The 56,577-nt window shown below is 65.3% G+C and carries 53 protein-coding genes and 1 pseudogene (1 of these 54 only partly in view); 19 read left to right on the top strand and 35 right to left on the bottom strand.

The genetic code is table 11. The features are described from left to right. Positions 1–682, bottom strand: the 5' portion of a protein-coding gene (gene bla, locus EPO41_RS26680) for a class A beta-lactamase (protein ID WP_296332220.1). Its footprint begins 152 nt before the window's first position; only the first 682 of its 834 coding nucleotides appear in the window; it begins with the start codon at positions 680–682; the stop codon falls past the left edge of the window. Positions 683–866: 184 nt separating this feature from the next. Here bla and EPO41_RS26675 point away from each other — a divergent pair, with 184 nt between their 5' ends. Both EPO41_RS26675 and EPO41_RS26670 read left to right on the top strand, forming a co-directional pair. Next, the gene (locus EPO41_RS26675) at positions 867–1,340 is read left to right on the top strand and encodes a hypothetical protein (protein WP_296332027.1); all 474 of its coding nucleotides are present in this window, start codon (positions 867–869) and stop codon (positions 1,338–1,340) included. A 26-nt stretch (positions 1,341–1,366) separates the two neighbouring features. Beyond that, positions 1,367–2,341, top strand: a complete 975-nt coding sequence (locus EPO41_RS26670; RefSeq protein WP_296332026.1) for an SDR family NAD(P)-dependent oxidoreductase — start codon at positions 1,367–1,369, stop codon at positions 2,339–2,341. A gap of 14 nt (positions 2,342–2,355) precedes the next feature. On the opposite strand, the gene EPO41_RS26665 is transcribed toward EPO41_RS26670, so the two are convergent. The 17 genes and pseudogenes from EPO41_RS26665 to EPO41_RS26585 all read right to left on the bottom strand — a co-directional run bounded on the left by EPO41_RS26665 (position 2,356) and on the right by EPO41_RS26585 (position 18,711). Beyond that, a complete protein-coding gene (locus tag EPO41_RS26665) occupies positions 2,356–3,594 on the bottom strand; it encodes a hypothetical protein (RefSeq protein ID WP_296332024.1) in 1,239 nt (412 codons plus the stop codon). Between the two features lie 375 nt (positions 3,595–3,969). Continuing rightward, on the bottom strand, positions 3,970–4,170 hold the full coding sequence (locus tag EPO41_RS26660) for a cold-shock protein (protein ID WP_296332022.1): 201 nt from the start codon (positions 4,168–4,170) through the stop codon (positions 3,970–3,972). Positions 4,171–4,370: 200 nt separating this feature from the next. Further along, complete coding sequence (locus tag EPO41_RS26655; protein ID WP_296332020.1) at positions 4,371–4,580, bottom strand: hypothetical protein; 210 nt, start codon at positions 4,578–4,580, stop codon at positions 4,371–4,373. 192 nt (positions 4,581–4,772) lie between these two features. Continuing rightward, positions 4,773–4,991, bottom strand: coding sequence for a formate dehydrogenase subunit delta (locus EPO41_RS26650; protein WP_296332018.1), 219 nt, complete (start codon positions 4,989–4,991; stop codon positions 4,773–4,775). A gap of 5 nt (positions 4,992–4,996) precedes the next feature. Then, entirely contained in the window at positions 4,997–7,831 is a 2,835-nt protein-coding gene (gene fdhF / locus EPO41_RS26645; protein ID WP_296332017.1) for a formate dehydrogenase subunit alpha, read from the bottom strand. 10 nt (positions 7,832–7,841) lie between these two features. Next, positions 7,842–9,380: an NADH-quinone oxidoreductase subunit NuoF gene (locus tag EPO41_RS26640; RefSeq protein ID WP_296332015.1), complete on the bottom strand. Its 1,539-nt coding sequence runs from the start codon at positions 9,378–9,380 to the stop codon at positions 7,842–7,844. After that, positions 9,377–9,847 carry a formate dehydrogenase subunit gamma gene (locus EPO41_RS26635; RefSeq protein ID WP_296332013.1) on the bottom strand — a complete coding sequence of 157 codons (471 nt, stop codon included), beginning with the start codon at positions 9,845–9,847 and terminating at the stop codon, positions 9,377–9,379. The genes EPO41_RS26640 and EPO41_RS26635 overlap by 4 nt, the downstream gene beginning before the upstream one ends. Before the next feature lie 153 nt (positions 9,848–10,000). Continuing rightward, positions 10,001–10,891 (bottom strand): LysR family transcriptional regulator, encoded by an 891-nt coding sequence (locus tag EPO41_RS26630; protein ID WP_296332011.1) that lies wholly within the window; start codon positions 10,889–10,891, stop codon positions 10,001–10,003. 267 nt (positions 10,892–11,158) lie between these two features. Continuing rightward, positions 11,159–11,389: a hypothetical protein gene (locus EPO41_RS26625; protein ID WP_296332010.1), complete on the bottom strand. Its 231-nt coding sequence runs from the start codon at positions 11,387–11,389 to the stop codon at positions 11,159–11,161. Positions 11,390–11,483: 94 nt separating this feature from the next. Next, positions 11,484–12,538 (bottom strand): annotated as a pseudogene (ssuD, locus tag EPO41_RS26620) (FMNH2-dependent alkanesulfonate monooxygenase); the annotation flags it as partial. After that, positions 12,535–13,404, bottom strand: a complete 870-nt coding sequence (locus tag EPO41_RS26615; protein ID WP_296332009.1) for an ATP-binding cassette domain-containing protein — start codon at positions 13,402–13,404, stop codon at positions 12,535–12,537. The pseudogene ssuD and the gene EPO41_RS26615, both read right to left, overlap by 4 nt. Before the next feature lies 1 nt (position 13,405). After that, positions 13,406–14,266, bottom strand: a complete 861-nt coding sequence (ssuC, locus tag EPO41_RS26610; protein ID WP_296332008.1) for an aliphatic sulfonate ABC transporter permease SsuC — start codon at positions 14,264–14,266, stop codon at positions 13,406–13,408. Continuing rightward, positions 14,263–15,231, bottom strand: coding sequence for a sulfonate ABC transporter substrate-binding protein (locus tag EPO41_RS26605; RefSeq protein ID WP_296332007.1), 969 nt, complete (start codon positions 15,229–15,231; stop codon positions 14,263–14,265). The genes ssuC and EPO41_RS26605 overlap by 4 nt, the downstream gene beginning before the upstream one ends. Positions 15,232–15,282: 51 nt before the next feature. Beyond that, the gene (locus tag EPO41_RS26600; RefSeq protein ID WP_296332006.1) at positions 15,283–15,996 is read right to left on the bottom strand and encodes a phosphoadenylyl-sulfate reductase; all 714 of its coding nucleotides are present in this window, start codon (positions 15,994–15,996) and stop codon (positions 15,283–15,285) included. Between the two features lie 380 nt (positions 15,997–16,376). Then, positions 16,377–17,249, bottom strand: coding sequence for a succinylglutamate desuccinylase/aspartoacylase family protein (locus EPO41_RS26595; protein ID WP_296332005.1), 873 nt, complete (start codon positions 17,247–17,249; stop codon positions 16,377–16,379). A gap of 136 nt (positions 17,250–17,385) precedes the next feature. Beyond that, entirely contained in the window at positions 17,386–17,691 is a 306-nt protein-coding gene (locus tag EPO41_RS26590) for a hypothetical protein (protein ID WP_296332004.1), read from the bottom strand. Between the two features lie 6 nt (positions 17,692–17,697). Continuing rightward, on the bottom strand, positions 17,698–18,711 hold the full coding sequence (locus EPO41_RS26585) for a 1-aminocyclopropane-1-carboxylate deaminase (protein ID WP_296332003.1): 1,014 nt from the start codon (positions 18,709–18,711) through the stop codon (positions 17,698–17,700). A gap of 161 nt (positions 18,712–18,872) precedes the next feature. On the opposite strand from EPO41_RS26585, the gene EPO41_RS26580 reads away from it, so the two are divergent. Next, a complete protein-coding gene (locus EPO41_RS26580; protein WP_296332001.1) occupies positions 18,873–19,337 on the top strand; it encodes an Lrp/AsnC ligand binding domain-containing protein in 465 nt (154 codons plus the stop codon). Between the two features lie 18 nt (positions 19,338–19,355). Here EPO41_RS26580 and EPO41_RS26575 read toward each other — a convergent pair whose 3' ends face one another. The 3 genes from EPO41_RS26575 to EPO41_RS26565 all read right to left on the bottom strand — a co-directional run bounded on the left by EPO41_RS26575 (position 19,356) and on the right by EPO41_RS26565 (position 22,243). After that, entirely contained in the window at positions 19,356–20,960 is a 1,605-nt protein-coding gene (locus tag EPO41_RS26575; RefSeq protein WP_296332000.1) for a GMC family oxidoreductase, read from the bottom strand. Between the two features lies 1 nt (position 20,961). Further along, entirely contained in the window at positions 20,962–21,369 is a 408-nt protein-coding gene (locus EPO41_RS26570) for a hypothetical protein (protein WP_296331998.1), read from the bottom strand. Between the two features lie 97 nt (positions 21,370–21,466). Beyond that, positions 21,467–22,243, bottom strand: coding sequence for an SDR family oxidoreductase (locus tag EPO41_RS26565; RefSeq protein ID WP_296331997.1), 777 nt, complete (start codon positions 22,241–22,243; stop codon positions 21,467–21,469). Positions 22,244–22,371: 128 nt separating this feature from the next. On the opposite strand from EPO41_RS26565, the gene EPO41_RS26560 reads away from it, so the two are divergent. After that, entirely contained in the window at positions 22,372–24,003 is a 1,632-nt protein-coding gene (locus EPO41_RS26560) for a GMC family oxidoreductase N-terminal domain-containing protein (RefSeq protein ID WP_296331996.1), read from the top strand. Positions 24,004–24,018: 15 nt separating this feature from the next. Here EPO41_RS26560 and EPO41_RS26555 read toward each other — a convergent pair whose 3' ends face one another. Further along, positions 24,019–25,182, bottom strand: a complete 1,164-nt coding sequence (locus EPO41_RS26555; protein ID WP_296331995.1) for an MFS transporter — start codon at positions 25,180–25,182, stop codon at positions 24,019–24,021. Positions 25,183–25,217: 35 nt separating this feature from the next. Beyond that, positions 25,218–25,664 carry a GNAT family N-acetyltransferase gene (locus EPO41_RS26550; protein ID WP_296331994.1) on the bottom strand — a complete coding sequence of 149 codons (447 nt, stop codon included), beginning with the start codon at positions 25,662–25,664 and terminating at the stop codon, positions 25,218–25,220. Between the two features lie 375 nt (positions 25,665–26,039). Here EPO41_RS26550 and EPO41_RS26545 point away from each other — a divergent pair, with 375 nt between their 5' ends. From EPO41_RS26545 to EPO41_RS26530, 4 genes are read left to right on the top strand one after another with little or no spacing between them, the layout of a single operon-like run. After that, positions 26,040–27,545, top strand: a complete 1,506-nt coding sequence (locus EPO41_RS26545; RefSeq protein WP_296331992.1) for an ABC transporter substrate-binding protein — start codon at positions 26,040–26,042, stop codon at positions 27,543–27,545. 9 nt (positions 27,546–27,554) lie between these two features. Then, positions 27,555–28,538: an ABC transporter permease gene (locus EPO41_RS26540; protein WP_296331990.1), complete on the top strand. Its 984-nt coding sequence runs from the start codon at positions 27,555–27,557 to the stop codon at positions 28,536–28,538. Continuing rightward, positions 28,535–29,380: an ABC transporter permease gene (locus EPO41_RS26535; protein WP_363247590.1), complete on the top strand. Its 846-nt coding sequence runs from the start codon at positions 28,535–28,537 to the stop codon at positions 29,378–29,380. Before EPO41_RS26540 ends, EPO41_RS26535 begins: the two co-directional genes overlap by 4 nt. Before the next feature lie 10 nt (positions 29,381–29,390). Further along, a complete protein-coding gene (locus EPO41_RS26530) occupies positions 29,391–30,989 on the top strand; it encodes an ABC transporter ATP-binding protein (protein WP_296331988.1) in 1,599 nt (532 codons plus the stop codon). Positions 30,990–31,001: 12 nt separating this feature from the next. Here the strand turns inward: EPO41_RS26530 and EPO41_RS26525 are convergent, their stop codons facing one another. Next, complete coding sequence (locus tag EPO41_RS26525; protein ID WP_296331986.1) at positions 31,002–31,652, bottom strand: LysE family translocator; 651 nt, start codon at positions 31,650–31,652, stop codon at positions 31,002–31,004. A gap of 132 nt (positions 31,653–31,784) precedes the next feature. Between EPO41_RS26525 and EPO41_RS26520 the strand changes: the two genes are divergently transcribed. After that, entirely contained in the window at positions 31,785–33,080 is a 1,296-nt protein-coding gene (locus tag EPO41_RS26520) for a tetratricopeptide repeat protein (protein WP_296331985.1), read from the top strand. A 30-nt stretch (positions 33,081–33,110) separates the two neighbouring features. On the opposite strand, the gene EPO41_RS26515 is transcribed toward EPO41_RS26520, so the two are convergent. Genes EPO41_RS26515 through EPO41_RS26490 form a run of 6 tightly spaced genes read right to left on the bottom strand, consistent with a single transcriptional unit; the run spans position 33,111 to position 38,278 of the window. Then, entirely contained in the window at positions 33,111–34,421 is a 1,311-nt protein-coding gene (locus EPO41_RS26515) for an NtaA/DmoA family FMN-dependent monooxygenase (protein ID WP_296331983.1), read from the bottom strand. A gap of 2 nt (positions 34,422–34,423) precedes the next feature. Beyond that, positions 34,424–35,134: a DUF1028 domain-containing protein gene (locus EPO41_RS26510; protein ID WP_296331981.1), complete on the bottom strand. Its 711-nt coding sequence runs from the start codon at positions 35,132–35,134 to the stop codon at positions 34,424–34,426. Between the two features lie 3 nt (positions 35,135–35,137). After that, a complete protein-coding gene (locus EPO41_RS26505) occupies positions 35,138–35,845 on the bottom strand; it encodes a DUF1028 domain-containing protein (protein ID WP_296331979.1) in 708 nt (235 codons plus the stop codon). Further along, the gene (locus EPO41_RS26500; protein WP_296331977.1) at positions 35,842–36,561 is read right to left on the bottom strand and encodes a DUF1028 domain-containing protein; all 720 of its coding nucleotides are present in this window, start codon (positions 36,559–36,561) and stop codon (positions 35,842–35,844) included. The genes EPO41_RS26505 and EPO41_RS26500 overlap by 4 nt, the downstream gene beginning before the upstream one ends. After that, positions 36,558–37,286, bottom strand: a complete 729-nt coding sequence (locus EPO41_RS26495) for a DUF1028 domain-containing protein (RefSeq protein ID WP_296331975.1) — start codon at positions 37,284–37,286, stop codon at positions 36,558–36,560. Before EPO41_RS26495 ends, EPO41_RS26500 begins: the two co-directional genes overlap by 4 nt. Next, the gene (locus tag EPO41_RS26490; protein ID WP_296331973.1) at positions 37,283–38,278 is read right to left on the bottom strand and encodes a LysR substrate-binding domain-containing protein; all 996 of its coding nucleotides are present in this window, start codon (positions 38,276–38,278) and stop codon (positions 37,283–37,285) included. Before EPO41_RS26490 ends, EPO41_RS26495 begins: the two co-directional genes overlap by 4 nt. Positions 38,279–38,414: 136 nt before the next feature. On the opposite strand from EPO41_RS26490, the gene EPO41_RS26485 reads away from it, so the two are divergent. From EPO41_RS26485 to EPO41_RS26450, 8 genes are read left to right on the top strand one after another with little or no spacing between them, the layout of a single operon-like run. Then, the gene (locus tag EPO41_RS26485; protein ID WP_296331971.1) at positions 38,415–39,434 is read left to right on the top strand and encodes a glutamate cyclase domain-containing protein; all 1,020 of its coding nucleotides are present in this window, start codon (positions 38,415–38,417) and stop codon (positions 39,432–39,434) included. Between the two features lie 35 nt (positions 39,435–39,469). Continuing rightward, positions 39,470–40,498, top strand: a complete 1,029-nt coding sequence (locus EPO41_RS26480; RefSeq protein ID WP_296331969.1) for a glutamate cyclase domain-containing protein — start codon at positions 39,470–39,472, stop codon at positions 40,496–40,498. Between the two features lie 16 nt (positions 40,499–40,514). Beyond that, positions 40,515–42,074, top strand: coding sequence for an ABC transporter substrate-binding protein (locus EPO41_RS26475; RefSeq protein ID WP_296331967.1), 1,560 nt, complete (start codon positions 40,515–40,517; stop codon positions 42,072–42,074). 34 nt (positions 42,075–42,108) lie between these two features. Further along, positions 42,109–43,059 (top strand): ABC transporter permease, encoded by a 951-nt coding sequence (locus EPO41_RS26470; RefSeq protein ID WP_296331965.1) that lies wholly within the window; start codon positions 42,109–42,111, stop codon positions 43,057–43,059. A gap of 2 nt (positions 43,060–43,061) precedes the next feature. Then, positions 43,062–43,973 carry an ABC transporter permease gene (locus EPO41_RS26465; protein ID WP_296331963.1) on the top strand — a complete coding sequence of 304 codons (912 nt, stop codon included), beginning with the start codon at positions 43,062–43,064 and terminating at the stop codon, positions 43,971–43,973. After that, positions 43,970–44,956: an ABC transporter ATP-binding protein gene (locus tag EPO41_RS26460; protein WP_296331961.1), complete on the top strand. Its 987-nt coding sequence runs from the start codon at positions 43,970–43,972 to the stop codon at positions 44,954–44,956. The genes EPO41_RS26465 and EPO41_RS26460 overlap by 4 nt, the downstream gene beginning before the upstream one ends. Then, the gene (locus EPO41_RS26455) at positions 44,953–45,927 is read left to right on the top strand and encodes an oligopeptide/dipeptide ABC transporter ATP-binding protein (protein ID WP_296331959.1); all 975 of its coding nucleotides are present in this window, start codon (positions 44,953–44,955) and stop codon (positions 45,925–45,927) included. The genes EPO41_RS26460 and EPO41_RS26455 overlap by 4 nt, the downstream gene beginning before the upstream one ends. Further along, positions 45,920–47,227 (top strand): NtaA/DmoA family FMN-dependent monooxygenase, encoded by a 1,308-nt coding sequence (locus EPO41_RS26450; protein WP_296331957.1) that lies wholly within the window; start codon positions 45,920–45,922, stop codon positions 47,225–47,227. The genes EPO41_RS26455 and EPO41_RS26450 overlap by 8 nt, the downstream gene beginning before the upstream one ends. A gap of 120 nt (positions 47,228–47,347) precedes the next feature. On the opposite strand, the gene EPO41_RS26445 is transcribed toward EPO41_RS26450, so the two are convergent. The 3 genes from EPO41_RS26445 to EPO41_RS26435 all read right to left on the bottom strand — a co-directional run bounded on the left by EPO41_RS26445 (position 47,348) and on the right by EPO41_RS26435 (position 48,605). After that, positions 47,348–47,746: a hypothetical protein gene (locus EPO41_RS26445; protein ID WP_296331955.1), complete on the bottom strand. Its 399-nt coding sequence runs from the start codon at positions 47,744–47,746 to the stop codon at positions 47,348–47,350. A gap of 107 nt (positions 47,747–47,853) precedes the next feature. After that, a complete protein-coding gene (locus EPO41_RS26440) occupies positions 47,854–48,111 on the bottom strand; it encodes a hypothetical protein (protein WP_296331953.1) in 258 nt (85 codons plus the stop codon). A gap of 308 nt (positions 48,112–48,419) precedes the next feature. Beyond that, positions 48,420–48,605 (bottom strand): hypothetical protein, encoded by a 186-nt coding sequence (locus EPO41_RS26435; protein WP_296331951.1) that lies wholly within the window; start codon positions 48,603–48,605, stop codon positions 48,420–48,422. Positions 48,606–48,914: 309 nt separating this feature from the next. On the opposite strand from EPO41_RS26435, the gene EPO41_RS26430 reads away from it, so the two are divergent. Further along, positions 48,915–49,559 carry a GDSL-type esterase/lipase family protein gene (locus EPO41_RS26430; RefSeq protein ID WP_296331949.1) on the top strand — a complete coding sequence of 215 codons (645 nt, stop codon included), beginning with the start codon at positions 48,915–48,917 and terminating at the stop codon, positions 49,557–49,559. A 356-nt stretch (positions 49,560–49,915) separates the two neighbouring features. On the opposite strand, the gene EPO41_RS26425 is transcribed toward EPO41_RS26430, so the two are convergent. Both EPO41_RS26425 and EPO41_RS26420 read right to left on the bottom strand, forming a co-directional pair. Beyond that, positions 49,916–51,055 (bottom strand): GSCFA domain-containing protein, encoded by a 1,140-nt coding sequence (locus tag EPO41_RS26425; protein WP_296331947.1) that lies wholly within the window; start codon positions 51,053–51,055, stop codon positions 49,916–49,918. Further along, positions 51,042–51,959, bottom strand: a complete 918-nt coding sequence (locus tag EPO41_RS26420) for a hypothetical protein (RefSeq protein WP_296331945.1) — start codon at positions 51,957–51,959, stop codon at positions 51,042–51,044. Before EPO41_RS26420 ends, EPO41_RS26425 begins: the two co-directional genes overlap by 14 nt. A gap of 567 nt (positions 51,960–52,526) precedes the next feature. Between EPO41_RS26420 and EPO41_RS26415 the strand changes: the two genes are divergently transcribed. Then, on the top strand, positions 52,527–56,462 hold the full coding sequence (locus EPO41_RS26415) for a calcium-binding protein (RefSeq protein ID WP_296331943.1): 3,936 nt from the start codon (positions 52,527–52,529) through the stop codon (positions 56,460–56,462). The last annotated feature ends 115 nt before the right edge of the window (positions 56,463–56,577 follow it).

Here is a 56,577-nt window from a genome sequence, read left to right as displayed (position 1 = left end):
TGCCGCCCGTACCGGTCTTGTCGCCGACGCGCCATGACGCCGGCAACCCGGCCCTCAGCCGCTTGTCGCCGGTCTTGTTGGCAACCAACCAGCCGATCAGCCGTTCGCGCGAGCCGGCCGACAGCACATTCCCCGCGACGAGCTTCTGCATCGTGCCCAGCATGGCCAGCGGCGAGGTCGTATCGCGTGGGTCACCCGGCGCGCCCTCGTTCAGTTCGGTCTCGATTCGGTCGAGTCGCGTCATCGGATCGCCCAACCCGCGGACAAAAGCGGTCAGCCCCGCGGAACCACCGAAGCTCGCCAGCATCAGGTTGCCCGCCGTATTGTCACTGAGGGTCATGGCCGCCGCACAGATCGCATCGACCGTCATGCCGCCCGGCCCGGCATGCTCCTTGGTGGCTGGCGAATAAGGGACGAGATCGCTCTCGGCAAAGACGACGCGTCGATCGAGCCTCTCCTCGCCCCGATCGACGCGGGCCAGCATCAGGGCCGCCGCCAGGAACTTGAAGGTGCTGCACATCGGGAAGCGCTCGTCGCCCCGATGGGCCACCCGACGCCCGCTTGCCGTATCGAGCAACGCCACACCGAGGCGGCCGCCGTTGCGCCGTTCCAACTCGCGCAACGCAGATATCGTATCATCGGCAACGGCCGGCACGGAAAGCAGCGGCGCGACCAGAAGCATACGGCGGGCGATCGAAGCGGGCACCGGGTTCTCCCTGTCATGAGCCGGCGCATGGGTAGCGGTCGAATATGGCAGCAGCCCGGCCTGTCGCCCGCGGACCGTTGCGCTAAAGTGGTGACCGGATTCGAATTGCCTATCTGCACAACGCCGCCGCGAAGCCCAGGAGAAGTGTATGGTCCTTGGAATGTCCATCGCGACCTTCACGGTCGTCCACGTCGTCATCAGCCTGATCGCCATCGCGGCCGGCGCGGTCGCGTGTGCCCGCATGCTGGAGGGGCGCCGGCTGGATGGTTGGAACTCCGTGTTCCTGCTGGGCACGATCCTGACGACGCTGACCGGATTCCTCTTCCCGATCACCGTGTTCACGCCGGCACTCGGCGTCGGAATCGTTTCGTCGGTTGCCCTGGCGATCGCGCTGCTGGCGCTCTATGTCGGCCGCCTCGCCGGCGCATGGCGGTGGATCTATGTCGCGAGCGCCCTGTTCGCCTTCTATCTCAATGTCTTCGTCCTGGTCGTGCAGTCCTTCCAGAAGATCGGCTTCCTGAACAGGTTCGCACCGACCGGCTCCGAGCCGCCTTTCGCGGTCATGCAGGGTATTGTGCTGCTGGGCTTCATCCTGCTGGGCTTCCTCGTCCTGAAGCGCTTCCGCCCGGCCTGAAGAAGAAAGAAGACGGAGGACACGACATGAAGGACTTCGCGGGAAGGATTGCCGTCATCACGGGCGGCGGCACCGGCATGGGGCGCGAGCTGGCGCGGCAGCTCGCCGCCGAGGGCTGCAGCATTGCGTTGGGTGACGTGTCGGCGGGCGCCATGGCCGAGACCAGGCGGCTCTGCGAGGCTGCCGGCCTCAGCCAGGGCCAGCGCATCACGACGCATGTCGCCGACGTGGCCGACGAGCCGCAGGTGCTGCGCTTCCGGGACGGGGTCGCCGAGCAGCACGAGACCGATCGCATCCATCTCCTGTTCAACAACGCCGGCATCGGCGGCGGCGGCAGCTTCCTCGTCAACGAGCGCGCGGAGTGGGAGCGCACGTTCAACATCTGCTGGGGCGGCGTCTATCTCTGCACGCGGGCCTTCATGCCGCTGCTGCAGCGCGCCGATGCGGGCCACATCGTCAACACGTCGAGCGTGAACGGCTTCTGGGCCTTCATAGCGCCCAACATTCCGCAGACCGCCTATGCGGCCGCCAAGTTTGCCGTGAAGGGCTTCACCGAGGCGCTGATCACCGACCTGCGCCTCAACGCCCCGCATATCAAATGCTCGGTCGTGATGCCCGGCCACATCGGCACGTCGATCGTCGCCAACTCACGCAAGCTGCAGAGCGGCAACCAGACCGACGAGATCACGGCGCACGAGATCGGCTTGGCACGGGCGCGCATCGCCTCGATGGGCGTCGACGCCACCAGGCTCTCGGACGACGATGTCCGAGGGATGATCGTCGAACGCGCACGGCGATTCCTCGAGGAGGCGCCGACGACGGCGGCCGAAGCGGCGACGATCATCCTCGACGGCGTGCGCAACGAGCGCTGGCGCATCCTGGTCGGGTACGATGCCGAGCGCATCGACAGCCTCGTGCGCGAGAGCCCGGAACGGGCGTACGAGACGGAGTTCTTCGAGGCCTTCGCGAAGGAGACCGGCTGGGTGGTCGGCGGCCGCTGACCCGCCCGGCAGCGTTAGTCGCCTGCGTCGGCGCGCCCAGGGACCACGCCGGAGCTGAGCGGCGCCCCCTGTCGGTCCCCGGCTTTATCCTGAAGGATGACATCGCGCAGGTCCGACGACGGACGCTGGTTGGCTACGGCGAGGCGATCGAACAGGAACATGCGCCGTGCGTTGGCGGGTGGCTTACGGACAGCTTCCGCGAGGCCCCGCTCGCCCTGAAGGACGACCTCATACCTGTCCGGATCGGTCGCCGACAGGCTCACATAGCAGGCGGCGCGGACGCGGCCTGCCTGGTTGAGGGAGACCTCGAAGGTCGGGCCCACCAGTTCGGGCAAGGCAACACCCGCCGCGCGAAGATCTTCGTAGAGCTTGTCGACCTCCTCTTTGGTCCGCATCACCGACCAGCTGGCGAGCTGGTCGGCGAGCCTGCCCTTCGTCTTGGCGGCATTCATGCCGTCCTGCACGCGTTCGAGCATGTACCGGCGGACCTCTGGCGCGGTGATCGGGCCGACGATGAAGGCCGAAAGGGGTGCCGGCATCGCAAGCGAATTGTTGCAGACATTGACGGCCTGATGGGACATCGGCAGCGCCGGACGTTCGAGACCGACCGGGCAGAGGTTGAGCGCCAGGAATTCACCGATCGTCTCGACGTACTGGAATTCCTCGACTGGCCTGGCCATCAGGTTGGCCACGAAGGCCGGCGGAAGCCCTATGTCGGCGGCATATCGGATCAGCATCGCGGCGCCGCCGCGCGCATCCGCGAACCCCTGGAGACGGCTCGCCACGGGATCGTCAGCGGTCACGCCGCGCAGCGCACTGTGATCGAGGAAGAAATTGTGGAAGGCGATCTTGCTGCCAATCTCGACGTTGCAATCCGCCGGATATGCCGCCGCGGCGCGGACCGTGTTGCCACCCAGAAGCGCCAGGGCACAGGCCGAGAGGCAGACGTCCTGCTTGCGGACGACGGCAACGACCCTGAAGCTCCGCAGCAGCTCACCGATGCGGACTCCCTCGGACAGGGTACCGCCCAGGCTGCTCAGCTCGATGGTGGCGAGCGGCATTCCCGGTTTCGCCGGGGACGAGGCCTGGAGCTTGACCAACAGATCGCGCAGCTTTTCGGCGTCTCCGGCCTCGATCATCCCCGTCAGCCGCAGCCTTGGCCTCTCCTGGGCGTCGGTTCGCAGGAAATAGCCTTGAAGCCCCGAGGGCGTCAGGGAAACGATGGTCGCAGCGCTAAGGTCCCCCGCAGTCAAGGCAGTCACAATGTACGTGAACGCAACAACCAGAAGGGCCGATAAGCACCGCATACTATGATCCCGCCTGCAGCAAGAGCGCTCCCTGTGAGCGACGCTTCCGGCGTCTACACAAGGAAGATAATACTTTTTGTGGCGGCAAATGGAGTCAAACGATTAATGCTGCCGGCGCCACTCCGGCATGTACTTCACAACAAAAAAATGCGGAGCGTACCCCGCCGATAGCAAAAAGGGCTCCGGGCACCGCTGTGCGCGGCGACCCGAAGCCCTTCAAGCTAGCATTGCACCCGTTCGATGGACGAGCACGCGATCGTTTCGTTCGTTTCTCGGACCGCACACACTCCCTCAGGAAGCGATGAAATCCGAAGGTCCGCCTCAGGCCTTGAGGTTGACCGCGGCTTCCTTGCCACGCTCGACCTGGACCTCGTAGCTGATCTTCTGGCCTTCATTCAGGCCGTTGAGCCCGGCCCGCTCGACCGCGCTGATGTGGACGAACACATCCTTGCCGCCCGTATCGGGCTGGATGAATCCGAATCCTTTGGTGGCGTTGAACCACTTGACGGTACCTGAAGCCATTCGTGAGTGTCCCTAATTTCCGGCGCGCATCTGCACCGCCGATACGATAGCAATATTTCACCCCGTCTGACCATCGCCTGTCCACGGCGAGTTTCACAATCAAGAGTTGCCTTGAAAGTGCCTTTTTGGCGTCGACCGCCTCTCACGATTTGGTGAGCCGACCTTTCCGCGCCGGATTTCAGCACCCGCCATGCCCTGTTCTAACGGGCGGGCGGCGTAAAGCCCTTGCTGCGGATCTTCTTCTCCAGGATGGCGATACCGGCGGCGGTATTGCCCTTGTTGCACTTGTCGATGCCTTCGACGATGTCGAAATCCGGACGCGTGCCACCGTTGCCGCCGCCGTCGCCCAGGTATCTGGTCGCGTACTCGCCCAGCTTCTTGCAATAAGCCGCGTCGTCGCTTTGGGCCATCGCTTCACTGGCCAGAAGGGCGGATAGAAGTAGCAATATTGCCAGTCGTGTCATGGATCGGGACGCTCACTGAATACTTGGCAGCCAGAAGGCATTGGTCGACGCCGCAATACGCCTTGTAGCCTCAGCCGCACAATAGGCGGGCTTGTTCGATCCCGCCAATCCGTTCGTGATCCGGTGGACCGCCAGGAACTACGCCCGGCCGGCCTTCAGGCGAAGAACGGCCTGGCGGACGGCGTCGTCGAGCCCCTCTCCGCCCTTGTCCAGATGCGCGACGATAGCGGCGCGCATGCGCGGATCCCAGAACTTCCGAAGGTGGGTGGCGATGGCGGCCGCCGGATCGGCGCCACGCTGCGGCACGAAGAACCTGCCGATCTGGTTCGCCATCATCACGAGTTTCTCCGACGACATGCCGCCTACTCCGCCGCGATGCGCCGGCTGCGGCGGGCCTGCTCGGCATATTCCTTCTGCCAGTCGCCGGGGCCGTTGGACGGCGACACCTGCACGGCGGTGACCTTGTATTCGGGGCAATTGGTCGCCCAGTCCGAGAACTCGGTCGTGACCACGTTGGCCTGCGTCTCGGGATGATGGAACGTCGTGTAGACGACGCCGGGCGCCACCCGGTCGGTGATCCTGGCGCGGAGGCTGGTACTGCCGACGCGGCTGTCGAGCTTGACCCAGTCGCCGTCGCGCACACCGCGCTGCTCGGCATCGTGCGGATGGATCTCCAGCAGGTCCTGGTCGTGCCACACGACGTTGTCGGTGCGCCGCGTCTGGGCGCCGACATTGTACTGGCTGAGGATGCGGCCCGTGGTGAGCAGCAGTGGAAACCGCGGTCCCGTGCGCTCGTCGGTCGGTACATACTCCGTGATCAGGAAATTGCCCTTGCCGCGGGCGAAGCCGCCGATATGCATGACCGGCGTGCCGAGCGGCGCCTTCTCGTTGCACGGCCACTGGACCGAGCCGACCTTGTCCAGGAGATCATAGGATACACCGGCGAAGCCCGGCGTCAGAGCCGCGATCTCGTCCATGATCTCCGACGGATGCCTGTAGGGCATCTCGAAGCCCATCGCCCTGGCGATGGCCAGGGTGATCTCCCAATCGGCCATACCGCTTCTGGGCGTCATCACCCGCCGCACGCGATTGATGCGGCGTTCCGCATTCGTAAAGGTGCCGTCCTTCTCCAGGAAGGTCGAGCCCGGCAGGAAGACGTGGGCGTAGTTCGCCGTCTCGTTCAGGAACAGGTCCTGCACCACGACGCATTCCATCGAAGACAGTGCCTGCACGACGTGGCTGGTGTTCGGATCGGACTGGAGGATGTCCTCACCCTGGACATAGAGGCCCTTGAAGGTGCCCTCGACCGCCGCATCGAACATGTTGGGGATGCGCAGGCCGGGCTCTGCGTCGAGCGGACGGCCCCACATCTTCTCGAACGTCTCGCGCGTCGCGTCGTCGGAGATGTGGCGATAGCCCGTCAGTTCGTGCGGGAAAGAGCCCATGTCGCACGCCCCCTGGACGTTGTTCTGACCGCGCAGCGGGTTCACGCCGACGCCCGGCCGGCCGAGATTACCCGTCACCATGGCGAGGTTGGCGATCGCCATGACCGTCGTCGTGCCCTGGCTGTGCTCGGTGACGCCCAGGCCGTAGTAGATCGCGGCGTTGCCGCCGGTGGCGTAGAGACGCGCGGCGCCGCGGATCGCCTCGGGATCGACGCCGGCCATCAGGCCCACGGTCTCCGGGCTGTTCTGCGGTTCCGATATGAAGGCTGCCCAATGCTCGAAGGCATCGCGGTCGCAGAATTCCCGCACGAACCGCTCGTCGGCCAGGCCCTCGGTGACGATCGTGTGGGCCAGCGCATTCATCACCGCGGCGTTGGTGCCGGGCCGAAGCGGCAGGTGATAGTCGGCCTCGACGTGCGGCATGCGCACGAGGTCGATGCGGCGCGGATCGATCACGATCAGCCTCGCCCCCTGCCGCAATCGCTTCTTCAGGCGCGACGCGAAGACCGGATGCGCGTCGGTCGGGTTGGCGCCGATCACCAGGATCACGTCGCTCTGCTCGACCGAGTCGAAATCCTGCGTGCCCGCCGAGGTGCCGAAGGCCTGGCTGAGGCCGAAACCGGTCGGCGAGTGGCAGACGCGCGCGCAGGTGTCGACATTGTTGTTGCCGAAGCCGCCACGGATCAGCTTCTGCATCACGTACGTCTCTTCGTTGGTGCAGCGCGACGAGGTGATGCCGCCGATGGCCAGACGGCCATGCTTGTCCTGCAGGCGGCGGAATTCCGCGGCGACCCGGCCGATTGCCTCGTCCCAACCGACCTCGCGCCACGGCTGGTCGATGCTCTCGCGCACCATCGGCTTCAGGATGCGTTCCTTGTGATGCGTGTAGCCCCAGGCGAAGCGGCCCTTGACGCAGGAATGTCCGCGATTGGCCTTGCCGTCCTTCCACGGCACCATGCGCACGAGCTCCTCGCCGCGCATCTCGGCCTTGAAGCTGCAGCCGACGCCGCAATAGGCGCAGGTCGTCACCACCGAATGCTCGGGCTGCCCGATCTCGATCAGGCTCTTCTCCGAGAGCGTCGCGGTCGGGCAGGCCTGCACGCAGGCGCCGCACGACACGCATTCGGAGCTCAGGAAGTCGTCGGACGACGTGCCGGGCGAGACCTTGGAGTCGAAGCCGCGGCCCTGGACGGTGAGCGCGAAGGTGCCCTGCACCTCCTCGCAGGCGCGCACGCAGCGCGAGCACACGATGCACTTCGCGGGATCGAAGGTGAAATACGGATTGCTCTCGTCCTTCTCCTGCTTCGTGTGGCTCTCGCCCTCGTAGCCGTAGCGCACCTCGCGCAAGCCGACCGCGCCCGCCATGTCCTGCAGTTCGCAGTCACCATTGGCCGCGCAGGTCAGGCAGTCGAGCGGATGGTCGGAGATGTAGAGCTCCATCACGCCCTTGCGGATCTGCTTCAGCCGCTCGGTCTGGGTCGACACGACCATGCCAGGCGCCACCGGCGTCGTGCACGAAGCGGGCGTACCGGTCCGGCCGGAAATCTCGACCAGGCAGAGGCGGCACGAACCAAAGGCTTCGATCGAATCGGTGGCACAGAGCTTGGGTACCTGGATGCCGGCATCCATCGCCGCCCGCATGATCGAAGTGCCGGCGGGCACCGAGACGGTCTGGCCGTCGATGGTGAGGGCGACCTGCTCCGTCGCGCGGCTGGCCGGTGTGCCATAGTCGGTTTCGGGAACGAGCGACATGACGGGTCCTCTATTCCGCGGCCGCGCTGACGGGCGGGCGGACGAAATCCTCGGGGAAGTGCCTGATGGCACTCATCACCGGATAGGGCGTGAAGCCGCCCAGGGCGCAGAGCGAGCCGAACTTCATCGTCTGGCAGAGGTCCTCGACCAGCTCGAGGTTCGCGGTGGTCTGCTCGCCACGGATGATCCTGTCGATGGTCTCGACGCCGCGTGTCGAGCCGATGCGGCAGGGCGTGCACTTGCCGCAGGATTCGAGGGCGCAGAATTCCATGGCGAAGCGGGCCTGGCGCGCCATGTCGACCGCGTCGTCGAACACGACGACACCGCCATGACCGATCAGCCCGTCGCGCGCTGCGAAGGCCTCGTAGTCGAACGCCGTATCGAACAGCGCACGCGGAAAGTAGGCGCCCAGAGGGCCCCCGACCTGGACCGCCCGCACCGGCCGCCCGCTCCGCGTGCCGCCGCCGATCTCGTCGACCAGCTCGCCCAGGGTGACGCCGAACGCCGCCTCGAACAGGCCTCCGTGCCTGACGTTGCCCGCCAGCTGGATCGGCATGGTGCCGCGCGAACGTCCCATGCCAAAGGCGGCATAGGCTTCGGCGCCCTCTGCCAGGATCCACGGCACGGTGGCGAGCGAGATCAGGTTGTTGATCACCGTCGGTCGGCCGAACAGGCCCTTGTGCGCCGGCAGCGGCGGCTTGGCGCGCACCTGCCCGCGCCTCCCTTCGATGCTCTCCAGCATCGCAGTCTCCTCGCCACAGACATAGGCCCCGGCTCCTACCCGGATCTCCATGTCGAATCCGGCCCCGGCGCCGAGAAGCCCATCGGCTTCGGCAAGGCGCACGGCCCGCTCTAAGGTTCGCACTGCATCCGGATATTCGGAGCGGATATAGACGTAACCCTTGGTCGCTCCGACGGCGAGTCCGGCGATCGCCATGCCTTCGATCAGCGCGAAGGGATCGCCTTCGAGCAACATGCGGTCGGCGAAGGTGCCGGAATCGCCTTCGTCGGCGTTGCAGACGATGTACTTCCGGTCGGCCGGCGCATCGGCGACCGTCTTCCACTTGATTCCGGTCGGGAAGCCGGCGCCGCCGCGGCCACGCAGGCCGGATTTGGTCACTTCTTCCAGTGTCTTCGCCGCCCCAAGGCTGCGCGCCCGTTCGAGGCCCCGACCGCCGCCATGGGCCCGCCAGTCGGCGAGAGACAGCGGATCGACGATACCGCAGCGCGCAAAGGTGAGGCGCGTCTGTCTCTTCAGGAAGGGAATCTCCTCGGGACGGCCGAGGCAAAGCGGATGGTTGGCGCCGACGGCTATGCCGGTCAGCAGACCCGGTACATCGTGCGGCGTCACGGGTCCGAAGGCGATGCGTCCGTGTGGCGTCTCGACCTCGACCATCGGCTCCAGCCAGAACAGGCCGCGCGAACCCGTGCGGACGATCTCGATCTCGATGCCCTGCCGCCTGGCCTCGTCGCCCAACAGGGCCGCGACCTTGTCGGCGCCGACGGCGCGGGCGGCGGCATCGCGCGGCACGAAGAGGCGCATCGTCATCGCGAGACCTCGCGGGCGATCTCGTCGATCGACGCTGCATTCAGCCGTGCCATCGGCTCGCCATCGAGCATCGCCGAGGGCGCGGAGGCGCAGAGACCCAGGCAATAGACCGGCTCGATCGTGACCCTGCCGTCGGGCGTGGTGCCGCCCCAGTCGAGGTTGAAGCGATCGAGGACGCGGCGGGCGAAAATCTCACTGTCCATCGACTGGCACGCCTCGGCGCGGCAGAGCTTGAGCACGTGGCGGCCCGCCGGCTGACGACGGAAATCGTGATAGAAGGAGACGACGCCGTGCACCTCTGCGCGGGTGATGTTCAGCGCCTGCGCCAGGAAGGCAATGGCCGGCTCCGGGACGTGCCCGAAGGCCGCCTGCAGATCGTGCAGGATCGGCAGCAACGGCCCCTCGCGCCCGTCGTGGCGGCGGACAATTTCCGTGGCCTCGGTTTCGTCCCAGCGCAGCGACACCATGAACTCCATCCCAAACCGGCCGGCTGACCCTGTTTGCCGACTCTAGTTTCGCTGGATGTTCGGCGCGCGAACGCCTGACCTCAATAAAGCTGTTCCGTGCTGCAATAGAACAAATCTATCGAACCACCCCTCTTGGGCGGGGTCCGGCGATCGTCAGGCCAGGGTGGCGGCCAGATGGGTCGCCTCGGCGACCAGGGCCTTCGCGAGGGGAGTCATCGGCTCGCGCCGAGGCACGACGAGGCCGATCGAGTGCGTCGCATCCGGCTCGACGATGGGAATGGAGCGCAGGTGTTCGGTCAGGCCGAGCGTGTCGGCCAGCTTCTGTGGCATGACGCTGGCCCAGCGCCCGGTGCGGACGTGGGAGAACAGCACGATCATCGAGTTCGATTCGAGCGTCGGATCGGCCTGGCCGCCGGCCTCGCTCAGGAGCTGGTCGATGATGCGCCGGTTCTGCATGTCCGGCGTCAGCAGGCAGAGCGGGATCCCGCCGACCTCGGCCCAGGTGACGCTGTCACGCTCGCCGAGTGGACTGTTCTCCGAGGTGAGCAGACGGTACTGCTCGGTATAGAGCGGCACGGCGCGCAGCCGGCCGAGCGGCTCGTTGTCGATGTAGGTCAGGCCGGCATCGGCCTCGAGATTCTCCAGCATCTCCAGGATCTCGATCGAGGTCCGCGAGAGGATGGTGAACTTCACGTTGGGGTGCTTGGCGCGGAACGGCGTGGTGAGCGTCGAAACCATGGCGAGTGCCGTCGGGATGGCGGCGATCCGCAGCCGGCCGCTGAGACCCTTGCGCAGCGAGTTCACCTCCTGCCGCATGGCCCGCGTGTCGGCCACGATGCCTCGCGCCCAGTCTAGCACGCGCTCGCCCTCCGCGGTGAAGCCGATGAAGCGCGAGGTCCGCTGCACCAGCATCACGCCGAGCATGTCTTCCAGGCTTTTGATGCCGGCGGAGAAAGTGGGCTGCGTGACCCCGCACAGCTCGGCCGCCTTGCTGAAATTCCGCTCCTGGGAGAGCGCAAGCAGGAATTCCAGTTTGTCGATCATGGAAAAAGATTAGCCGAAAATCGTCCCCCCGGCTCCTTTCTCCCGTCACCAAAGCGCATTCCAGGACGATGCCGACATAGGCATCGATCCCCTTCGAGGGCTCACCCCGTCGAGCCACCTGTAATGGGCCGGGAACAGCGCCCTTCGAAGTCGGCCAAGGTGCGACGATGTCCTCACGCGGCGGCGGCGGGCGCACGGGTCCGCGATGCCGGACGCTGTGCGGGTTTCCGCGGCGTGAGGCCTACCTGCCGACGGTGGGCCTGACGCCTACGGCGCTCCGTTGGTCAGCAGGACGCTGTGCGCCGGCGCCCCACCGATGGCGAGCCAGCCTTTGGCCGCCGCAAAGGCAACCGCCGCGTCGATCGCCATCGGGCTTTCGTGGCCGAGCTCTCTCTGCAGGAAGTCGAGCCCGATCCAGGCCTGGTGTTCTCTCCGTGCCGTTCGCACGGCACGGCAAACGCGGACGGCCAGAACGTCAACGGTCGACCTTCCTTCCATCGCACTTCCTCCAGGTTGAACACGCGTCCACGTCGACGGTGCGTCATGCCGCGGCCCGCACGAAAGGTGCAGGCGCCGGACTCTTGACACGGTCGAGCAGCGGGAAGACAAGTTCGGCGAAGCGATACGCCTCTTCGAGGTGCGGATAGCCCGAGAGGATGAAGGTATCGATGCCGAGCGATCGATACTCGGCAATTCGGGCGGCGACCGTGGGCGGGTCGCCCACCAGCGCCGTGCCGGCGCCGCCGCGGACGAGCCCAACCCCGGCCCACAGGTTGGGACTGATCTCCAGCCTGTCACGGCGACCGCCATGGAGAGCGGCCATGCGTTGCTGCCCCACTGAATCCATACGGGCAAAAACCTGCTGGGCGGCGGCGATGGTCTTGTCGTCGAGATGCCGGATCAGCGAATCGGCGGCCGCCCATGCCTCCTCGTTGGTCTCGCGCACGATGACGTGCAGGCGGATGCCGAAGGTGAGCCGGCGTCCCTTGCGCGCCGCCGCGACCGATGCGGTGGCGATCTTCTCGGCGACAGCGGCCGGCGGCTCGCCCCAGGTCAGGTACTTGTCGACCGATTCGGCCGCGATCTCGATGCCCACGCTCGACGAGCCGCCGAAGTAGATCGGCGGACCGTCTTCCTGCACGGGCGGCAGCACCAGCCTGGCTGCTTCGACACTGACCCTCTGGCCGAGCCGCGTCACCTCGCCTCCCGCCAGCAGGCGACGATAGATGTCCAGGAACTCGCGAGTGACGGCATAGCGCTCGTCATGGTCGAGGAAGACGCCCTCGGCCCGGCTTTCCGCGGAATCGCCACCGTCACGACGTTGATCAACAGCCGCCCGCCCGAGAGACGGTCGAGCGTGGCGGTCATGCGCGCGGCGAGCGTCGGTGAAAGCAGCCCCGGCCTCACGGCTACGAGGAAGTTGAGCCGCTCCGTGAGCGGTGCGAGGGCAGAAGCGACGAGCCAGGAATCCTCACACGACGTTCCCGTGGGCAGCAGCACGCCGAAATAGCCCAGCGCGTCGGCCGCCTAGGCAACCTGCCGGAGATAGCCGAGATCGACCGACCGCGCGCCGATCGTCGTGCCGAGATACCGGCCATCGCCGTGGGTTGGCAGGAACCATAGAAAGTTGGCGCCACTCTCGCTCATGCCACAGCCCTCCGCTCGACATAACCGCCCTCGCTGAACAGATGGCGCAGCACTTTTTCCTCGAGCGCCGCCACTTCAGGCGCACCACGGCGCCGCGGTCGCGGCAGGTCGATGTCAAGTTCGAGTTTGATGATGCCGTCTTCGATGAGGACCACCCGGTCGCCCAGGACGATCGCCTCGGTGACGTCGTGCGTAACCAGTACGGCGGTGAAGCCCTGCTCGCGCCACACCTGCTCGACCAGACCCTGCATCTCGATGCGCGTCAGCGCGTCAAGTGCGCCCAGCGGCTCGTCGAGGGCGAGGAAGTTGGGACTGCTGGCGAGCGCGCGAGCCAAAGCCACCCGCTGCTTCTGGCCTCCAGACAGGACCGACGGCCAGTCGGTGGCGCGCGATTCCAGCCCGACCGCGGCCAGTTTGGCCAACGCCCGGTCCTCGGCACCGGGCAGCGTGCGCCGGGCGCCGAGACCGACCTCCACATTGCCGATGACACGGGCCCACGGCAGCAATCGCGGTTCCTGGAACATCAGGCGCGCGACATGGCCGGACCGGCCGGATGGCACGCCGTCGAACAGGACCTCGCCCGACGTCGCCTGGTCGAGACCGGCCAGGATGCGCAGGAGCGTGCTCTTGCCGCAGCCGCTCTTGCCGATGACGGTGAGGAACTGCCCCGCCGGCACCTCGAGATCGATGCCATGCAACACCGTATTGCTGCCGAAGGACTTGGTGAGACCTGCGATCGTGATCGCCACGCCACCGGGCGGCAGATCGGGCTCGCTGGCTGCGGGCTCGCGGGTCGCGGGCTCACGATCGTCGAGAGGATGAAGTCCTTCCTCCAGGAGTGCACGCACCAGAATATCGTCGACCATGTCAGGTTTCCTTGCGGCGGGCCTGGAAGGCGGGATGCCACTGCAGCGTCGTGCGCTCCAGCAGGCGGGCGACGCTGTCTGCCAGCTTGCCGAGCAGTGCGTAGAGCAGGATCGACAGGACGACGACGTCGAGCTGCATGAATTCGCGGGCGCTCATGGCCATGTAGCCGATGCCCGAATTGGCCGCGATCGTCTCGGCCACGATCAGGGTCAGCCACATGATGCCGAGCGAGTAGCGCAGGCCGACGAAGATCGACGGCAGCGCTCCGGGCAGGATCACCCGCCGGAACAGCTCCCAGTTCGACATGCCGTAGGAGCGCCCCATCTCGACGAGATGGGCGTCGGCGGTGCGGATGCCATGGAAGGTGTTGATGTAGATCGGGAAGAAGACGCCCAAGGCGACGAGGAAGACCCGCGCACTGTCCTCGATGCCGAACCACAGGATGACCAGCGGCACCATGGCCAGGTTGGGGATGTTGCGTACCATCTGGAAGGTCGTGTCGGTGAGTTTCTCGCCGATCCTCGACACGCCGTTCAGAAGGCCGAAAGCGAAGGCGAGGCTGCCGCCGATGACGAAGCCGGCAGCCGCCCGCCCGGCACTGACGGCGATGTTGTTCAGGAGCTCTCCATTGAGCGTCAGCCGCCAGGCGGCGTCGATCACATCGCTCGGCGCCGAGAGTACGTTGGATGGAATCAGGCCGAGCTGCGAAGCGACCTGCCAGACGAGCAGGAGCGCGACGGGCACGATCCAGGCCGCGGCATCGGTCGTGAGAAAGCGCTTCACGGTGCGTCCGAAGCGACGCCCCACCGCCTTGCTGCGCAGCGGGAGGACCCGCCCCAGCACGATCTGGGAGTCGCTCATGTGCGGGCTTCCCACTTCCAGACGATGTCGCGCACGGCGATCTTGTTCGGGATCAGCCCAAGCGCATGGAAGCGATCCGCGACCCGCTGCTGCTCGTCCAGTACGCCATCGCCGAGCGGCGCCACCCGGTAGTCGGTGCGTTGCACCGCGCGCTGCCACGCGGCGAGCTCGATGCCGGTGGCCTCGAACAGCGTCTGCGCCACGGCCTCGCGATGGGCCTCGGCCCACAGCGCCACCTTGGCCAGCTCCTCGTTGGCCGCCGCGATGATCTCGGGATTGGCGCGCGTGTAGTCGCTGTTGCCCAGAAAGAACGCATTCTGTTTGGCGATGCCCCGGGCGGACGCGAGAACGCGGACCCCGGGGCGGGTTTCGGCGAGCGCAAAGTACGGATCCCAGATGGTCCAGGCATCCAGCGCGCCGCGCTCGAAGGCCGCGCGTGCGTCGGCCGGCGGCAACTGCACCGGCGTGATGTCGCCCCAGGCGAGACCGGCCTTCTCGACGGCGGCGATGGTGAGGTTGTGGGCGCTGGACGCACGGGCGAAGCCGACCTTCTTGCCCTTGAGATCTGCCAGCGTCTGCAGGGTCGAACCCGGCGGCACGAGGATGGCGGCGCCGGAGCCCGCCGCCTCCACTGCAGCGACGTAGAGCAGCTTGGCCTTCGCAGCCTGGGCAAAGATCGGCGGCGCATCGCCGGTCGTGCCATAGTCGATGCTGCCGACGTTGAGAGCCTCCAGCAGCGGCGGGCCGAACGAGAACTCGACCCACTTCACGTCGATGCCGAGCGGATTCAGCCGCTTCTCGAGGACACCCTGCTGCTTGGCGATCAGCAGGGTCCCGCTGCGCTGATAGCCGAAGCGCAGCTCGCGCGCCTTCCCGGCGCCCGACCTGGTGGATGTCTGGGCGATCGCCGGCGCGGCCAGAACGGTGCCCGGCACGGCCATCAGAATGTGTCGTCTCTTGATCATGGAAGTCCCCGTGAAATTGTCTCTACGAACGTCGCGGCTCGCCGAGTGTCTTCACTCCGCGGCCAGAAGGGCGGCAGCCGGACGGTGGATGCCGCATTCGGTTTTCACGAACCCGCGCCATCTGCCAGCACGCGGATCCTCGCCCGGCAGGATGGCCGACGTGCACGGCGCGCAGCCGATCGACGGATAGCCGCGCGACGCCAGCGGATGCTCGGGCAGGCCATGGCGAGCGGCGTAATCGTCGATCTCAGCCTGATTCCAGCGTGCCAGCGGGTTGATCTTGGCTTGCGTACCATCGACCTCGAAGATGGGCAGTTCGCGGCGCGTCGTCGCCTGGAAGCGCTTGCGGCCGGTGATCCAGGCGTCGAAGCCCGCCAGCGCGCGCTGCAGCGGCGCGATCTTGCGGAAGGCGCAGCAACCATCGGGATCCCAGGTGGCGCGACTGAGATCGGCGTCGCGGCGCGCCACTTCCTCGGGCGACGGACCGATGCTGCGCACGTCGCCCAGCCCGAGATGGCGCACGAGCCGGTCGCGATGCTCCAGGGTTTCGGGGAAGTGACGGCCGGTATCGACGAACAGCACCGGCGCCTCGCGATCGACCTCCGCCACCAGGTGAAGCAGCACCCCGGAGTCGGCGCCGAAGGAAGAGACGACGGCGATACGACCCTTGAAGATCTCGCCCAGCGCCGCTTGCAGGATACGCGCCGGCGCGGCCCCGTCGAAGCGACGCCTCAGATCGATGACATGTTCAGCTGGCGTAGGCATGACTTCACTCCGCCGGCCCACCGGGGAACCGACCTGATTTCACATGGATTGCGGGATGACCGGCTCGAATGAGGTGTCGCTACCTCATTCACTCGTATTGGTCCGCGAGGAGAGCCGATCGAAGACCGGCTATGCTCTCCGTACGGCGTCGAGGGTCTGGCCCCGACGACAACAGGTCGAGCTGTCGTCGGATGACTGTCGACCGATCGAATGCGCGAGCAGGTTTGCGAGCATCATCATGACGCAAAGGTGGCCGCGACGACGCCAATGGTCAATGAAACGAGTCCGTCGATTTGCGCGGCTGTTCGAGCAAATGTTTCCGGATGCGACGTCCGCGAAACGAGCACTTCCTCAATCGAACGGTGGCGCCAATCGGTGCCTCATCTGGTCGTCGCCAACTGGAACAGGCAGTCGCCGCGCTCGCAGCGCGCCGGCACGCGCTTGCAGATCACGAGCCCCGGCCGCTCGAAAGCGACAATTTCCGGTTCGCGCCAGGGTGTGTGGTGGAAATGGATTCGAGCGGCCGGTTGACGCGCGCTCACCTCGTCGCCCAACTCGACCAGAGGTTCGAACAGGCCGCCTTCGGAGGCATAGACATAGTAATCGTCGCCAAGGGTTTCCGTCAGGCGCGTGGCGGCGGGCGGAGGTACCGGCCCCTGCAACAGTCCGACGTGAGCCAGCACGCGGCGCATGCCTTGCTCGGCAATCGAGAGAGACTCCGGCGTGACGAAACCTCCACCGCCGAGTTCGGTGGTCAGCGCAACGACGCCCTGGCGGGACGCGGCAGATGTAAACGCACGATCGCCTCCAGGGGCCTTCGAGATGAAGGTCACGGGCGCACCGAAGGCCTTTGCCAGGCCGATGGTCCTTTCCAGAATCGCGGGCTCTGGATGGTGTGCGACCAGCGCACTTGGAATGTAGATCAGAGAGCTGCCACCCGAATGGAAGTCGCAGGCATAGTCGAAGCCGGGCAGCAGTGCATGTTCGATCCAATAGGCGATCTGCTGCGTGATGGTACCTTCGGCATCACCGGGAAAAGCGCGATTGAGATTGCCCTGGTCGATCGGAGACGTGCGCCGGCCCTCCAGTGCGGCCGGAAAATTGGCGGAGGGAAGGATTACCAGGCGCCCTCGGACATCACGGGCTTCGATGTTCCGGATCAGGTTTCCCAGTCCGATCTGCCCTTCCCACTCGTCGCCGTGATTGCCCGCCACCAGCAGGACATTCGGGCCTTCGCCGTTGCGGATGCGCACGATCGGGACCGGGATCCAACCATATGCGGAGCGGTGGACCGAGTGTGGCACCCGGAGGAAGCCCGTTGCCTTGCCCTGGGCGTCCAGATCGATGTCCGCCGAAAGCCTGCTCCTGGCGGCTCGCTCGCTGGACCTTTCAGGGGAACAGGGCACCGGCATGTTCGCTACCACCAACCGCCTCCATCAGCAGCAGTCTGACTTCGGCCGACCGGATGTAACTCTTCTCCGATCGCCATTCGGCGAAGATCGCCCCGGCGCGCGTCACACTCGCAACCTGAACGCCGACGGTACTCAGGGCCGATCCAGGTCCCTCGCCCTGCTCCGTCCCCACGAACTTGATGCCGGCTTCGTTCCGGGCGGCCAACAGGACGACACGGTCGAGTATCCAGGTCCGGAAGTCGGCTCTGTCCGCGGGGAACGTACAGAGGATCAGGGCGCCCACGGGATGCTATCCATTTCTGAACGCATAGCCGTAGCCATTGAGAGCCGGGGCGCCACCCAGGTGGGCATAGAGAACCTTGGAGCCCTCGGGGAAGTAGCCTTTCCGGACGAGGTCGATCATGCCTTGCATCGATTTGCCCTCGTAGACGGGATCCGTGATCATCCCTTCGAGCCGTGCACTGAGGCGGATGGCCTCCTTCGTTTCCTCGGACGGCACGCCATAGACCGGATAGGCGTAATCTTCGACGAGCACGACGTCGTCCTCGACGATGTCCCTGCCCAGCTCGACCAGCCGTGCGGTGTTGCGCGCGATCTCGAGGACCTGCGCCCTGGTCTGCGCCGGCGTAAAGGACGCATCGATGCCGATGACCTTGCGCTCGCGTCCGTCCTTGGCGAAGCCCACCAGCATGCCGGCATGCGTCGAGCCGGTGACGGTGCAGACCACGATGTAGTCGAAGGCGAAGCCGAGGTCCTTCTCCTGCTCCCGGACTTCTTCGGCAAAGCCGACATAGCCCAGGCCGCCGTACTTGTGGACCGAAGCTCCGGCCGGGATCGCATAGGGCTTGCCGCCCTTGGCCTTCACGTCCTCAATGGCCTCTTCCCAGCTCCGTCGGATGCCGATATCGAAACCCTCGTCGACCATCTGCACGTCGGCGCCCATGATGCGGCTGAGCATGATGTTGCCCACGCGATCGTAGACCGCGTCCTCGTGCGGTACCCAGCTCTCCTGGACCAGCCGGCACTTGAATCCGATCTTTGCGGCGACCGCGGCAATCATGCGTGTGTGGTTGGATTGCACGCCGCCGATGGAAACCAGCGTATCGGCGTTCGACGCAATCGCGTCGGGGATGATGTATTCGAGCTTGCGCAACTTGTTGCCGCCGAAGGCGAGGCCGGAGTTGCAGTCCTCCCGCTTGGCATAGAGCTCAACCTTGCCGCCGAGATGATCCGACAGGCGTTCGAGTTTCTCGATGTGGGTCGGCCCGAATGTGAGGGGATACCGCTCGAACTTGGACAGCATGGAAGTTCCTTCCGCTGAGGCGATTCAACTGTCCGGATCGTACCGAACCCGGGATCGAAGGTGCTCTCGAATGCCGGGTTGGATTTGGTCAGGTGGAATATGAGTGTTAGGAGTCGTGATCAATACTTCGGACAAATCTCTAATTTTCGGAAGATTATTTCATGTCAGAACAGCTCGACCGGATCGACCTACGGATGTTGCGTCTCCTGCAGGGTAACGGGCGACTGTCCAATGCCGAGTTGGCGAAACTGGTCTCCATCAGCCCTGCAACATGTCACCGCCGAACGCAGCGCCTCTTCGACAAAGGCTATATCGGCGGCGTCCGGGCGGCGGTGGCGCCCAGGAAGGTCGACAGGGGAGCGCTGGTAATCGTCGGAGTCGTGCTCGACCGCTCGACGCCTCAAAGCTTTGGCGATTTCGAGAAAGCCATCGCGAAACTGAAGTTCGTCCTCGACTGCCATCTGGTGGCGGGCGATTTCGATTTCTTCCTGAAGATCCGGGTGAAGGATATCGAGGACTTCAACCGCATTCACGGGGAGAAGTTGATCGCCCTGCCCGGCGTTCGGCAGACGAGAACCTTCTTCGTCATGAAAGAGGTCATCGACAACGCACCTCTTGATTTCTGAAGGTGCCGCAGGCGCACCTCAGTCGAACAGCGTCGCCAGTCGCTGCTTCATCTGGTCCGCGATGTAGAGCGCCAGGGCCTGGATGGTGGAGGTCGGGTTCACGCCGCCGGAGGTGACCCAGATGCTGCCGTCGACGATGAACAGGTTCTTCACGTCGTGGCTGCGGCCCCATTCGTTGACCACCGAGCGCTCGGGATCGGTGCCCATGCGCGCGGTGCCGAGCAGATGGCCGGGATAGTTCAGTGCCGTTCGCGAGGCGTAGAGCCGCGTGGCGCCGGCTTCCGTCAGGATCTCCTCGGCGCGGGCAATGCCGTGCTCCATCATGCGGCGCGTGTTCTCACTGATCGTGTAATCGATCTTCGGCGCGGGGATGCCGTTGCCGTCCTTCAGCACCGGATCGAGCGTGACGCGATTATGCTCCTCGGGCAGATCCTCGCAGGCGACGCCGATGTTCAGCCGGTGATCGAGCAATTGCCGGTACTGGCGATGATGATCGCGACCCCAGGGCACGAGGCCGGTCACCGCGCCGAGCATCGCCTGGTTGGCCGGGCCGGTGCCGCGGCTGAACTGCAGGGTATAGCCGCGCACGAAGTCGCGCGACGGGTCGGTCTCGTAGAACTCTTTGCTCCAGATGGTGTTGATGGGCCCGCGCCCGCCGTCCAGCGGCTCGTCGACATAGCCCGAGATCATCGGCCAGGGATGCAGCATCAGGTTCCGGCCGACCAGGCCGGAGGAATTGGCGAGGCCGTCCGGGAACTTCGCCGAGGCCGAGTTCAGCAGCAGGCGTGGCGTGCCGACTCCGTTGCAGGCCAGGATCACGACCTCGGCCGGCTGGAACTGCTCGACACCATCGGCATCGTAGTAGATCGCGCCGGCCGCCATGCCGTGCTCGTCAGTGGTGATCTCGCGCACCCGGCAGCGCGTGCGCAGTTCGACGCCGGCCCGGATGGCGAGCGGCCAGTAGGTGATGTCGGTGCTGGCCTTGGCGCCCTGCGCACAGCCTGGCGTGCAGTGGCCGAGATTGATGCAGCGGGCGCGCCCCTCATAGTCGGTGGTGGCGATGCTGCTGTCAGACGGCCACCAGTGCCAGCCCAGCCGGTTCATCGCCTGGGCGTAGCGAGTCCCGGTCTTGCCGAGCCCGATCGGCGGCATCGGCGGATGGTGCGGCGGCACGCCGGGATCGCCGGCGAGGCCGGAGACGCCCATCATCCGGTCGTTCTCGTCATAGAACTTCTCGAGCGCCCAGTAATCGACGGGCCAGTCGTCGGCCACGCCGTCCAGCGACTTCACCTTGAAGTCCGAGGGATGCATGCGCGGCCAGTGGGCCGTGTAGATGATCGTGCCGCCGCCGACACCGTTGAAGTTGGCGATCTTCATCAGCGAGTTGTCGTCGTTGATCGGATAGTCGGTGTCCCGCCCCCGGCGGTTGGGGCTGATCTCGAAATCGGTGTAGCGCCTTGCTTCCCAGTCGCGGCCGTTACTGGGGAAGTCGGTCGGCTTCATCCAGTCGCCCTGCTCCAGGCACAGGATGCGCATCTTCGTCTCGGCGAGGCTCCACGCCACGGCGGCGCCCGAAGCGCCGGATCCGATGATCAGGACATCGACTTTTTCGTTGCCGGCCATGTCAGCGCTCCCCCGCCGGCGTGACACGATCGTCACGCCAGAAGGGCTTACGGCTGCGCACGACGTCGAGCAGCGACCAGTCGCCCTGCTCCAGCACATAGCCCTTCGGAAACGGCGCGCGGGCTTCATGCCCCAGCGCCTGCAGGACGCGATCGTCGCGATAGTAGGCGCCCACGATCACCCGCCCGAGGGCAATGGCAGGCGCGCCACCGCCCGCATACCAGTCGTTGACCAGGGCTTCCCTTGCGTCCCGGTCCATCCCGGCGAAGGCACCGCCCGACTTCGCCGCGATCGCGGCCAGTGCCTCGCGGACCAGCGGAAGGTCCCGCCCCACCGACCTTGCGATGTCGTCGAGGATAACCGGGTCGTCGGCGCCCGGCATGCCCAGGGCAGCGTCTGCGGGAACCATCGTCCCGGCGATTATCCTGAGGTGGTCTGTTTCAGCATCGGAAAGTCGAGTGTCGGGAGCGGCGGCCATGTGAACCCTGCTGACGTGCGGGTCGATCCTAGGCGATCGCGCGGCCACCATCGACGTAAAGATTGACGCCGTTGATGTAGGCGCCGGCATCCGAGCACAGCAGCAGGGCGGCACCCACGAGATCGCCGGGCTGGCCGAGCCGGCCGTTTGGTATGCGCTGGACGAGCGCCTCGCCTTCCGTGGCCATCTGGTCGCGATTGCGCGCCGTCAGGATGGCGCCCGGCGCCAGATTGTTCACCGTGACGCCCTGTCCGCCGAACTGGCGCGCGAGGTTCCACGCCCAGTTCAATTGCGCAGCCTTGGCGCCGGCATAGACCATCATCCGGGGATGCGGCCGGACCTGCTGCACGCTGCCGATGGTGACGACCCTTCCCCAGCCGCGCCGGCCCATGGGCGGGACGAGATCCTGCAGCAGCTCCAGCGGGCTGCGCAGATTGACCGTGATCTGCCGGTCGAACCGCTCCCGACTGATCGCGTCGTAGGATTCGGGCAACTCGATCGACGCGTTCAGTACCAGGATGTCGACCGGCGACCAGGCCGAGACGGCTTCAGCCAGCCGATGCCCTGCATCGTCGGCGGCGAAGTCCTGCCCGAAAGCCCGCGCCGTTGCACCAGCCTGCTCGATCTCGCGCACCACGGCGGCGGCATCGGCCCGCTCCTCCTCGGTGCCGGCATGGTGAACCGCGAGTCTCGCGCCCACGCCGGCGAGCGCCAGGGCAATCGCCCGGCCGATTTCGCGGCGGGCGCCGGTGACCAGCGCCGTGCGGCCGGTGAGGCGAAAAAGATCGAGCGGACTTGACGACATGAGAACTCCGGAACGCGCGCAGCATGGCAGGCTATTCCCGTTGGCGAAACCGGAAGGCGGTTCGCGCGCGCCCGAGGCTTGTCAGCGCTCGCAAGGGCTGCTCCCCTTCAGGTCAAGGGAGAACGGAAATGAAGAACGACTCGACCTATGACTACATCGTCGTCGGTGCCGGGTCCGCGGGCGCGGTCGTCGCGAGCCGGCTGAGCGAGGGCGGCCGGCATCGTGTCCTGCTGCTCGAGGCGGGCACGCAGGGTTCGAACTTCTTCTGGTCGAAGGTGCCGGTCGGCGTCGCCAAGATGATCGACGATCCGGCGGTCAACTGGTGCTACTCGTCGGAGCCCGACGAAGGCTCGGGCGGGCGCCGCATCGCCGTGCCGCGCGGCCGCATGCTGGGCGGCTCCAGCTCGATCAACGGCATGGTCTATATCCGCGGCCAGGCGCAGGACTACGATCACTGGGCGCAGCTCGGCAATCGCGGCTGGAGCTTCCAGGACGTGCTGCCGATCTTCAAGCGCATGGAGCGCTTCGAAGGCGGCTCCGACGAGTTCCGCGGCCGCGACGGCATCCTTCCCGTCACCCACACGCCGCGCAACAAGGTCCCCTTGCTCGAGAAGATGATCGCGGCCGCCGAGAAGATGGGCCTGCCCTACAATCCCGATCAGAACGGCGCTTCGCAGGAAGGCATCGGCATGTCCCAGGTGACGATCACCAAGGGCCGCCGCCAGAGCACCGCCTTCTGCTACCTCGATCCGGCGCGTTCACGCGCCAACCTGCAGATCGACCAGGGCGCCATCGCCGAGTCCCTCATCCTCGAGGGCAGGCGCTGCGTCGGCGTGCGCTATTCCGTGAACGGCCAGAAGCGCGAGGCGCGGGCCACGCGCGAGGTCATCGTCTCCGGCGGCTCGATCAATTCGCCCAAGCTCCTCGAACTCTCCGGCATCGGCCAGGGCGACCGGCCGCGCGCGCTGGGCATCACGCCGGTGCACGAGCTGCCAGGCGTCGGCGAAAACCTGCGCGACCATTACTCCCCGCGCATGAAGTTCGAGATCACGGGGAAGAACCTCACCTTCAACGACAATGCGCGCGGCTGGCGCCTGGTCCGGGAGGCGGCGAAGTACGCGCTGTTCCGCGAGGGCTTCCTCGCCTCGACCTCGGTGCCGATCCGGCTCTACTTCCGCACGCGCGTGGGCCTCGACTCGCCCGACGCCACCATCTCGATCGCGCCCTTCCTCTACGAGATGGTCGGCAAGGAGCGCCGCGTCTCGGCCCAGAAGGGCATCACCATGAACGTGAACGTCCTGCGTTCCGAAAGCACGGGCTCGGTCCACATCAAGTCGGCCGATCCGGCCGAACCGCCGGCGATCCGTTTCAACTTCCTGTCCACCGAGCACGATCGCACCGGCATCGTGAACGTCCTGCGCAAGGGTCGCGAGCTGATGGCGACGTCGCCGCTCAAGGAAGTCACCGGCAAGGAGATCGCGCCCGGCGCCCATCTCCAGAGCGACGCCGAGCTGCTCGAATGGGTGCGCAACAATGCCGAGACGACCTATCACCCGGTCGGCACGTGCAAGATGGGCAACGACCCGCGCGCCGTGGTCGACCCCGAGCTGCGCGTCCACGGCGTCCCCGGCCTCAGGGTCGCCGACGCCTCGATCATGCCGACGCTCACCAGCGGCAACACCAACGCCCCCACCATCATGATCGGCGAGAAGTGCGCGGCCATGGTGCTGGCGGCGGCGGATGTAGCGCGCGCTGCCTGATCAGGAGGCGCGCGATCAGACGCTGCGAGCGTCGACCCTCATCCGGTTCAACAGCAGCAGGATTGCGAAAGCGGTCACGCTCAGCCCGCCAAGCACCGCAAACGTCGCCTGCGCACCGATGCCGGACATGAGTCCGGCGAGAACGGGCGGAGCCAGGGCGTTGATCAGGTTGATGGGCAGGGCGATGGTCGACATGGCTGCGGCGTAGTCGGCTTTTGGGAAGAAGACGAGCGGCATGGTCGCCCGCGCAACGGCGAAGGCGCCGCTGCCCAGTCCGAACAGCGCGAGATATCCCGCCACGGACAAGGCGCCCGCACCGCCGAGCCAGAGAAGGACGAGGCCGAGCGGGATCATCGCGCCCGCGACCAGCCCGGTGGAAAGCCCGTCCCAGCGCCGGCCGCCTAGAAGATCGACGACGCGGCCGCCGACCTTGCAGACGCCCATCAGCGAGGCGATCGCCACGGCGCCGGCCAGGTCCATTCCCATCGCCTGAAGGAGCTGGATACCCAGCGCGTCGATGCCGAAGGTCACGAAGCTGTTGAGCGCAATGGCGGCGACCATCAGGAGGAAGACCGGCCCCCTTCGCGAAGATCCTGCCGGGGTGGCCGCCGCCGTCCCGGCCTGCGCCGCAGGCAATCCGAAATACACCGATGGGCAGACGAGCAGGAGCATGATCGCGGCATAGGCCGCACAGGCACCGCGCCATCCGACCAGATGTTCGAGAAAGGCGGTGATGGGCCAGAAGACGCTGCCGGCGAGCCCCGTCACCAGCATCAATGTGCCGATCAGGCTCCGCGCGCGCTCCTCCGCCCGATCGGCAATGTAGGCATAGGCCGCCGTGGTCAGGAACAGCGCGCCCGCCACGCCGAGCAGAGCCCAGGCCGCCCAGAAGATCGCCAGGGTCGGCGACAGCGCGAGCAGTCCCTGCCCCAGCCCGATTCCCGCGGCGCCTGCGACCATCGCCCGCTTTGGGCCGAAGCGGCGGAAGGCACGACCTGCCCACGGTGCGGCAAGCCCCGTGGCGACGAACATCACCGAAGTGCCGAGGAAAACCGACGGCAAATCGCAGCCAAACGACGACGCCACCGCCGGCGCGATCACGGGCAGCACGCCAATCGTGCCCCAGCCGGTGATCTGGGTCAGCGCGAGGATGAGCAGAACCCGGAGATGGCGGCGCATCTTTCTATCGTCGGCGATCGGACGGAGGGTTGCCTTCAGGCCAGTGATTTCTCGAAGTAGACGCGGTTGAAGCCGGCTTCGGTACGCCGCCCGACCTCGACATAGCCGAGCCTTGGATAGATCGAGAGATTTTCGATCATCTTCTCATTGGTATAGAGGTGCACGGCACCGAAACCGCGCTGCCGCGCCGTATCTTCACAGAAGGCGATCAGCCTCTTGCCGACGCCGCGTCCAGCGGCGCTGGGCAACACGGCGACATTCTCCAGCATCACATGCCCGTCCTCGGCATAGAAGACGATGAAGCCCTCGAAGCCACCTTTGTCGTCCGTCGCGACGTAGACATGGCCGTCGGCGATCTGTGCGGCGAAGTCGGCGACCATCGGCGCGGGTTTACGGCCCATCGCCGGCACATAGCGCGCATAGGCCTGCTCGGCACAGGTCCTCACCTCGGGTTCATCGCTGGGCACGGCTTGCCGGATCATGTCGCTCTCGTCCGTCGCGGATGCGGCGATACTGACCGAGCGAAACGCTTCTTGAAAGCCCCTGCCCGTGACGCCGGCTCTGCAACGCACAGAAGCAGCGCGCCGAATCCGCACGCAAGGCGACTACGCCGCGGGATTCGTCAACGGAGGCGCGATATGGCTGGCACATGAATTGCTGCGCTGTCTGCAATCGTCAGGGCTTGATCAATTCCATTGCGCCCGCATGTCGGGCGCAACTGCACCCAACAGGAGACCGAAATGCGTAAATTGACGCGAAGGGCGCTTGCCCGGCAGGGTCTGGTGGCCGGCACTCTGGCAGCGGGGTTGAGCAGCCAGGCACTGACTTCGCGATCGGCCAGCGCCCAAACTCCCGCCGTGACGCCCAAAAAAGGCGGCACCCTGAACACGATCCTGACACCCGAGCCGCCTGTGCTCGTTCTCGGCGTCAACAACCAGGGCCCGACCCAACTCGCTGCGAGCAAGCTGTACCAGGGCCTCCTGCAATATTCCTTCAAGCTCGAACCGTTGCCCCAACTGGCCAAGAGCTGGACGCTCTCGGACGACAAGAAGACCTATACGTTCAAGCTCCAGGAGAATGTAAAATTCCACGACGGCCATCCGATGACGGCCGACGACGTGATCTTCTCGATCATGAAGTACCACACCGAACTCTCGCCGCGCGCCAAGCCGATCTTTGCCAACATCGAGAGCGCAACGGCGCCGGATCCTCTGACGGTGGTGCTCACGCTCAAGAGGCCGTTCGAGCCGTTCCTGCTGATGTTCGACGCCACCGCCTCCGCCATCGTGCCCAAGCACATCTACGACGGCACCGAATACCGAACCAATCCGGCGAATCAGAAGCCGATCGGCACCGGTCCGTTCCAGTTCGTCGAATGGCAGCGCGGCAACTTCATTCGCATGAAGCGTTTCGCCGACTACTGGGGGAAGGACCAGCCGTACCTCGACGAAATCATCTACCGCATCATTCCCGACAGCCAGAGCCGCGCCCTCGCCCTGCAGACCGGCCAGGTCCAGCTCACCCAGGCCAACGACATCGAGCCGTTCGACGTGCCGCGCTTCAAGGCGATGCCCAATCTGGAGGTCCAGCTCATCGGCTGGGAATATTCCTCGCAGCTCGCCTGGATCGAGATCAACCATCGGGTCAAGCCGCTGGGCGACGTGCGTGTGCGCCAGGCGATCAACATGGCGATCGATCGCAACTTCATCCGCGACCGGCTGTGGTTCGGCATCGGCAAGCAGGCGACGGGACCGATCTGCTCGACCACGAAGTTCTACGATCCAGCGGTGGCCAAGCTGTCGGGTTATAATCCGAAGGCTGCGATGGCACTGCTCGACGCGGCCGGGCTGAAGCCCGACGCCAAGGGCATCCGCTTCACGATCAAGCACATGCCGTTGCCCTACGGCGAAGTCTGGACGCGTTTCTCGGAGTACTTCCGCACGTCCCTGCGCCAGATCGGCATCGAGGTCGTCCTCGAAACCGTCGATGCCGGCGCCTGGGCGCGTCGCATCGGCGACTGGGACTACGAGACCAGCGTCAACTTCCTGTCGCAGTTCGGCGATCCGACGCTGGGCGTCGAGCGCAGCTACGTTTCGACCAACATCAAGAAGGTCACCTTCACCAATACCGGCGGCTATGCCAATCCGAAGGTCGACGAGCTGTTCACGACGGCGCGTGACGCCGACGATCCGAAAGTGCGCCAGGAGGCCTTCAGCGCAGTGCAGAAGATCCTGTGCGAGGAAGTTCCGCAGATCTGGTTCCTCGAATTGGCGTGGCCCACCATCCATGACAAGAAACTGCACAATGTGATCAAGACCGCGACAGGACCGAACTCTTCGTTCGACAACGTCTTCCTGTCGTAGGTGGCCGACATGGGCGGCGTGCACTTCGCCCGCTTCCTTGCTCAGCGCGTGATCAAGATGGCGGTGATGGTGTTCGCCATCGTCACCGCCAACTTCCTGTTGGTCCACGCGGCGCCGGGCGATCCCGCCAGCGTGATGGCCGGCGAGGCCGGTGCGGCAGATCCGCAGTTCCTGGCTCAGCTGCGCACCCAGTTCGGGCTCGACCAACCGCTGTCGACGCAGCTCTGGCTCTATGTGAGCAACGTGGCGCACGGCGATCTCGGAATGTCCTATCGCCAGCAGCGCCCCGTGGCCGGGCTGATCGCGGAGCGTTTGTCGGCGACACTGTTGCTGACCGGAACGGCCTTCATCCTGGCGATCCTCCTCGGCGTGACCCTGGGCGCGCTCGCCGCCCGGCGCGTCGGGCGAACCTCGGACAGTCTGATCACGGTCCTGGCCCTCGGCCTCTACGCCACGCCGCTCTTCTGGGTCGGGCTGATGCTGGTGCTCGTCTTCAGTGTCTGGCTGGACTGGCTGCCGAGCTTCGGGATGAACACCGTGGGGGCCAACCTGACCGGCTTCGCCGCCGTTCTGGACACGGCGCGCTATCTGCTCCTGCCAGCCCTGACACTCGGCCTCTTCTACATGGCGGTCTATGCCCGGCTGACAAGGGCGGCGATGCTCGAGGTGGCATCGCAGGATTTCGTGCGGACGGCGCGCGCCAAGGGCGTCCCGGAAGGGGCCGTGCAGCGCCGCCACATCCTCCGCAACGCCCTGCTGCCGGTGATAACCGTCGCCGGCATGCAGCTCGGCCAGCTCATCGGCGGCTCGATTCTGGTCGAGACCGTATTCGCCTGGCCGGGGATCGGCCGTCTCGCTTTCGATGCCCTGCTCGCGCGCGACTACCAGATCCTGCTCGGCGTGTTCCTGGTCACTTCGGTGATGGTGCTGTTCTTCAACCTGCTGACCGACCTCCTCTATGCGTTGATCGATCCGCGCGTGGAGGTCATGTGAAGCAATTGCTCGGCGAGTTTGTCGGTACTTTCCTGCGCAATCGCGGGGCGGCGGCTGGTCTTGTCGTCCTCGCCCTAGTGGGCCTGGCCGCGGCGACGGCCGATCTGCTGTTTCCCTTCTCTCCCTGGGACATGCGGGGCGGGCCCTTCATGCGGCCCGGCGAAATGGATCTTCTGCTGGGCTCCGACAGCCTGGGACGCGACGTCGCCGCAGGCATCGCCTACGGCGCCCGCGTGTCGCTGCTGATCGGTGCGGTGTCGACCGCGGTCGCGGTGCTGGTCGGCATCACCCTGGGCGCCGTCGCTGGCTACGCCGGCGGCACGGTCGACGATGCCATCATGCGTTTCACGGAATTCTTCCAGACGGTGCCGAGCTTCCTGCTGGCAGTCGTGCTGGTGGCGATCTTTTCGCCGAGCCTTGGCTCGATCGTCGCGGCGATCGCCATCGTCTCCTGGCCGCCGGTCGCCCGGGTCATTCGCGCCGAGTTCCTCTCGCTCCGCAACCGCGAGTTCGTGCAGGCCGCCGAGGTGCTGGGCCGCTCGCGCACCGCGATCGTGTTCCGCGAAATTCTGCCCAATGCGCTGTCGCCGATCATCGTGCTTGCGAGCCTCATGGTCGCGAGTGCCATCCTGCTGGAGAGCGGCCTTTCCTTCCTGGGCCTGGGCGATCCCAACATGATCTCCTGGGGATTCATGATCGGCGCGGGACGAAGCGTGATCCGCATCGCGTGGTGGATGAGCGTGTTTCCCGGTGTCGCGATCTTTCTGACCGTACTGGCGCTCAACCTCGTGGGCGAAGGGCTGAGCGACGCGCTCAATCCCCGCCTGGCGCGTCGTCGATGAGAGCCGGGCGATGAGCCTGCTCGACGTCCGCAACCTCACGGTCGCCCTGCCGCCGGGTGCGGACCGTCCGCACGCCATCGAGAAGGTCTCGTTCACGCTCGATGCCGGCGAGATCCTCTGCATCGTAGGGGAAAGCGGATCCGGCAAGTCGGTCTCGGCCGGCGCCATCATGGGCCTGCTGCCGGCGGCCCTGAAAGTCATGGACGGCGGCATCGACTTCGAGGGCCGGCCCATCCTCGGCCTGAAGCCGGCGGAGATGCGCCTGCTGCGCGGTAGCCGCATCGGCATGATCTTCCAGGAGCCGATGACCGCGCTCAATCCGCTGATGCGGGTCGGCGACCAGATCGCCGAGGTGCTGAAAGTGCACGGCGTCGCGGGCTCGACCAAACGCGTGCAGGAATTGATCGAGGCGGTGCATCTGCCCGATCCTGATCGTATCGCCCGCTCCTATCCGCATCTGCTGTCGGGCGGCCAGCGCCAGCGCGTGATGATCGCCATGGCCCTCGCCCTGGAACCGTCAGTGCTGATCGCCGACGAGCCGACGACGGCGCTCGATGTCACGACGCAGATGCAGATCCTGGGGTTGATCAAGGAAATCCAGTCCCGGCGCGGCATGGGCGTATTGTTCATCACGCATGATTTCGGCGTGGTCGCCGAGATCGCCGACCGGGTCGCGGTGATGCAGCATGGCCGTATCGTCGAAAGTGGACCCGCGACACAGGTTCTGAACGAACCCCGGCATTCCTATACGAAGGCGCTGATCGCCGCCGTACCGCACCGCGCCCGCGCCATCGAAGAGCCGCCGACGGGACGACCCGTGCTGGAGCTGATCGGCGTGCGCAAGAGCTACTGGCGCAGCGGCGGTCTCCTCTCGCCCAAGGTGAAGGTGTCGGCAGTGCAGGACGCCGATATCACGCTTCGCAAAGGCGAGACGTTGGGGCTGGTGGGCGAAAGCGGCTCGGGCAAATCCACGTTGGCCCGCTGCATCGTCAACCTCGTGAAGCCCGAAGAAGGCGCCATCCGCTTTCACGACACCGACCTGCGGCGCCTGATGCGCCACAGCTGGAAGCCCTTTCGCAAGCGCATCCAGATGGTGTTCCAGGATCCCCACGCCTCCCTCAACCCCCGACGGCGCGTGGGCGAGATCATCGCCGAAGGCCCCATGGCGCATGGTGTGACGAGGGCCGCGGCATTGCGCCAGGCTGGAGACCTGCTGGCGCTGGTCCAACTCGATCCCGGTGCCGCCGAGCGGTTTCCGCACGAATTCAGCGGCGGCCAGCGCCAGCGCATCGGCATCGCCCGCGCGCTGGCGATGGAACCGGAACTGCTGATCGCCGATGAGCCCGTTTCCGCCCTGGACGTTTCCGTCCAGGCACAGATCCTGGCGCTGCTCGAGGACCTCCGGCAGCGGCTGGGCCTCACGATGCTGTTCATCACGCACGACCTGCGGGTCGCCGCGCAAGTCTGCGGACGCGTGGCCGTGATGCAGCGCGGCGTCATCGTCGAGCAGGGGCAAACAGCCGAAGTCTTCGCGTCGCCCCGGCATCCTTACACAAAGAGTCTTCTCGACTCGATTCCGGGACGCCACTGGCTGCCGCCCGTCAACTAGCCGCGCCGGAAGTCAGGATGCGGCCTTGATGAAGACCTCGCGCCGAAGCTCGTCCGCGAGCTTCAGGCCCAGAGCGACCATTACGCCGCCGGCGAGCAGATCGAGCGCGCGCGCGATGCGCTGGTACAGCTTCTGAGCGACTCCCGTCGAGAAGAACAGCGCCAGGGTGCCGTACCAGAGCGTGGACTGGACGCCGATGATCGCCACGATCGTGGGATAGACCCAGTCGGGCGCGTGGGGCGGCAGCGCCACGAGAAAGGCGCTGGTCCAGAACACCGCCGACTTCGGATTGCTCAGCGTCGTCATGAGTCCGGCCGTGAAGGGATTGCGCCCCGCCAGCTGCGGTGGTGCCGCCTGGCCGTTCCCCTTTGGCGCAAACCCGGCCCGCAACAGCCGGACGCCCACGTAGATCAGGTAGGCGGCACCGACGAAACGCAGCGCGCGATAGAGCCACCCCGCCTCGAGGAGAAGCGCTCCGACCCCTCCGATCGCCAGAACGACCCAAAGCAGCGAGGCGACGACCACGCCGGCAACGGCCTTGAGGCCATCACTCCGGGAGCGCGTTGCAGAGTACCATCCCACCACGACGGTGTTCGGGCCCGGCAACATGGCCATCAGAATGTGCATCGTCGCGAGACCAATGAGATTGGGTACCAGGTCCATCGCATACGTCCTTCAGAGGGCTTTGCCTGATACTAACCTCAAAATTCGACTCGTTGCGCCCTGTCCGAAGCTTGAAAGGTTCCCCTGACCGACGCACGCTCGTGATCGACAGGGACGGGTTCCGGGGACGACATGCTGACAGACCGTTACGGCCTCACTGTTTCGACGACCGACGCCGCGGCGCGCGATGCCTATGTCGAGGGTGTCGATCTCCTGCTGACGGTCTATCCCGGTGCCGCGGCCTCGTTCGAACGGGCCATCGCCGCCGATCCGGCCTTTGCACTGGCCTATATCGGCCGGGCCCGGGCGTCCCAGCTTGCCGGCAAGCTGGAGGCAATGCGTGCGGACCTCGCCATGGCCTCGTCCCTCGCCGAGGGAGTTTCGGCGCGCGAGCGGAGCCAGATCGACGTCTTCGCGCGCCTGTTCGCCGGCCAGCCGGTCGCCGCGCTGGCTGCCTTGCGTGCCCATGTTCAGACATGTCCGCGCGACGCGCTGGTCCTGAGCCTGGCCGCCAACCAGGGCGGCTTGATCGGGATGTCGGGCCTCTCCGGTCGCGAACAGGACCTCGCCGACTTTCTCGATCGCCTCGCCCCGCACTACGGCGAGGACTGGTGGTTCAATGCCCATCGCGGCATGGCGCTGTCGGAAATCGGCCGGCATGACGAGGCGCGGCCGATGATCGAGCGCTCGCTGGGCCAATACCGGCGGAACGCCTATGGCGCGCATGCCCTCGCCCATCTCTGTTACGAGACCGGCGAGCGCGATGAGGGCATCGCCTTCCTGCGCGACTGGCTGCCGCTCTACGATCGCGGCGGCGGACTGTTCGGCCACCTGAGCTGGCATCTCGGCCTGTTCGAGTTGCATGCCGGGAACCTGGACGGCGGGCTTCGCCTCTACACCGACGCCTTCTGCGCCGACGATCACCGTGGCGCGGTCCACCAGAAGCTTTCCGATTCGGCCGCCTTCCTGTGGCGCGCGGAACTGGCGGGCCATCCGCACGATTCCGCGCGCTGGGCGAGGCTCAAGGACTATGCGCGCGAGAAGCTCCCGCGCCCGGGCATGTCCCTCGCCGACTGGCATGTCGCCCTGACTTACGCCGCCACCGGTGACGACGACGCACTCGAAGATTGGATCAGGGCCATCGAGGAGCTGGCAGGCGCCGGGCGCTATCCGTCCGGCTCCGTGATCCCTGCCGTGGCCCGCGCCTTCGCGGCCTACCGGCGCGGGGACCATGCGACGACGATCGACCTGATCGAGCCGATTCTACCCGAGCGCGAACGCATCGGCGGCAGCCGGGCGCAGGGCGACCTGGTGGAAGCGACGTTGCTGCACGCCTACCTGGCCTCCGGACGCGAGGCGGAAGCCCGGCGCCTGATCGCGGACCGTCGTCCCGGCCCTGCAGGTCTTCCGGTTTCCGGGCCCGATTGATCGGAGAGTCGATCGTCCTGCCGTCGAGGCTCAGAACTCCAGCAGGTTGTCGCGGAAATGCCGGTGCGCATAGGCCTTGCGCGTCAGGCCGCGGCGCTGCAATTCGGGCACGAGGCCGTCGCAGATTTCCATGATGTAGCGGCGGTCGAAGTGAGCGTTGAACAGCAGGAAGCCGTCGCCGCCCACCTCCTGCATCATCTCCTGCATCAGGCCCGCGACGTGATCGGGCGTGCCCACCAGGTCGATGCCCTGCCGGCTGTTTAGCCCGGTCGCCAGCGAGCGCGGCGTCTTGCCGATCCACTTGGCGAGCGAGGACTGGTGCCCGTTGGTCCGCAGATGCTCCGGCAGCGGCTCGTCGGGATCGAATTGCGCGAAGTCGATGTTGGTGAGGCGCGACATGCCCGAGAGCTGCAGGTCGAGATGCTTGCCGAAATCCTCCTGCTCGAGCCGGCGGCGATCGCGGGCGGCCTCCATCGTCGTGTCGACGATCGGATAGGCGAGAAACAGCACCTTGATGTCGTCGGGGTTGCGGCCCCAGCCCGCGGCCTGGCGGCGGATATCCTCACGGAAGCTCTTCATGCCGTCGACGGAGACGGCGTTGGTGATGATTGTGTCGGCCCACCGGGACGCGAAGGCCTGCCCGCGCGTCGAGCCGCCGGCCTGGCAGATCGGCACCCGTCCCTGGGGCGAGCGCGGCGCGTTGATCGGCCCACGCACCTTGAAATATTTGCCCTCGTGGTTGATCGGCCGGACCTTCCTGCCGTCGGCGAACATCGGCGTCTCGCGATCGAGCACGACCGCGTCCGCGTCCCAGGCCTCCCACAGCCGGGTGACCACGTCGGCGAACTCGTCGGCGACGTCGTATCGCTCGTCGTGCGGCCGCTGGCCGACATGGCCGTAATTCTCGGCGGCGCCGTCATTGCTGCCGGTGACGCAGTTCCAGCCGATGCGACCCTCGGTGACGTGGTCCAGCGAGTTGACGAGGCGCGCCAGCAGGTAGGGCGGATACTCCGAGGTCGACAGCGTCGGCACCAGGCCGAGATGCTTCGTCGCCATCGCCAGCCACGGCACCAGCACGGCGGGATCCAGCTTGGGCGAGCTGGCGGCATATTTGAGATAGGTGTCGTGGCTGCCCATGTAGGTGTAGGGCACCATCGAGGAGTCCTCGATGATCATGTAGTCGAAGCAGCCTCGCTCCAGCCCGTTGGCCAGATCGACGAAGATGTCCGGCATCATCCAGCGATGCTTGTCGTACTCGGTGCCGGGCCACATCGAGCGCCACGCCTTCGGGCCATAGCCCTGGGACAGGAACCAGGCGAGATGGAAATGATCCTTGGCCATGCTCAGGCAACCGCTTTCTTCGGCAGGCTCGCGACGAATTCGGCCTGGCTCATCGCCAGGTCGGGGCGATGACCGCGGTCGCGATAGAACTTCTCGTAGATCTTGAATTCCTCCAGCACCCGGCGCAGCTCGGTCACCGCGTCGTCATGCAGGTCGACCCGTGCGTCGATGTCGAAGTGATCCGGCTCGGAGGCGACGAAGATCGCCGCCGACCGCTCGGGGAGATGGCCGTCGGTACCAATCTGTCCGCCGGCGTCGCGGCCGCCTTCGAGCGCGGCCAGCAGCCGGAATTCCAGTTCCGCCGCGGGATCCCTGAGATAACCAGCGACAATGCCGTCGATCACTTCCGGACCGGCGAGCACATTGCCGAAGGCCACGAAGCCGTCGCCCTCGTGATGACCCGCCCACGGACGGCAGCCGGGCCCGGTATGTGCGGCGGTCCTGCCTTCGCGATCGATGATGGCGATCTGGCGCCAATCGTGATCGGGATCGTCAGCCTTCAGCGCCGCCATCACGCCGGCCGGTGCCATGCCCTGCTCGAGCAGTTCGAGCGCGATCAGGTCGTTGTCGCGCTTCACGTAAGCCTGCGTCTTGCACACGCCCGCGCCGAAGCGGATGCCCTCGCAGCGGCCGCCGGCGGCGATCGAGAAGGTGGTGACGCCGAGGCCGAGGCGGCCGGTGTTGGGACAGCGCGCGATGATCGAGAAGGTCATGACTTACTCCGCCGCCGGCCTGAGGGTTGCCATGAAGGCTTCCTGCCCCGGCGCATTGCGCGGATTGCGCCCGCGCTCTGCATAGTAGGCCTCGTACTGCTTGTAGACCGTCCAGATCCTCCGCAGCTCGTCGACCGCCCTGTCGTGCAGGTCGACGCGCAGGTCGATGTCGGGATGGATATGGCGCGAGGAGACCTGGAGCGCCGCCGAGCGCTCGGTCCGGTGGGCCGTCGCATTCCCCTGCCCGCCCGCGTCACGGCCGTACTCAAGCGCCAGCAGCAGCCGGTGTTCGAGGTCCGCGTCGGGCTCGGCGACAAAGCCCTTGGCGATCGCCTCCACGACATGCTGCCCGCGCAGGCCGTTGCCGGTGGCGATGTAGTTCGGACCGGTCGCCTCGCCCGCCCAGCCGCGCACGTGGGCGCCGGTATAGGCCGCCACCGCGCCGGTACGATCGATCACGCCGATCTGGCGATAGCTGTGGTAGGCGTCGTTGGCCTTGAGCCGATCGAGCACCGCGGTGGCGCCGAGACCCTGCGACAGCAGGCGGAGCGCGAGCGCGTTGTTGTTCTCGTTGGCGTTGGCCTGCGTGACCGTGACGCCGGCATTCGATTTCGTCGAATGGGCGTAGCGGCCCACGGTGATCGAGAAGGTGGCGATGCCGATTCCGACCCGGCCGGTCTTCGCACAGCGTCCGAGGATGGTGTAGGTCATGCCTTCTCCTTCACGCGCTCCGCCTCAAGCTGCTTCGCGAAGACGTCCTGCGGAATCGCCTTCGACGGATCGGTGTCGCGACCGCGATAGAATTCCTCGTAGGCCTTGAACTCCTCCAGCACACACCGCAGCTCGTCGACCGCGGCCTCGTGCACATCGACACGGATATCGACGTCGGGAAAGTCGCGGCGATCGACGACCTTGATCGCGGCCGAGCGCTCGGTGCGGTGCGCGTCGGCCGGGCCCTGGCCACCGGCATCACGTCCGCCCTCGATTGCGCGCAGCAGGCGGTACTCCAGAGCATCGTCGGGTCGCTCGAGGAACCCCGCGACGATGCCGTCGAGCACCTGCGGACCGAGCAGGCCGTTTCCGAATGCCACGCAATCGGCTGCTTCCTTGTGCCCCGCCCAGCCGCGGCAGCCCGGCCCGGTGTGCGCGGCGATCCTGCCATCGCGATCCATGATCGCAATCTGGCGAAAGCCGTGCTCGGTATCGTTGCCCGCGAAGATCTCCCTCACCCGCGCCGGCCCGTAGCCCTGCGCCAGCAGCTTGATGCCGAGCGGATCGTTGGTCCGGTTGGGGAACGCCTGCGTCTTGCAGACGCCGATATTGGCCGCGACGCCTTCGCAGCGGCCACCGACCGCCAGCGAGTAGGTGGCGATGCCGAGGCCGAGACGGCCCGTGCGCCTGCACCGTCCGATGACCGAGTAAGTCATTGTGCGGCCTCCTGCTTCTGGCCGGCGTTCCGGGCAAGCGACTGGACGAAGGCATATTGCGGCATCGCATCCTTCGGATTCCGGGACCGCTCTGTGTAGTAGCCGCGATAGAGCTCGTATTCCTCGAAGGCGCGGCGCAGTTCCTCGACCGCCTTGTCATGCAGGTCGACCCGCAGGTCGAGTTCGGCGTGATCGTAGTCGCCGTAGACCATCACGGCCGCCGAACGCTCCGGGAGATGGCCGTCGTTGCCGACCTGTCCGCCAGCGTCGCGGCCCGCTTCGATCGCCGCCAGCAGCCGGCGCTCGAACGCAAGATCCGCGGTGCCTTCATAGGCCGCAGCCATGGCATCGATGACCGGCTTGCCCGCCAGCACATTGCCCATGGCGACATAGCCGTCGCCGGTGACATGCCCCGCCCAGCCGCGGTTCTTCGGCCCGCTATAGGCCGCGAGCCGGCCCAGGCGGTCGATCACGGCGATCTGGCGGAATTCGTGATGGGGATCGTTGGCCTTCAGCTCGGCCAGCACGTGCTCCGGCGTGTAACCCTGCGCCAGCAGCCTGAGCGCCAGCGGATTGTTTCCCTGGTTCACGAAGGCCTGCGTCATGGTCGCGCCAATACTGCCGCGCAGGCCGTTGCAGTAGAGGCCAACGGTAATTGAGTAGGTCGCGATGCCGATGCCCACCTGACCGCTCGTCGGACAGCGGGCGAGGAGTGTGAAGGTCATGAGCGTCTGTCTCCCGTGAATCTCTGGGCCGATGCCTTGTCCGTCGCACGCATGGAACGTGCCACAGCTTCCCGCTTCGACGACGCGTAGGCCCGTTCATGCAGGTTCTCGAACTCACCTTGCAGAAATCGGAGGAACTCTTCCGCCGCCAATGGCAGCTGGCGCGAAGAATGGGTGATCGCATCGATGGAGGCGTTGTTCACCAGCCGGTCGCGAAGCGGCACGGCAACCAGTTGACCCGCGTGCAGGCTGTCCCAGGCAGAGAGGCGCGAGAGGAAGGTAATGCCATGATTGACCTTGACGAATTCGATACGCAGCTGGATCGAATTGGTCTCCAGGGTCGGCGCTATGTGGATGCCGGCCGACTTGCAGGCAACATCGATTAGAATGCGGCTTCCGGTATTCTTCATCGGCAACGCAACGGGATAGGCCGCGCAGTCGGCCAGCGAGACTTTCGGTCGGCCGGCAAGGGGATGACGGACCGACATCGTCGCCACCAGGGGCTCACGCATCTTGAATGCGGTCTCCAGCTCGGCTTCGGCCGGCGGATAGAAGGCGAGGCCGATGTCGGTACGGCCCTCGCGAACGGCGGCCACCACCTGGTCGGAACCGTCGATCGTGACCTCGAAGCGGATGCCGGGATAACGCTCGCTGAAGCGGCTGACAGCGTGCGGCAGCAGGTGCGGCACCAACGCTTCGATCGAGCGGATGCTGACGGTACCGCGCCGCAGCCCTTTCAACGCGTCGATCTCCGAACGCACGCGCTCGATTTGGCGCAGGTTGGTCTGGGCATGGCGCAGGAATATCTCGCCCGCCGAGGTGAGCTTCACGCCACGCGCATGGCGCTGGAACAGCGGAACGCCGAAGTCTTCCTCAAGCTTCTGGATCTGGCGGCTGAGCGCGGACTGAGCAATGTTCAGTTCCTCCGCTGCCTCGCGGATCGATCCGAGCCGCGCAATCGCGGAGAAATAACGCAGGGGCTGATTGATCATTTTGTAGTCTCTCCTGCCCCAAGACTGATGCCTGTCTGGCATCGCTTCAACGCCGAAATGGCGCTTGTCCGATCACCTGCCGAAGCGCCCAATTCACCGCCGAACAACCTGTCGCTTGGGACGAAGGGAGATCGCGATGCTCGACATGGTAGGCGAAGCCGTCGACAGATTGATCACGATCGAGGCCAAGAACCACGGCATGCCGCACGGCATCCTGCTGCCGATGTACCTCGCGGCACGCAAGGTCGCGGGCGACAAGCCGGTCACGATGACGGCGGCCAAAGGCCTGCAGAAGGTACTCGGCAAGGGCGACGTCGTCTTCATCATGACCGGCGCGGGATACGAGCCCACCATGCCCAAGGGCGAGAGCGACGGGCCACCGGGTGCCGCGTCCCTCGCGCGCATCCTCTACCGCGGACTGGGCGCCGTTCCGGTCTTCGTGAACGAGGCCTGCCACGCCGATCCGATCGTCGCGTCCAGCGAAGCCGCCGGCCTGATGGTGAAGCCGTTCGAGCAGGCGCGCGACCGTCATCTCGGTGCCGCCATCGAGAACGCGCCGGAAGACCAGTCGAAGATCGACGCGTGGATCGCCGGGATCTACGCGAAGTACCAGCCCAAGGCGGTCGTCTCCGCCGAGCGCCTCGGTGCCGGGGCCGACGGTAACGTGCATACCGCGACCGGCCTGCCGCTCACCGGCCCGGAGTCCAAATTCCACGGCTGCATCGATATTGGCGGCGTCGTCACCGAAGCCAACAAGCGCAGGATCTTCTCGGTCGGCATCGGCGATCACGGAAACGAGCTGGGTTTCGGCACGATCTACGACACGGTCGTGGAGACCATGCCCAGGGGCAAGGCGCTCGCCACCGTCGTGAAGACCGACGTCGTGATCCCGGCGATGATGTCGAACTGGGGCTGCTACGGCATCGAGGCTTGCCTCGCCTATCTCCTGAAGAAACCGCAGCTCATCCATTCGCCGGATATGGAAAAGCGCATTGTGCAGGCCTGCCTCGACGCTGGCGGCCTCGAGGCGATGTATTGCACGACGGAATTCCTCGTCGACGGTCTCGACGGCGAGACGTCGATGGCCTGCATGCAGTTCCTGTCCAACATCGTGCGCAAGAACCTCGAGCCGCCCGATGCCGGCCTCACCCACTGACCGACAACTTCAGACAGACCTTGCAGGGGAAAATCATGGCTATCGACGAGATCGTCGGCGATTCGATCGACCGCGCCATCAACATCGAGATGCGCTTCCGTGCCGGCCTGCCGCGCGGCGTGACCTATCCGCTCTACGAGGCCGCCCGAAAGAAGCAGAAGAAGCCGCTGACCTGGCTGGCGGCGAAGCTTCTGAAAGAGAAGGTCAAGCCCGGCGATAACGTATTCGTCGTCACCGGCGCGGGTACGCCGCCCGGCCTGCCCGCGGGCGAAACCGACGGCCCGCCGGGTGCGGCGGCGATCGCGCGCGCGATCGAGTTCGGCCTGGGCGGCAAGCCGATCCTGATCAGCGAAGAGCGCAACATGCCGGCGGTGATCAAATCGACCGAAGCGGCCGGCCTCGCCGTCTACGACGAAGCGTTGTTCAAGCAGCGCCGCTCCTGCGCCATGGCGATCAACTTTCCGCTCGGCGATGCCGAGGGCAAGAACGCCGCCGCCGCGCTGATCGAGAAGTACAAGCCCGCCGCAATGGTTTTCATCGAGAAGGTCGGCCCCAACACGAAGGGCATCTACCACTCGATCATGGGCACGCCGCGCACGCCGGACAAGATCGCCAGCGCTTACCATCTGGCGGAGCACGCAAAGACGGCGGGCATTGCCACGATCGGCATCGGCGACGGCGGCAACGAGATCGGCTGCGGCCTCATCAAGGAGGCGGTGGCCGAGATCCAGCCCTTCGGCAAGGACTGCGGCTGTCCCTGCCATGGCGGGGTTGGCACGGTTACTGAATGTGACGTGCTGGTCTTCGCCGCGGTGTCGAACTGGGGCGCCTATGGCATCGCGGCAGCGCTCGCGGGTCATCTGGGAGATCGCGAGATCCTGCACGACGAGGCGACGGAACTTCGGATCGTACAGGCGAGCGTCGCCGGCGGTGCGATGGACGGGGCTTACTCCAGGCTCATTCCCTACGTCGACGGCACGTCCGACAAATTACAGGCCGCTTTGATCACGGTGCTGCACCAGATCATCGAAAACGGGCTGAAGGAATACGACAGAGGTTTCTGATCCAAAGGAGACGGCGATGAGCAAAGAGTTCCGGACGACAGGCGGTCGAGGCATCACGCGGCGCGGTTTCGGCGCTGGAGCGCTGGGTACGGGACTCCTGCTGGGCGCGCCGGCGATCGCCCAGGGAAAGCGCGACCTGCGTGTCGGCACGTGGGGCGGCGAGTTCGGAAATCTCAGCCCCGTGATCCGCTCTGACATCCAGGGAAGCCTGGTGATGTACAACGTGTTCGACGGGTTGGTGACGATCAACTTCAAGGACCGCTCCATCATGCCGAACATGGCGCTGGAGTGGACCAATCCCGATCCGCTGACCTGGCGCATCAAGGTCCGCGAGGGCGTGAAGTGGCAGAAGGGCTTCGGCGAATTCACCGCCGAGGACGTGGAATACACGTATAACTTCCACATCTCGTCGAAGAGCTTCCAGATGGGAACCTCACTGTTCCCGATCGCGTCGGTGAAGGCCGACGGCAAGTATGTCGTCGAGGTGAAGACCAAGATGCCGTTCGGCGCCTTCCCGGGCATCACCATGGGTTACGGCGGCACGATCATCTCGGCAAAGGCGCACAAGGAGATGGGCAACGACGCCTACAGCGCCACGCCCGTCGGCAACGGTCCGTTCCAGATCGAGAGCAAGAAGGGCACGGAGATCGTGCTCGCCCGGCATCCCGAGTACTGGCGCCCGGGCTTCCCCAAGCTCGACCGGGTCGTCTATCGCGCGATCCCCGATTCGACCACCCGCCTGCAGGCCCTGCAGAAGGGAGAGCTCGATTTCGTGACGCATCCCGACCCGAAGGACATGAAGGCCCTGCGCAAGGACAGCAGGTACACGGTGAAATCGACGCCGGGCTGGGCGTGGGACTACCAGCAGTTCAATCTCAAGAGCGGCAAGCCGGACGCGCCGTTCCACAACAAGCTGGTACGCCAGGCGATCTCCTACGCGATCGACCGCGAGGCGATCGTCAACGAGATCTACTACGGCGAGGCAATCGCGACCGACAACCAGATCCCCGCCGGCTACATGGGCCACCGCCAGCCGATGCTGAAGTATCCGAAGAACGGCGATCTCAAGAAGGCGAAGGAGCTGATGGCCCAGGCCGGGGTGAAGGGCTACGAGGTCGAGGTCATCACCTCGGACAAGGACTGGCTGCGCAAGGAACTCGAGCTCGTCGCCGCGATGGTCAGCCAGATCGGCATCACCTACAAGATCAAGAACATGGACATGGGCGGCTTCAACAGCCTGTGGCTCAACAAGAAATTCGACCAGCATCTCGAGGACATCACCCTGGTCGCGCCCGATCCCGACGCGACGTCGTGGTGGTTCCTGCACGGCCAGGGCAATGCATCGGGCTACAACGTGCCGGCGATGGACGCGATGCTCGACGGCGCGCGCAGCGAGCTCGACCCGGCCAAGCGCGAGGCCCTGTACCACAAGATCGTCGACAGGACGCTCGAGGAATGCCCGATCATCTATCACTGCAACACGAACAACATCCAGATCTACAACAGCAAGATCCAGGGCTTCGAGCCGGCGCCACAGGAATACACCGAAAAGCTCGACACCGTATTCTGGTCATGAGCGGCCTCATTCGCGCTGAAGGATAGATCGGCCAATGTGGTCCTATCTCGGGCGGCGCCTCATCCAGGTGCCGCTTGTTCTCCTCGTCGTGTCGCTGATGACCTTCGCCATCACGCGCGCGACGCCGGGCGATCCGGTGACGATCATGCTCGGCATGCAGACCTCGCCCGAGGCGGCGAAGGCGATGCGCGAGGAGTTCAACCTCGACCGCTCGCTGCCCGAGCAGTACGGGTTGTGGATCGCCAAGGTCCTGACCGGCGACCTCGGCCGCTCGATGCGACTCAACGATCGCGTGACGACCCTGATCGCGGAGCGCCTGCCGATCAGCCTGCAGCTCGCCAGCGCCGGCATGCTGTTCGCGCTGCTGGTCTCGATCCCGCTCGGCGTGATCGCGGCGCTGCGGCGCAACAGCTGGATCGACTATCTCTGTACCGGCTATACGGTGCTGGGCTTCGCCGTGCCGAATTTCGGCCTGGCGCTGATCCTGATCTACGTCTTCTCGATCAGGCTCGACTGGCTGCCAATCACCGGCATCGGCTCGTCGGAAGCCGAAGCCGGCGGGTTCTGGAAGCACTACAGCCCGTTCATCATTCCGGCCATCGCGCTGGGTTCGCTGCAGACCGCGATGCTGACCCGCCTGCTGCGCTCCAGCATGATCGACGTGCTGTCTCAGGACTATATGCGCACCGCGCGGGCCAAGGGCCTGCTGCCGGCCAACATCGTGATCATCCATGCGCTCAAGAACGCGATGATCCCCTTCGTCACCATGGCGGCGGTGCAGTTCGGCTACATGATCGGCGTCCAGGTCACGATCGAATACATCTTCGCGGTGCCGGGCATGGGTTCGGCGGTGCTGAACGCCGTGATCAACCGCGACTTTCCCGTGATCCAGGGCTTCACCCTCGTGATCGCCGTCTTCTTCCTGGTCATGAACATCCTCGCGGACATGATGTACGCGCTGCTCGACCCGCGCATCCGGTACTGAGCATGGCCGACGCGCCCGCCCTTCCCACACCTGCTCCGATCAAGTTCCGTGGCTCGCTGGCACTGGCCGCGCGGCAGTTCCCGCGCAACCGCGCCGCCACCATCGGCTTCGTCATCCTGCTGCTGATCTGCCTCGCGACGGCCTTCGCGCCGTGGGTCGCCCCCTACGACCCCATCCAGATCAAGCTCTCGATGAAGCTGAAGCCGCCGTCCTTCGAGCATCCGATGGGCACCGACCATTTCGGCCGCGACGTCTTCTCGCGGATGCTCTGGGGCGGCCGCACCTCGCTGGCCGTCGGGCTTCTGGTCGTCGGCTTCGCCTTCACCTTCGGCGTCCCGCTCGGCCTCGCTTCCGGCTACTTCGGCGGCAAGGTCGACAACATGCTGATGCGGCTGGTCGACGCCTTCCTCACCTTCCCGCCGCTGCTGCTCGCCGTGGCGCTGGTCGGGCTGCTCGGCCCCGACATCAAGAACGTCATGCTGGCGCTGGGCCTCGTGCAGGCGCCGATCCTGGCGCGCATGATACGCGGCAGCGCGCTCGCCGTGCGCGAGGATGTCTACGTCACGGCCGCGCGCGCCCTGGGCGCCAGCCCGCTGCGCATCGTGCTCTCCCATATGCTGCGCAACATGGTCTCGCCCATCGTGGTGCAGCTCACCGCCGTCTTCGCGGCCGCGGTCGTCTCCGAGGCATCGCTCAGCTTCCTGGGCTTCGGCACCCAGCCGCCCGAACCGAGCTGGGGCCGCGACATGAGCGAGGCGCGGCGCTTCCTGGGCGACGCGCCGTGGATGTTCCTGGCACCGACTTCGGTCATCGCCATCTGCGTCCTCAGCATCAACTTCATGGGCGACGGGCTGCGCGACGCGCTCGATCCCCGCGCCTGGCGGACGCGCCGCAGCGTGAAGGCCGACGCATGACCCTGCTGCGCGTCCGCAACCTCCGCACGCGCTTCGCCACCGACCGGGGCGACGTGCGCGCGGTCAATGGCGTGTCGTTCGACCTGGCCGAGGGCGAGATCCTGGGCCTGGTGGGCGAAAGCGGCAGCGGCAAGAGCGTGACGGCGATGTCGATCATGCGCCTGGTGCCGGAGCCGCCGGGCCACGTCGCCGCCGACAGCCTGGCCTTCGACGGCCGCGAGCTCCTGCAGCTCAGCGAAGCCCAGATGCGCGAGGAACGCGGTTCGAGCATGGCGATGGTGTTCCAGGACCCGATGCGCTCGCTCAACCCGGTGCTCACCATCGGCCGCCAGATCCTGGAGGTGCTGCGCCGCCATCAGAAGCTCGACGGACCGGCCGCGAAGCGCCGCGCCATCGAGCTGCTGGAGACGGTCGGCATTCCCTCGGCGGAGAAACGCCTCGGCGCCTATCCGCATCAGTTCTCCGGCGGCATGCGCCAGCGCGTGATGATCGCGATCGCGCTGTCGTGCAATCCGCGCCTGCTGATTGCCGACGAGGCCACGACTGCCCTCGACGTCACCATCCAGGCCCAGATCATCGACCTGGTGAAGCGCCTGACGCGCGAACGCGGGACGTCGGTGATCTGGATCAGCCACGATCTCGGCGTCGTCGCCGGCCTCTGCGACAGGGTCAACGTCATGTATGCGGGCAACGTCGTGGAATCGGGTCCGATCCGGGAGTTGTTCCATCGCCCCAGCCATGGCTACACGCTGGGCCTCATGGGCTCGACGCCGCGGGTCGACGGCGTGGGTGTACGTCGGCTCACGCCGATCGAGGGCGTACCACCCAACCTCATCGAGCCGATCAAGCTCTGTCCCTTCCTGCCGCGCTGCCGCGTCTCGGTCCCGGCCTGCCAGGCCACGCCGCCCGAGCGGCGCGACCTGGGCGGCGGACACTGGGCGGCCTGCCTCGCTGATCTTGCCCCCAGGAGCGTGGCGCGATGAGCACGCTCCTCGAGATCGAGGACCTCGAAGTCCAGTTCGGCCGGCCGGGCGCGCCGGGCACGGTGAAGGCGGTCGACGGCGTCACCTTCTCCGTCGAGAAGGGAAAGACGCTCGGCCTGGTGGGCGAGTCGGGTTGCGGCAAGTCGACGACCGGCTATGCCATCCTGCAGCTCGTGCGCGCCACCTCGGGCCGCGTCCTATTCGGCGGAACCGACCTTTGCCAGATCGGCAAGCGCGACCTGCGCCGGCTGCGGCGCAAGATGCAGATCATCTTCCAGGATGCGCACGCGTCGCTCAACCCGCGCATGCCGATCGGCGACCTGATCGGAGAGGCGCTCGACATCCACGGCCTGTATCGCGGCAAGGCCCGCGCCGGCCGCATCCGCGAATTGCTGGATATGGTCGGTCTCTCGGGCCATTTCTTCGAGCGCTACCCGCACGAGCTGAGCGGCGGCCAGGCGCAGCGGGTGGCCATCTGCCGCGCGCTTGCCGTCGAGCCCGAGCTGATCATCTGCGACGAGCCGGTGTCGGCACTCGACGTGTCGATCCAGGCGCAGATCGTGAACCTGCTGCAGGACCTGCAGGAGCGGCTCGGCCTCACCTACATCTTCATCAGCCACGATCTCTCGGTCGTGCGGCACATCAGCGACCGCGTGGCGGTGATGTATCTCGGCAAGATCGTCGAGATGGCGAGCAAGGAAGAGATCTACACCGCGCCCGCGCATCCCTACACCAAATCGCTGATGTCGGCGGTGCCGGTGCCCGATCCCGACATCGAGTCCCAGCGCCAGCGCATCATCCTCAAGGGCGACCTCCCCAATCCGGCCAATCCGCCGTCGGGCTGCCGCTTCCGCACCCGTTGCCCTGTTGCCGTCGCCGAGTGCGCGGCGATCGAGCCGCCGCAATATCCGCTGGGCGGCGGTCACTGGGCCAAATGCATCTGTCTAAAAGGAGTACCCGCGCATGCCTAAGCCGTTTCATCTCGCCTGGTTCCTGGGCCAGAGCTTCGCGTCCAAGAACTGGCGCTCGATGTGGGCCGGCAGCGCCTCCGACGTCAAGCGCTGGATGATGCCCGACCTCTTCATCGACCTCGCCAAGGGGATGGAGCGCGGCTGCTTCGACTACATGATCATCGAGGACTCCTCGAACGTCCCCTATACCTACAAGGGCAACCACGACACCTACCTGCAATATGCCCAAGGGTCTCCCAAGCTCGACCCCCCGGTCCTCGTGCCGTACCTGGCGCAGGCCACCACCCATCTCGGCATCGTGCCGACCCTCTCGATCTCGGAATACCCGCCCTACCTGGCGGCGCGTCTCATCAATTCGCTGGACCATGTCACCGAGGGTCGCATCGGCTGGAACTGCGTGACGGGCAGCAACGACGGCACCGCGCAGAACTACGGCCACGAAAAGCATCGTCCGCACGACGAGCGTTACGAGGTGGCCGACGAATTCGCCGACGTGGTCACCAAATTGTGGGAAGCCTGGGACGCGGACGCGGTCGTGCTCGATCGCGAGACACCGATGTTCGCCGACGGCAGGAAGGTCCGGCCGATCCATCACGAGGGCAAATACTTCAAGGTGCGTGGGCCCATCAACGCGCCGCGCTCGCCCCAGGGGCGCGTGCCGATCGTGCAGGCGGGCGGCTCGGCGGCGGGCAAGAAGTTCGCCTCGAAGTGGGCCGACACCATCATCACCGAAGGCGCCAACATCGAGAAGATGAAGGCCTACCGCCTGGAGGTACGGGCCAACGCCGCTGCCATGGGGCGCAATCCCGACGACATCAAGCTCCTGTTCCTGTGCTCTCCGATCGTCGACACGACGATGGAAGCGGCGCTCGAACGGCGCCAGCTGCAGCAGGAGGACTCGCTGAAATATGTCGACATGCAGCTGGCCGGCATGTCGCGGCTGACCGGCATCGACTTCTCCAAGTTCGATCTCGACGAGACCCTGCCGATGGACCTGAAGACCAACGGCCACCAATCCTCGCTGGCCCGCTGGCTTGGCAAGCCCCTGCGCGAGATCGTGCGCGGTTACGCCGCCAAGGGCAGCCTCGACTACACCGGTACGCCCGAGCACGTGGCGGGCGTGATGCGCGAGGTCATGGAGGAAGTGGGCGGCGACGGCTTCCTGATTTCCGACACGCCCATCGACCGTCGCGGCGTGATGGAGGTCTGTGACGGGCTGGTGCCGGAGCTGCAGCGCCAGGGCCTGACCCGCAAGGCCTATGCGCACAAGCATCTGCGCGACAACCTGCTGGAGTTCTAGCGTCCTTGCGCGGCGACATCGTCCCCGCAGACACGCGGCGTGGAGATTGAGCGGGCAGCAAAGGCACTGCGGGGGCCGGCAATCGCCTCGCTCACCGCTGGTCCGGTGTTCCCTTCGCCCTTACGGGAGATGGCCGGGGCAGCGAATACCGGCCCAGTGGGTCAGATCTTGATTCGGCCGGCCATGCATTGCGAATGAGGCCGGCAGAGGCTGGGCGATCGTCTTGAGCCAGACGACGACCTCCCTCATCATTTCATTCTCATCGCAATCGAGGGCCAGCTTTGGCCCATCGTAAAGTGTGAACCATTCCGGGCTGTTCACGCGGACCTTGAGCGTGTGATCGCCGATCCGGGCGGTGACAAGCTTGCCTTCTCGTTGAACCTGCGCTCCGAAGTCCTTGAGGTAGTCCGCCAGGCTTTCGATCAGTGCCACGACCGTAATGTCGACGTGACTCTCGAATCTGGTCTCCTCGGCAAGGACCGCCAACGCCATCACCTTGGCCGTTCTGCTGAAATCCACAGTGTCCTCCCGATCTCGCGGAAAAGCTGATCGGCCGATCCAATATCCGCCGTCCTCGCGTCGTCCAAGATGCGGGGATTCGAGCCGCGGGCCAATGGATAGCTTTGTCAAAGATCGAGCTGCACGCGGAAGGTTTCATGCGCCAGCGCATGCGATGAAACAAGCGAGCGGTGGGACATGCGAGCTATCTCTCGCCGACAGAAGAGCCAACCTGCGGCAGGAGAGAGCTGGTCCTCCGCGTTGAGCGCAAGAGCAGACCAATCGTCGGACAGTTCGCGATAGAGGCATTCGGCGATCCAATAGTTGTCGTACGGCACGACATCTTCCTGCGGGAAGCGACCGAGCCGCGGTTTGCCGGCTTCCATGTGCCTCATCCGTCCCCACGTACCGTGCAGGACACACGAGCCAGCCGCATAGCACTGCGGTCGCAATGCATGCCGCGCACGAGTCATACGGCAGCTCTCGCGGTCCGGGTCGTTGGAGTCGTAGCGCGGCACCCATCCCGGGGGCGCATTCCCGACATACCAGTCCGTCGCCGCTGCGCTTCTGCCCGCTTCCGCCATTCTGGCACCGGACGCCTCTGCGGCGCCGTCGCGTCAAAGTCGCCAGGCCGTGCAACAGCCCGTCGTCCCTTCGGACGAAGGGCGTTCGCCAGCGGGACCCGGGCAATCGTTCAGATGCGGCGCGCGAGCACTTTGACGATCAGCCGCAGAATGTGTCCGACTGCCATCCTGGCGGCGATATCGCCTACATATTTGCCGAATGGTCCAAGAGGGGCTGATGAGCCAGTGATCGCGCCCAGTGAGCGTGCCAGCGGACGGGACGCAGCCTTCTCGAGCACCGAGGACGATTGGGCCATCTCTAACCTCCGTATGCGCTTCCTCTCAGCTCTGCGCCGACGGCGCTCAGCCAAGCGTGGATCCTCCGTATCCGGCTGGTCTGTCATCGATTAATCCCGCGCCTGTTGTGTTTCAGCTTCACATATGGTGAATTCCCAACATAAGAAAAGTACCTGCCGTCAAACGGCAGCAGGGCGTCGTTGAAGGAGAAAACGCTCTGGTCGCATGAGGGTGGCTGTGAAAAATCGGCAGCTTCTTTCAGGAACAGGGATATGAGCACACGGGACGCTTGCCAGGGTCGTGGCCCACGGAAGGTGTTCCTTGGCAATATGGCCGCTTCGCTATTTCTGTCTGCATTCACGTGGACGGCCAGCGCCGCGTACGCCTGCGATCGGGCGGAAACGACAATCACCACCTCGCCATCTCCCCGCCAAACCGTCTCGTCAGTGCAAACGTCGCTCCGGGCCCTGGCGGCGCTGCCCCGTGGGCAAGTGGACACGCTTCTGATCGGCGACTCGCTCATTGTACAATGGCCCGTCCCGCCTCGGTCGGTCACCAAGTTTGGCGTTTCCGGAGATCGCGTCCAGAATGTCCTGTGGCGCCTCGATCAACCAGAAGCTGGAAAAGTACAGCCCAAGCGGGTCTTCCTCTTGATTGGCACGAACAACCTGGGCGCGGGCAACACTCCTTGTGCCATCGCAGCAGGGATCCTGGCGGCGAGTGAGCGTATGCACGTCCTCTGGCCCGATGCGGACCTGGCCGTGATTGGAATTCCCGTTCGCCGCGACAACCCATCGTTGGACACGGCGCGGCGTGAAACGAACGACATCGTTCGAGAACAACTGAAATACAGTCGCTACATTGACCCCGATGGAGTGCTGAATTGCACGGATCAATGCACCAGTTTCAAGGTGGACAAGCTCCACTTGTCTGCCAAGGGATATGAGGCTCTGGACTCTCTACTGATAAAATAATCATGCTACGCGGCGCATTGCGCACCGCTGCGGGGCCACAGCCAGATAGATGTGATCTGGCAAGCCTGCCTGGAGCGCCCTCATGCGCTCCGCGGCCTCGTACTGTTCGGGTCACATTCCTGCGGGATCATGCGGATCCATGGCGCCCCAGCGTAGCCTGAACGCGATCAGCCCGGTTGACGCTGTCGCGCTTCTTCGCGCGACGCCTTTCCGCTATTGCCATGAGGCCCCCCAATTAATCGATGACTGTTTCCGACTAGGGGGAAGTGTGACTAACGAATGCAATCAGTCGTAATCGACATTACCCAAGATCGCGGCCACCGATCTGCAGCAACTGCTACTGCTTTCGCCCTTCATTAGTTAGAATCCAGGAGCTTCTCATCGCAGATGACCTCAAACAGCCTGCGCATCTGCCGGATGCGACGTCGCTCTGCCCTGTTCGCGACTTTTTGCGCCGCAGGTCCACCGGTGTCGGAGGCCGAGGTTGTCCCGTCACTCGTCGCATGCGCAAAGAAAGTGCGCATCACGTGGGCGACTCCGTCCTCCACAACCTCGCGAGCATCTTCCGCATAGTAGGCGCCACGAGCGTGAGGGCCAGTGATGATCTCATAAGAGGGGAAATAGTGTACCTCTGGCAGCTGATTGGCGAGAGTCTGAGCCGCCACTCTCAAAACCGACTTGGAGTAAGTCGTAGCGGTCAGCACATGGGCGGCCTCCGCCGTGGCAACTAACGGAACAGGCGACACGGTCAGCATGATCTTGGAGTTGGGATTGACCCGACGCAAAAGCTCGGCGAACCCTTTCATGTCTGCACATACATCGGCGACATCGAGGTTTACGAACTTGTGCAGCTTAGGATCGAAAGTGCCGCCAGAGGCGCCGGGACATATTGGATATGCGGCGCCGTCTTCAACGTTCGTCCAACACTCCGTCAAGCCCAGTGTAAATACAAAGACGTCGAGTTCCTCGAACATTCGACGAACAGCCGCCAGATGCTGCTCACGACTGAGTTTGAACTCGGCCAACGTTGGGAAACCGCCCGGCTGGATGGTGGGTCGATATGGGTCGATGATCGAGCCATCTGCGGCCGTCCACATATCGTCCACCGGCTTAAACAGGCCGTACGCTCGTTGGATAAGCTGGAGCAATTGGCGCGACGTGTAGATATTGCCGTACCTGGCGCTGAATGTGCCGTAATTGAAACTGGTAGTGATCTCGGGACCGAATTTGATCGGCGGTTGCTCGGAGACAAAATAGTGGTATCCACTTGACCTCAAGCGCCGAGCGATATGCTGGGCGAAACAGCTGCCGGCCGTCGCTACTTTCGTGTCGCGTCCAATCTTGAGCTTCCACCCGACAACCGGATCCACCTCGCCCGGCGCAACTTCCGCTACCGACCTACGCCAAAAGGCCGTAGGCGGTTGCATGTGGTATGGAGTCTTCGCTTTGCGAACAACCGGATCGGATGAAGTGGGTGCAGCCTCAACGTTGGTCACTTAACGAGCCTCCCTGTAGCTTTCGAGCAGCAGCGGCGCTCGATTTTGAGGTGCCATGCGGGACTTTGGTCTCCCATGAAGTGCTAGCCCGAGCCGGCTGCGACTTCACCTTCAATATAAAATTCTGGACAACCTGTTTCCCATACGACCGGTTCCCATGAAATCCGTCGTCGAAGTAGGTCGGGGCCAAGTATCGACCATCAACCATTGTCTCGGAAGGAACCGGCACATATTTGATGCCCAACGACTCGCACTTGTGTCGGTAAATATCACTGCAGATACGCCACAGCTTGAAGCGCAAAGTCGGCGATGCGATTTGAAAGCCGCTCGGATGCGCCCTGGCCAGATAGGTATGCAGATGTTTCGACATGTAGTCGTTGTCCTCGTAGGGCGGAGGAATCTCCAGATGATACAAATTATGCTGGAACAGCGTGTGGTACTGGCTGATCTGATCAAGAGTTGATCTCAATATCCTCTCGTAGTGCTCATAGACAGCCTTGTAAGGAACGATCTGGGCGCCGGCTTCGAATGGAAGAGTTTCGTATCCAGGTAAGACGAAATCGTACGGAGGATTCGTCTGCGTCAAGCCGTGCTGCGCATAGTGCTCCCCGCGCAAACAAAGTACCACGTCAATGTCCTTCTGCTTGACGAATTCAGGTACTTGTTCCGGCTCCAGCTCGCGCTCCAGTTCGCCAATCTTTCGGACCTCGTCAACGATCTCTCTTTCCACAAGTTTTTGAATTTCCGGCAGTGTCAGAGCATCGCTCTCTCCGCGAACGCTCCTCTCCAATTGTTTCGGATTTAAGCAACTCCACTTGAGATTTTTCGACAAGTCCTGCACCCTCAGAGCACGGATGATACAGTGCATGTGGCTGTGGCCAAGAAGCATGAGAGTTGTGGTCATCGACAAAAATCCACAAATATCGAGCGGTCACCAATACATCGCCAAGTTCGCCTCTGCAATGTCAGCATAGCAGCCGAGGGAAGTGCCGCCAGAGGTCGCTCTTGCAAAGAGTGTACCGGCCCGGCCCCATTACCCTTCCACAGTTTGATATTCTTGTCGGCAGTCGAACGCGCCGTTGAAGGCGAGGTTGCCGTGCTTGTCGGACCGTGGCGCTGCTTGGCGATAATGACTTCGGCCGGCCCAGTCGGGCCATCCTCCGCGGTCAGCCCCCGAGGTGGCTTTGTCTTCTGCTGTCCTGGGTGCGCGCGGCTTGCGTGCGCTGGTGGTCGTGTCTTCCAAGGGCCCCCGCGCGATGTTGGCGGGGTCCTGTTTGGGGGAAGTGTGACGAACGAATGCAATGCATTCTGCTGCAAGGCGGAGCGGCCACCAAAATAATGGCGCCAACAAGGCACCATGAAGCTGACAAGCCGAATGAACCCCTTCGTGCGTTGTGCAATCATGAGCGCTGAGGCGACTGCTCAAGCGAGTGTTCTCTGGTCGGCACACTTATGCAGAAAGGCCAACAATATGCCCATCACCGCAACCTACACTCCGGCGCAATTCAAGTTGACCGTCCTCGGCACGACCGTCGGCGAGGGTATGACCGTCTCGCGCAACACCGGAGGAACGCTGCTCGTCAATGGGGGTGCCGTCCCCGTCACCGGAGGGCCGGCGACGATCGCCAACACCGACATCATCGAAGTCGCGGGCGACGCGGGCGACGACATCATTGCGCTCGACGAGACGAATGGCGCGCTGCCGGCGGCCGAGCTGTTCGGCGGCCTGGGCAACGACACGCTCACCGGCGGCTCGGGTGGCGACCAGCTGTCCGGCGAGGCCGGCAACGACACGCTGTTCGGCAGGGGCGGCAACGACGTGTTGCTTGGCGGTGACGGCAACGACACGATGGCCGGCGGCGACGGCGACGATCAGCTGTTCGGCGAGGCAGGCAACGACCGGATGATCTGGAATCCCGGTGACGATACCGAGCTGTTCGAGGGCGGTGCCGACAGCGATATCGCCGAAGTGAATGGCGGCAATGGCGCGGAGGTCTTCACCGCCAGCGCCAACGGCACGCGGGTGCGTTTCGATCGCGTCGATCCGGCACCCTTCAGCCTCGACATCGGCACCACCGAGAGCCTCGTCGTCAACATGAACGGCGGCGACGACTCATTCAGCGCCGCCGGGAATCTGGCGGCCCTTATCAGCATCACGGTCGACGGCGGCGCCGGCAACGACACCATCCTCGGCGGCAACGGCGCAGACATCCTGCTCGGCGGCGATGGCAACGACTTCATCGACGGCAACCAGGGCAACGACACCGCATTCCTCGGCGCCGGCGACGACGTGTTCCAATGGGATCCCGGCGACGGCTCCGACATCGTCGAGGGCCAGGCCGGCACCGACAGGCTGGTGTTCAACGCCAGCGCCGCCAACGAGCTCCTCGCCCTCTCGGCCAACGGCGCGCGCCTGCTGCTGACGCGCAATGTCGGCAATATCGTGATGGACGTGAACGACGTCGAGACGTTCACGCTCAACGCGCTGGGCGGCGTCGACACGATTACGGTCAACGACCTTTCCGGGACCGACGCGACCGGGATCGTGCTCGATCTTGCGGCGACGATCGGCGGGACGGCCGGCGACGCCCAGGCCGATACGATCATCGTCAACGGCTCCAATGTCGCCAACACGATCGACGTCACCGGCTCGGGCACCGGCCTTACCATCGCTGGCCTGGCGGCATCGGTCGCGGTGGCCAACTCCGAAGGTGCCAACGATCAGCTCGTGGTCAACGGGCTGGGCGGCGACGACAGCATCGCGGCGACGACGCTTTCGGCGGGCGTCATCAGACTGACGATCGACGGTGGTGCCGGCAACGATACGATCCTGGGCAGCCAGGGTGCCGACACGATCCTGGGCGGCGACGGCAACGATACGGTGTTCGGCGACAACGGCAACGACACGGCCTTTCTCGGCGCCGGCGACGACATGTTCGAATGGGCTCCCGGCGACGGCAACGATATCGTCGAGGGTCAGGCGGGCACCGACGAGCTGCGGTTCGGCGGCTCGAATGCAAGCGAGAACATCAACATCTCCGCCAATGGCGGTCGAGTCCTCTTCAACCGCGACGTGGCCGCGGTGACGATGGATCTCGACGACGTCGAGAAGATCCGATTCGATGCGCTCGGCGGCGCGGACAACATCGTGGTCGGCGACCTGGGCGGTACCGACGCCACCACCGTCGATCTCCGTCTTGAGGCTTCGGGCGGCGGCGGCGATGGCACGGCCGACACGGTCACCGTCAACAGCACCAATGCGGTCGATACAATCACGGTGTCGTCGTCCGCAGGGATCGTGTCCGTCTCCGGGATGCCCTGGACCGTCTCGATCTCCGGGGCGGAAGGCGCGAACGACGGGCTGACGCTCAACGGGCTGGGCGGTGACGATGCGATCAACGCGAGCACGCTCGCCGCCGGTCTGGTCTCGCTGACGGTCAATGGCGGCCTCGGCAACGATGCGATCGTGGGCTCGACCGGAGCCGACCTCGTCAGCGGCGGCGACGGCAACGACACCGCGCTGCTTGGCGGCGGCAACGACCTGTTCGTGTGGAACCCCGGCGACGACAACGACACGATCGAAGGCCAGGCGGGCAGCGACACGCTGCGCTTCAACGGCGCCAATGTCGCCGAGACCATCACCATCAGTCCGAATGGCGGGCGCGCCACGTTCTTCCGCGACGTCGCCAGCGTCACGATGGACCTCAACGATACCGAAGTAATCCAGTTCGCCGCGCTCGGCGGCGCCGACACCATCGTGGTCGACGACCTTTCCGGAACCGATGTGACGCAGCTCGCGATCGACCTCGCATCGACCGCCGGGGGCGCGGTGGGCGACGCACAGGTCGATACGCTGACGCTGTTCGCAAGCGGCGGCTCGAATATGATCGATCTGAGCGGCGCTTCAGGCGCGCTGCTGACCGTGAGCGGGCTGCCCGCGGGCGTGACGATCAGCCAGTTCGAGACGGGCGCCGGGGGGGATCGACTCACCATCTCCGGGCTCGGCGGCAACGACATCATCTCGGCCGCGGGGCTCGTACCGCATTTCGGCACGCTGACGATCGATGGCGGTGCCGGCAATGACGTGATCCGCTCGAACGGCGACGGCTCCTATCTCGGCGGCATCGGCGACGACATGATCTTTGCTGGACTGACCAATTCCGCCGAGGCGATCGACGGCGGCGCCGGCATCGACACGCTCGACACGACGAGCTGGGGCGGGCTCTACACGATCAACCTGTTGACCGGCGTTACCAACTATAGCGGCGAAGCCTTCACCAATTTCGAGAATCTGATCACCGGCGCAGGCAACGACAGCGTGACCGGCACCGACCTGGCAAACGTGATCTACACGAACGCCGGCGATGACAGTGTCAGTGCGGCCGGCGGCAACGACACGCTCGATGGCGGCGATGGCGCCGACGTCCTGTCGGGTGGCGCGGGCAGCGACGTGCTGGTGGGCGGAGCCGGCGCCGACACGCTGTCCGGCGGCGATGATGCGGACTATCTGCTGATCGACGGTACAGACGTTGGCGTCAGCGGCGGTGCGGGCTTCGATTCCGCCTTCGTGCAGACCGCTGCGGCGGTGACGCTGAACATGGGCGCGGCGTCGATCGAATGGGTGCAGGGAAATGCCGGCGCCGACACGTTCAACGCCGCGGGCCAGACCAGCGCCGTCTATATCTACGGCATGGGCGGCAACGACACGCTCACCGGCTCGGCCTTCGGCGATTATATCGACGGTGGCGACGGCACCGACACCCTGGAAGGCGGCAACGGTGCCGATCTCATGCTGGGCAATGGCGGCTCGGATATCCTGCGCGGCCAGGGCGGCGACGATTCCCTGATCGAACTGGGCGGCGACAGCGTGATCGACGGCGGGGCCGGCTTCGATTCTCTGTTCGTCTGGTCCGACACGGGTATGACGCTGAATCTTACGACCGCTTCGATCGAATGGGTGCAGGGCTCGGTGCTGGGCAATGACAATCTCAACGGCGCCGGCAACACGGTGAACACTTTCCTCTACGGTTGGGGCGGCAACGACACGCTGACGGGCGGTCTGGGCAACGACTATATCGCCGGCGGCACCGGCAACGACATCCTGACCGGAGGGGCCGGCAACGACACGATGATCGGTGAGACGGGCATCGACCGCTATGTCTACACCGCCACCATCTGGGGCTCCGACACGATCCACTCCTTCGATCCCAACGGCGAGAAGCTCGATTTCACCGCAGTCGCGGCGATCGACTCCTACTCCGATTTCACGACCTTCGAATGGGATCCCGGCAATCTCGGTTACAATTCGACGACGCTGTTCTACACCAGTGGCGGCACGACCAGCTCGATCACGCTGATCGGCGTGCAGGCGGCGAGCCTTTCGAACGCGGACTTCCTGTTCGCCTAGAGCAGATTCCCGTTAATTGAAGCCATAGCCTGCGTGGGCGAAGAAGTTTGCGCATTCGGCTGGTTTGAAGGTTTGGAGGGCGCCTGCTGCAGCGGTTTCGAGGGCCACGATGGTT

Origin of the sequence: Reyranella sp. (genome assembly GCF_004297265.1) — a bacterium.
Classification (GTDB): Bacteria; Pseudomonadota; Alphaproteobacteria; order Reyranellales; family Reyranellaceae; genus Reyranella.
The sequence above is the reverse complement of the archived record's forward strand: the minus strand, read 5'-3'. Positions and strand labels throughout refer to the sequence as shown.

Bases quoted from the DNA above. Each gene is read 5' to 3' on its own strand.
- EPO41_RS26675 (WP_296332027.1), top strand. From the start codon at position 867: ATGTCCATCGCGACCTTCACGGTCGTCCACGTCGTCATCAGCCTGATC.
- EPO41_RS26670 (WP_296332026.1), top strand. From the start codon at position 1,367: ATGAAGGACTTCGCGGGAAGGATTGCCGTCATCACGGGCGGCGGCACC.
- EPO41_RS26660 (WP_296332022.1), bottom strand. From the start codon at position 4,170: ATGGCTTCAGGTACCGTCAAGTGGTTCAACGCCACCAAAGGATTCGGA.
- EPO41_RS26655 (WP_296332020.1), bottom strand. From the start codon at position 4,580: ATGGCCCAAAGCGACGACGCGGCTTATTGCAAGAAGCTGGGCGAGTAC.
- EPO41_RS26650 (WP_296332018.1), bottom strand. From the start codon at position 4,991: ATGTCGTCGGAGAAACTCGTGATGATGGCGAACCAGATCGGCAGGTTC.
- fdhF (WP_296332017.1), bottom strand. From the start codon at position 7,831: ATGTCGCTCGTTCCCGAAACCGACTATGGCACACCGGCCAGCCGCGCG.
- EPO41_RS26640 (WP_296332015.1), bottom strand. From the start codon at position 9,380: ATGACGATGCGCCTCTTCGTGCCGCGCGATGCCGCCGCCCGCGCCGTC.
- EPO41_RS26635 (WP_296332013.1), bottom strand. From the start codon at position 9,847: ATGGTGTCGCTGCGCTGGGACGAAACCGAGGCCACGGAAATTGTCCGC.
- EPO41_RS26630 (WP_296332011.1), bottom strand. From the start codon at position 10,891: ATGATCGACAAACTGGAATTCCTGCTTGCGCTCTCCCAGGAGCGGAAT.
- EPO41_RS26625 (WP_296332010.1), bottom strand. From the start codon at position 11,389: ATGGAAGGAAGGTCGACCGTTGACGTTCTGGCCGTCCGCGTTTGCCGT.
- EPO41_RS26615 (WP_296332009.1), bottom strand. From the start codon at position 13,404: ATGGTCGACGATATTCTGGTGCGTGCACTCCTGGAGGAAGGACTTCAT.
- ssuC (WP_296332008.1), bottom strand. From the start codon at position 14,266: ATGAGCGACTCCCAGATCGTGCTGGGGCGGGTCCTCCCGCTGCGCAGC.
- EPO41_RS26605 (WP_296332007.1), bottom strand. From the start codon at position 15,231: ATGATCAAGAGACGACACATTCTGATGGCCGTGCCGGGCACCGTTCTG.
- EPO41_RS26600 (WP_296332006.1), bottom strand. From the start codon at position 15,996: ATGCCTACGCCAGCTGAACATGTCATCGATCTGAGGCGTCGCTTCGAC.
- EPO41_RS26585 (WP_296332003.1), bottom strand. From the start codon at position 18,711: ATGCTGTCCAAGTTCGAGCGGTATCCCCTCACATTCGGGCCGACCCAC.
- EPO41_RS26580 (WP_296332001.1), top strand. From the start codon at position 18,873: ATGTCAGAACAGCTCGACCGGATCGACCTACGGATGTTGCGTCTCCTG.
- EPO41_RS26575 (WP_296332000.1), bottom strand. From the start codon at position 20,960: ATGGCCGGCAACGAAAAAGTCGATGTCCTGATCATCGGATCCGGCGCT.
- EPO41_RS26570 (WP_296331998.1), bottom strand. From the start codon at position 21,369: ATGGTTCCCGCAGACGCTGCCCTGGGCATGCCGGGCGCCGACGACCCG.
- EPO41_RS26565 (WP_296331997.1), bottom strand. From the start codon at position 22,243: ATGTCGTCAAGTCCGCTCGATCTTTTTCGCCTCACCGGCCGCACGGCG.
- EPO41_RS26560 (WP_296331996.1), top strand. From the start codon at position 22,372: ATGAAGAACGACTCGACCTATGACTACATCGTCGTCGGTGCCGGGTCC.
- EPO41_RS26555 (WP_296331995.1), bottom strand. From the start codon at position 25,182: ATGCGCCGCCATCTCCGGGTTCTGCTCATCCTCGCGCTGACCCAGATC.
- EPO41_RS26550 (WP_296331994.1), bottom strand. From the start codon at position 25,664: ATGATCCGGCAAGCCGTGCCCAGCGATGAACCCGAGGTGAGGACCTGT.
- EPO41_RS26540 (WP_296331990.1), top strand. From the start codon at position 27,555: ATGGGCGGCGTGCACTTCGCCCGCTTCCTTGCTCAGCGCGTGATCAAG.
- EPO41_RS26530 (WP_296331988.1), top strand. From the start codon at position 29,391: ATGAGCCTGCTCGACGTCCGCAACCTCACGGTCGCCCTGCCGCCGGGT.
- EPO41_RS26525 (WP_296331986.1), bottom strand. From the start codon at position 31,652: ATGGACCTGGTACCCAATCTCATTGGTCTCGCGACGATGCACATTCTG.
- EPO41_RS26520 (WP_296331985.1), top strand. From the start codon at position 31,785: ATGCTGACAGACCGTTACGGCCTCACTGTTTCGACGACCGACGCCGCG.
- EPO41_RS26515 (WP_296331983.1), bottom strand. From the start codon at position 34,421: ATGGCCAAGGATCATTTCCATCTCGCCTGGTTCCTGTCCCAGGGCTAT.
- EPO41_RS26510 (WP_296331981.1), bottom strand. From the start codon at position 35,134: ATGACCTTCTCGATCATCGCGCGCTGTCCCAACACCGGCCGCCTCGGC.
- EPO41_RS26505 (WP_296331979.1), bottom strand. From the start codon at position 35,845: ATGACCTACACCATCCTCGGACGCTGTGCGAAGACCGGCCGGGTCGGA.
- EPO41_RS26500 (WP_296331977.1), bottom strand. From the start codon at position 36,561: ATGACTTACTCGGTCATCGGACGGTGCAGGCGCACGGGCCGTCTCGGC.
- EPO41_RS26495 (WP_296331975.1), bottom strand. From the start codon at position 37,286: ATGACCTTCACACTCCTCGCCCGCTGTCCGACGAGCGGTCAGGTGGGC.
- EPO41_RS26490 (WP_296331973.1), bottom strand. From the start codon at position 38,278: ATGATCAATCAGCCCCTGCGTTATTTCTCCGCGATTGCGCGGCTCGGA.
- EPO41_RS26485 (WP_296331971.1), top strand. From the start codon at position 38,415: ATGCTCGACATGGTAGGCGAAGCCGTCGACAGATTGATCACGATCGAG.
- EPO41_RS26480 (WP_296331969.1), top strand. From the start codon at position 39,470: ATGGCTATCGACGAGATCGTCGGCGATTCGATCGACCGCGCCATCAAC.
- EPO41_RS26475 (WP_296331967.1), top strand. From the start codon at position 40,515: ATGAGCAAAGAGTTCCGGACGACAGGCGGTCGAGGCATCACGCGGCGC.
- EPO41_RS26470 (WP_296331965.1), top strand. From the start codon at position 42,109: ATGTGGTCCTATCTCGGGCGGCGCCTCATCCAGGTGCCGCTTGTTCTC.
- EPO41_RS26465 (WP_296331963.1), top strand. From the start codon at position 43,062: ATGGCCGACGCGCCCGCCCTTCCCACACCTGCTCCGATCAAGTTCCGT.
- EPO41_RS26460 (WP_296331961.1), top strand. From the start codon at position 43,970: ATGACCCTGCTGCGCGTCCGCAACCTCCGCACGCGCTTCGCCACCGAC.
- EPO41_RS26455 (WP_296331959.1), top strand. From the start codon at position 44,953: ATGAGCACGCTCCTCGAGATCGAGGACCTCGAAGTCCAGTTCGGCCGG.
- EPO41_RS26450 (WP_296331957.1), top strand. From the start codon at position 45,920: ATGCCTAAGCCGTTTCATCTCGCCTGGTTCCTGGGCCAGAGCTTCGCG.
- EPO41_RS26440 (WP_296331953.1), bottom strand. From the start codon at position 48,111: ATGGAAGCCGGCAAACCGCGGCTCGGTCGCTTCCCGCAGGAAGATGTC.
- EPO41_RS26435 (WP_296331951.1), bottom strand. From the start codon at position 48,605: ATGGCCCAATCGTCCTCGGTGCTCGAGAAGGCTGCGTCCCGTCCGCTG.
- EPO41_RS26430 (WP_296331949.1), top strand. From the start codon at position 48,915: ATGGCCGCTTCGCTATTTCTGTCTGCATTCACGTGGACGGCCAGCGCC.
- EPO41_RS26420 (WP_296331945.1), bottom strand. From the start codon at position 51,959: ATGACCACAACTCTCATGCTTCTTGGCCACAGCCACATGCACTGTATC.
- EPO41_RS26415 (WP_296331943.1), top strand. From the start codon at position 52,527: ATGCCCATCACCGCAACCTACACTCCGGCGCAATTCAAGTTGACCGTC.